Origin of the sequence: Spirillospora sp. NPDC052269 (assembly GCF_040679435.1) — a bacterium.
Lineage (GTDB): Bacteria > Actinomycetota > Actinomycetes > Streptosporangiales > Streptosporangiaceae > Spirillospora.
Genome location: NZ_JBFAUU010000001.1, coordinates 419,119 through 475,244, shown reverse-complemented (window position 1 = coordinate 475,244; position 56,126 = coordinate 419,119). Strand labels below are relative to the sequence as shown.

Genomic DNA, 56,126 nt, shown 5'->3' with positions numbered 1-56,126 from the left:
GGCCTCGACATCCGTCCTGGTCAGACCCGCCATCGCCGTGGCCGCGGGCATGACGAGCCCCGCCTCGCCGTCCTGGTACGCGACGGCCGGGCTGCGCGCGAACGGGTCGGACGGGTCGGACGGCGTGGGCGTCGGGCTCTGCAGCCGGAACGTCACCGAGGACGACCCGGACGAGTCGCCCTGCCCGAGCCACCACATCCCGGTCGCCGCCCCGCCGAGCAGCAGCACCACGCCGCCGACCAGCCCGGACGCCTTCAGGTAGCTCATCGCCTCCCCGCTCGAACGGCGGCGGGACGACCGGCGCGGCAGCCGCGCGCGCAGGCGCGGACGGCGGCGTCCCGCGCGCTGGCGGGCGCGGGCGGACGGTTCGGAGATGGACGCGCCCGCGATGAAGTCGTCGTCGAAGGGCGGCAGTTCGTCCGGCATGAGGCCGATCGTTCCCCACCGGTCCGAACCTCCGCAAGGAGCACCGACGCCACCCGTGGCCCTACCGGACAAAACTAGAACACGTTACAGTCAGAGTCCGAACGTCGTTCCAGTGAGGAGTCGCGGATGGGCACCCCGGTGATCGTGGAGGCGGTTCGGACGCCGCTCGGCAAGCGCAACGGGTGGTTGGCCGGTCTCAAGGCGCAGGCCGTTCTCGCGCACGCGGTCAACGCGCTGCTGACGCGATCCGGGTTGGACGGCGCGGAAGTGGAACAGGTTTTCGCCGGTTGCGTGACCCAGGCGGGCGAGCAGGGCGGGCATGTCGGACGGTACGCCTGGCTCTACGCCGGGCAGCCGTGGCAGGCGGGCGTGACCACGATCGACGCGCAGTGCGGATCGTCGCAGCAGGCCGTCCACCTGGCGGCGGCGCAGGTCGCGGCCGGTGTCGTGGACGTCGCGATCGGCTGCGGCGTGGAGGTCATGAGCCGCTCACCTCTCGGTAGCAACGTGCTGCCCGCCAACCCACGTCCGGACGATTGGTCCATCGACATGCCGCACCAGTTCGAGGCCGCCGAGCGCATCGCGAAGCGGCGCGGCCTCACCCGCGACGACGTGGACGCGTTCGGCGTCCGGTCGCAGCAGCTCGCCGCCAAGGCCTGGGCCGACGGACGGTTCGAACGCGAGATCGCGCCGATCGACGCGCCCGTCCTGGACGGGGAGGGAAACCCCACCGGCGAGACGCGCACCGTCACCCGCGACCAGGGCCTCCGCGAGACCACCCGCGAGGGGCTCGCCAGGCTCAAGCCGGTCATGGGCGAGGACGCGCTGCACACCGCCGGGTCGTCCTCCCAGATCTCCGACGGCGCCGCCGCCGTCCTGGTGATGGACGAGGCGAAGGCCCGCGCCCTCGGCCTGCGCCCCCGCGCGCGCGTCAAGGCGCAGGCCCTCGTCGGCTCCGAGCCGTACTACCACCTGGACGGCCCGGTCCAGTCGACCGAGCGCGTCCTGTCCAGGACCGGGATGTCGATCCGCGACATGGACATCACCGAGATCAACGAGGCGTTCGCGAGCGTCGTCCTCTCCTGGGCGTCCGTCCACGAGCCGGACATGGACACGGTCAACGTCAACGGCGGCGCGATCGCGCTCGGCCACCCTGTCGGCGCGACCGGCGCGCGGCTGATCACCACAGCCCTGCACGAACTCGAACGCCGCGACGCCGGGACCGCGCTCGTCACCATGTGCTGCGGTGGCGCGCTCTCCACGGCCACCGTCCTCGAACGCCTCTGACGTGCGTCCGGAAGGCGCGGGTCCGGAAGGCGCGGGTCCGAAAGCGGAGGACCTGGGCGGCGGCGTCTGGAGCGTCCCGGTCCCCATCCCGGGCAATCCGCTCGCGTACACGCTGGTCTACGCGCTGGAGAGCCCGCGCGGGCCCGTCCTGGTGGACGCGGGCTGGGAGCACGAGGACGCCTGGGACGCCCTGACGGCGGGCCTCGCCGCGTTCGGCATGGACGTCGCGGACGTCCACGGCGTGGTCGTCACGCACCACCACCCCGACCACGCGGGCCTCGCGGGCCGGGTGCGGGAGGCGTCCGGCGCGTGGATCGCGATGCACCGCGCGGACGCCGAGATCGTCCGCGCGTTCCGCGCGATGGTCGACCAGGACGCCGGGCGCACCTGGATCGCCGACTCCCTGCGCCGCGCGGGCGCGTCCGACGGCGACCTCGCGGACCATCCGCGCCGCCGCCACATCGACCCGCCCGCCCAGCCCGACCGCGAGCTGGAGGACCGCGACCTCGTCGACGTCCCCGCCCGCCGCCTCCGCGCGATCTGGACGCCCGGCCACTCCCCCGGCCACCTCTGCCTGCACCTGGAGGACGCCGGCCGCGTCTTCACCGGCGACCACGTCCTGCCCCGGATCACGCCGCACATCGGCCTCTACCCCTACGACCGCACCGACGCCGACCCGCTCGGCGACTTCCTCGCCTCCCTCGCCCGCGTCGGCGACCTCCCCGTGGACGAGGTGCTCCCCGCCCACCAGTTCCGCTTCCACGGCCTGGCCGCCCGGACCCGCGAGATCGCCGCCCATCACGAGTCCCGTCTCACCGAGCTCGCCGCGCTCCTCACCGACGAGCCGCGCACCCTCTGGCACCTCACGTCCGCGCTGTCCTGGCGCGAGCCGTGGCCCGCCATGTCCCTCCAGTCCCGCCAGATGGCCGCCGCCGAGGCCGCCGCGCACCTCCGCGTCCTGGAGCGGCGAGGCCAGGCCCGCCGCACCCCCGCCGAGACCCTCACCTACACCACCCCCTGACCTTCGAACCGGCCCCGGCGTTCCGGGCCGCCCGTTCAAACGTGGCGTAGGGCACATTTGGCCTGCGGGCTAGACCCTTGATGAGACTCCAGTCTCATGTGAGAATCACACTAGGCCCAGCATACCAAGCAAGAGCTTGGTTGAAGGCGTGTGCACGCGCGTTCTCGCAGGCCGGCAGGCAATCCAGAGGTCAACGACGACCGCCCGCAGCTCCGACATCCTCCCGACCGCGATGGCGCGACCGGTCGAACGCCCCTGCCCTCCACCCCGGCGAAGGATCTCTCCATGCCCTCTGAGATCGGCACGATCGACCCGCCCGTCATCGACGTCATCGACCCCGGCGTGTACGAGTCGGGCGGCATCCCGCACGAGTGGTTCCGGTGGCTGCGCGACCACGATCCGGTGCACTGGCACGCCGATCCGAACCCGGCGGTGCCCGGGTTCTGGGCGGTGACGCGGCACGAGGACGTGACGTGGGCGTCGCGGCACCCCGAGCTGTTCTCCTCGCACACGCGGACCGCGATGTTCGAGGAGTTCACCGACGACGAGATCTCCCTGTACGGGCAGATGATGCTGTTCCAGGACCCGCCCGACCACACCCGGCTGCGGTCCATGGTGAACAAGGGCTTCACGCCCCGGATGATCAAGAAGCTCGAGGGCCACATCCGGGACATCTGCAACGGCCTGATCGACGCGGCCGCGCCGCTCGGCGAGTGCGACTTCGTCGAGAACTTCGCCGCGCCGCTGCCGCTGGCCACGATCTGCGAGATCCTCGGCGCGCGGCCGGAGGACCGGGAGAAGGTCTTCCACTGGTCGAACACGCTGGTCGCGTTCAACGACCCGGAGTTCATCGGGGACAAGAGCGAGTCGATCGCGTGCGCGGCGGAGTTCATGACGTGGGCGACCGGGCTGCGGGAGCGGCGCATGCGCGAGCCCGGGGACGACATCGCGACCAAGCTCGTCCAGCCGGACGCCGATGGCAACACGCTGACGGTCGAGGAGTTCCAGCTGTTCGTCCTGATGCTGTCGATCGCGGGCAACGAGACCACGCGGACGGCCACGGCGGGCGGCATGCAGGCCCTGTTCGAGCACCCGGACCAGTGGGAGCTGCTGAAGGCGAAGCCGGCGCTGCTGCCCACGGCGGTCGAGGAGATCGTCCGCTGGGTGAGCCCGATCAACCAGTTCCGCCGGACGGCCACGCAGGACACCGAACTGGGCGGCAGGCACATCCGCGCCGGGGACAAGGTCGTGCTGTTCTACGGGTCGGCGAACATGGACGAGCGGGTCTTCGAGGACCCGTTCCGGTTCGACATCACCCGCGACCCGAACCCGCAGCTCGGGTTCGGCGGCGGCGGCCCGCACTTCTGCCTCGGGACGCACCTGGCCAGGATGAACCTGCGGATGGTCTTCGAGACGATCTCGTCCCGCATGCCGGACATCCGCCCGGCCGGGCCGGCGCGCCGGCTCCGCTCCAACTTCGTCAACGGCATCAAGGAGATGCCCGTCCGCTTCACCCCGTCCGGCGGGTGAATCGAGCGCGGTTTCGGGCGGGGACGGACGGACCGCCGGACCCGTCCCTGCCTGGCCGTTCATGTGCTTTTCGAAACACTTTTGGACGCGATGCCCAATATGGACTCTCCGGTAACATGCGGAGGCTAAGGTCTAGTTCCATACGACAGGCGATCGAGATGCCGGTGCGGCAGACGGCCCCGGCGTCCACTCGACGGACGGGAGTGACGCGTGGGCTGGGGCGGTCGTGACTGAGGCGGAGTCCGTGGCCGAGCGGCCGCTGCGCGTGGCGCTGCTGTCCTACCGGAGCAAACCGCACTGCGGCGGCCAGGGCGTCTACCTGCGGCACCTGAGCCGGGAGCTGGTCGACCTCGGGCACACGGTGGAGATCCTGTCGGGACAGCCGTACCCCGAGCTGGACCGCGACGAGATCACCCTCGCGAAGATCCCCAGCCTCGACCTGTACCGCGACGAGGACCCGTTCCGCACCCCGAAGCGCGAGGAGTTCCGCGACTGGGTGGACGTGCTGGAGTTCGCGCACATGCGCACCGGCGGGTTCCCCGAGCCGCTGACCTTCAGCATCCGCGTGCTGCGTGAGCTGAAGCGCCGCCGCCGCGAGTTCGACGTCGCGCACGACAACCAGGTGCTCGGCGTCGGCAACCTCGGCATCAGCAGGCTCGGCCTGCCCCTGGTCACCAGCATCCACCACCCGATCAGCGTGGACCGGCAGATCGAGCTGGACGCCGCCCAGGACTGGAAGTCCAAGCTCGGCAAGCGCCGCTGGTACGGCTTCGTGGCGATGCAGTCGCAGGTCGCGCGGCGCATCGGCACGGTGCTCACGGTGTCGGAGTCGTCCAAGATCGACATCGTCCGGGACTTCAAGGTCGACCCGCGCGACATCGAGATCCTGCCGCTCGGCGTGGACACCTCGGTCTTCCACCCGCGCGGCCCGCTGACTGAGCGCGTGCCCGGCCGGATCGTCGCGATGGCCAGCGCGGACGCCCCGATCAAGGGCGTGGACGTGCTGCTGCGCGCGGTCGCCAAGGTCGCCACCGAGCGCGACGTCCACGTCGTCATCGTGTCCAAGCCCAAGAAGGACGGCCCGACCGAGGCGCTCGTCAAGGAGCTCGCGCTCGGCGACCGGGTGCGGTTCGTGTCCGGCATCAGCGACGACGAGCTGGGCGACCTGCTGGCGTCCGCCGAGATCGCGGTCGTGCCGTCCCGCTACGAGGGCTTCTCGCTGCCCGCAGTCGAGCACATGGCGTCCGGCACCCCGCTGGTCGCCAGCCGCGCGGGCGCGCTGCCCGAGGTGGTGGGCGACGCCGGGATCCTGGTCGAGCCCGGTGACGTCGAGGAACTCGCGGCCGTCCTGCGCCGCCTGCACGACTCCCCCGAGGAGCGGGCGAGGTGGAGCGAGGCCGGACTCGCCCGGGTGCGCGAGCGGTTCGCGTGGCGGGCGGTGGCGCAGGCCACCGTCGGCCACTACCGCGAGGCGATCACCCAGCGCGAGTACCTGCGGAAGGCCGCGGGCAAGTAGCGGCGGCCCGCACGGCGGCGCACCAGGGGCGACTGCCCACGCCCGCCGCCATGCGGGCACGGATGCGGGACCGCTCCCCTCGGGAGGTCCCCAGTACGGAAGGAGCACGACCCTGCTGACCGTGGATTTCCAGCGGTTCCGCGTCACCCCCGGAGAGCGCGTCCTCGACATGGGGTGCGGCGCCGGACGGCATGCCTTCGAGCTGTACCGCAGGGGTGCGCACGTCGTGGCCTTCGACCTCGACGCCGACGAGCTGGCGGGCGTCGAGACGATGTTCGGCGCGATGCGGCTGGAAGGCGAGGTCGCCGAGGACGCGTCCGCCGAGACCGTCCAGGGCGACGCCCTGACCATGCCCTTCCCGGACGACCACTTCGACAAGATCGTGGCGTCCGAGGTGCTGGAGCACATCCCCGACGACATGCGGGCGATGCGCGAGCTGCTGCGCGTGCTCAAGCCGGGCGGGCAGCTCGCGGTGACCGTCCCGTCCTGGCTGCCCGAGCGGCTGTGCTGGGCGCTGTCGGAGGACTACCACACCGCCCCCGGCGGGCACGTGCGCATCTACACGCGCGCCGAGCTGGAGGCGAAGCTCAAGTCCACCGGCTTCCGGGTGGACGGCCACCACCACGCGCACGGCCTGCACGCGCCGTACTGGTGGATCAAGTGCGCGGTCGGCGTGAACAACGACGGCAACCCGCTCGCCAAGGCCTACCACCAGGTGCTGGTCTGGGACATCATGAAGCGCCCGCTCGCCACCCGGCTCGCCGAGAAGGCGCTGAACCCGGTCATCGGCAAGAGCGTGGTCGTGTACGTCACCAAGCCCGCGCAGCCGTCCAAGCCCACGGAGAAGCCCACATCGCGGGAGACCGCGGATGCGGTCTGAGGTCCCGGCGCCGTCCGTCGACGGCGTCGTGACCTCGGCCGACATCGTCGCGACCGCCCAGAGCATCGCCCGCCAGCAGGAGCCGTCCGGGGCGATCCCCTGGTTCTCCCCGGTGGAGGACGTGCCCGGCCATGTGGACGCCTGGAACCACGTCGAGGCAGCGATGGCGCTGACCGTCGCGGGCCTCGGCGACGAGGCGCGGCGCGCGTACGCGTGGCTGGCGTCCGTCCAGCGCCCGGACGGGTCGTGGCCCGCCAAGTGGGTGCTCGGCGAGGTCACCGAGCCGGGCGGCGAGTCCAACCACGCCGCCTACGTCGCGGTCGGCGTCTGGCACGAGCTGCTGGTCACCGGGGACGAGGCGTTCGCCCGCGCGATGTGGCCGACCGTGCGCCGCGCGATCGACTTCACGCTCGGCCTGCGCACCCGGCGCGGCGAGATCATGTGGATCCGGCACGAGGACGGCTCGGTCGCGGGCGAGGCGCTGCTGACCGGCTGCTCGTCGGTCTACCAGTCGCTGCGCTGCGCCGTCGCGCTCGCCGAGCGGCTCGGCGAGCCGCAGCCCGAGTGGGAGCTCGCCGCCGACCAGCTCGGGCACGTCGTCGCCGTCCACCCGGAGGCGTTCGCCGACAAGTCCCGCTGGTCGATGGACTGGTACTACCCCGTCCTGGCGGGCCCGGTCCGCGGCGACGCCGCGGCGGAGCGCCTCGCCGCCCAGTGGGACACCTTCGTCGTGGACGGCCTGGGCTGCCGCTGCGTGTCCGACCAGCCGTGGGTCACCGCGGCCGAGTCGTGCGAGCTGATCATGGCGCTGGACGCCGCGGGCGACCGCGACCGCGCCGTGGAGCTGTTCGCGACCATCCAGCACCTCCGGCACGAGGACGGCTCCTACTGGACGGGCTGGCAGTTCGAGAACCAGCGCCACTTCCCGGGGGACCGCTCGACCTACACGGCCGCCGCGGTCGTCCTGGCCGCCGACGTCCTGGCGGACGCGTCGCCCGGCGCGCGCGTGTTCAAGGAGATCGACGGGCGTCCGCTGGGGCCGTCCGCGCCGTCCGACCCGGCGGCGTGCGGCTGCGCGGCCAGCGTCCCGCGCCGGCTCGCCAACCCCGTCCGCACCCGCCGCTGACCGCGTCCGGACGGCGACTAGAACCCGTTACAGCGAAGGGCTCCCGTGCACGGCGCGCGGGAGCCCTTCGTCGTTCAGGCGATCAGGAGACGCGTTCCAGGACGCGCAGCGACCCGACGACGAGGCGCTCCTCGAAGTCGCCGGACGCAAGGGCCCGCAGGTACACGTGGTACGGGGCCTGGCCGCCGTCCGCGGGGTCGGGGAACACGTCGTGGATCACCAGCGCGCCGCCCGGCGCGACGTGGTGGGCCCAGCCGGTGTAGTCGGCCTGGGCGAGGTCCTCGGCGTGGCCGCCGTCGATGAACAGCAGGGCCAGCGGGGTGCGCCAGAACCGGGAGACGGTCGCGGACGTCCCGACGATCGCGACGACGACGTCCTCCAGCCCGGCGGCGGCGATCGTCTTCCGGAAGGACGGCATGGTGTCCATGCGCCCGGTGCACGGATCGACCAGGGACGGGTCGTGGTACTCCCAGCCCGACTGGTTCTCCTCCGAGCCGTGGTGGTGGTCCACGGTGACGACGGTCGAGCCGGTCTCCCGGGCCGCCGCGCCGAAGTAGACGGCCGACTTGCCGCAGTACGAGCCGATCTCCAGCAGCGGGACGTCCGCGCCGAACCTCGTCCCGTAGGCGAAGGCGGTCTCGTACAGGGCCCGGCCCTCGTCGTCCGGCATGAAGCCCCTGACCGCGCGGGCGATCCGCAGCAGGTCGGCGGGCATCTCCGGGGCGCCGGACGGCGCCTCTCCAGACGGGGCGGACAGGCCTCCGGGTACGTCCGGCACGTCGCCGGACGCCCCGTCCGGCGCGTCGGCGGACGGCACGGCCGGGGTGGCGGCCGGGATGGTGGTCGTCCCCGCGGGGGTGGACGCCGTTGAGTCGCTCATTGATCTCCTCCGCCGGGCACTTTATCCGGTCCGCCCGGGTCTTGTGACACCAGACTGTAACGTGTTCTACTTTCTGCGTGGGCGGCGCAATGGGGCCGTTCGGCCCATGGCCCTCGTAGAACAGCGTTCGGTATGTTGGGCCCTCCGCGCGCCCGCCGGCAAGGGAACGGAGATGGCGATGAGAGTGAAGGTCGACCCGCTGGTGTGCGAGGCGAACGCCGTCTGCGTCGGCGTCGCCGAGGAGGTCTTCGATCTCACCGACGACGACGAGCTGGTCATCCTGCGCGAGGAGGTCCCGGCCGAGCTGGCGGACAAGGTCCGGCACGCGGTGCGGTCCTGCCCGAAGGCCGCGCTGACCCTGGAGGAGTAGCGCCCCCGGTCGCCGCCCGCCCCGCCCCACCCGCCCCCGCCGCGCGTCGCGCGCATCCGGCCGGACGGTCCCGTCCCCCCGCCCCCGGTCGCCGACACCACATCCCACCCACCCCTCGGGACGCCCCGCCCACGCCGGGCCCGGCGTCCGCCCCTCACTGTGGAGGCGTCTCATGGCACGAGCCGCGGTACTGCACGCGGTCGGCGACAAGGAACTGGACCTGCGGGACGACGTGACGACCGTCGATCCCGGTCCCGACCAGGTGAAGGTGCGCGTCAAGGCCACCGGGGTCTGCCATTCGGACCTGTCCACGATGTCCGGCGTCCTGCCGTCCGTCCCGCCCGCGGTGCTCGGCCACGAGGGCGCGGGCGTCGTCGAGGAGGTCGGCGAGCACGTCACCAACGTCAAGCCCGGCGACCACGTCGTCGTCAACTGGACGCCCGACTGCGGCGTCTGCCCCGAGTGCATGCGCGGCGAGCCGTACCTGTGCATGGGCTTCATCGGGGCCGCGTTCTCCGAGCCGCGGTTCAAGCTCGGCGACGGCACCCCGGCGTTCGGGATGGCGGGCGTGGGCACCTGGGCCGAGGCGCTGGTGATCCCCTCACAGGGCGTCATCAAGATCGCCGAGGACGTCCCGTTCGAGTACGCGGCGCTGCTCGGCTGCGGCATCCCGACCGGCGTCGGCGCGGCGTTCCACACCGCGCAGGTGAAGCCGGGGTCGAAGGTCGCGGTCGTCGGCGCGGGCGGCGTCGGGCTGTCGGTGATCCAGGGCGCCCGGATCTGCGGCGCGTCCACGATCCTCGCGATCGACCCGAACGAGGCCAAGCACCCGGCCGCCAAGCAGTTCGGCGCGACCCACACCGCGACCCTGGAGAACCTCGAGGAGACCAAAGGCCTGCTCACCCTCGGCCAGGGCTTCGACCAGGTCTTCGAGGTGGTCGGCAAGTCGTCGGCGATCACCACGGCGTGGAACCTGACCCGGCGCGGCGGCGACGTGATCGTCGTCGGCGCGGGCGCGGCCGACGACACCTGGGAGATGTCGGCGTTCTCGCTGCTGTTCGAGGGCAAGAACGTCAAGTCGTCGCTGTACGGCGGCTGCGACCTCAAGCGCGACATCCCGCTGTTCGTCGATCTGTGGCGGGCCGGGAAGCTCGACCTGGACGGCCTGATCAGCCGCCGCATCCGGTTCGAGGACCTCAACGACGCCGTCCAGGCCCTGACCAGGGGCGACGTCATCCGCCAGGTCGTCCTGTTCGACTGATCCGCGCCCCTGCGCCCGCAACCGCCCCCGACCGCCCGGACACGCCCCGTCCGATCCGATCCGGATCGGACGGGGCGCGTTCCACGCGCGCCCCGGCACGTCCGAAGATGAGGGTGCGCTGAGAGTTCCGGGCGGTGGCTTCCGGGAAGATCGATCGACGTGTCATGCTGGCACGGTCGGTCGGACGGGAACTGAGTGGAGCGTGGTTGACCAGGTCAGCGGCGGGTGGACGGGTGGCGGCGATCGCCGCCGGGGCGGTTCTCGCCGTACCCCTCGGAACCGTCGTGCTCCCTTCCGTGGCGCAGGCCGACCCGGGTTCCCCGGTGAGCGCCGGCGTCCGTGACGTCCAGGGCCCGGGGCACGTCTCCCCGCTGAACGGACGGAACGTCACCGGCGTCGGCGGCGTCGTCACGGCCGTCACCGACTCCGGCTTCTGGATGCAGGACCCCGCGCCCGCCGGCAGGAAGGCCGCCGCGTCCTCGGGGATCTTCGTGTTCACCCGGACGCGGCAGCAGGTCAGGCCCGGTGACGCCGTCCGCGTGAGCGGCCGCGTCAGCGAGTTCCGGCCCGGCGGGCCCGGGTCGTCCAACCTGAGCCGCACCGAGATCGACGCGTCCGAGACCGTCGTGTCCTCGCACGACCAGCCGCTTCCGCCGCCCGTCATGCTCGGCGGCCCCAAGGGACGCAAGGCCCCGTCCACGTTCCCGGCCACGTCGCGCGACGCCGAGTCCGAGCCGACACTCGACCCGAAGTCCGACCCGCTCGCGTTCTACACCTCGCTCGAAGGCATGCGCGTCCGCGTCGAGAACGCCTATGTCGTCGGCCCGACACGGGACGGCGCGCTGCCCGTCCTACCCGCGGGCGGAGTGGGAGCGCACGACCGCACCCGGCGCGGCGGCTCGCTCGCGCGCGCGGGCGGGCTTCCCGACCCGGCGCGGATCGTGCTCGGCGACGCGCTCGCGCCGCTGCCGTCCGCCGACGTGGGCGACCGCCTGCCCGGCCCGGTGGACGGCGTCCTCGACTACACCGCGTCCGGGTTCGTGCTGCTCCCCACGTCCACCCCGGCGCGCACCGACGGCGGCACCCGGCCGCAGGCCGCGCCCCCGGCCGGACGGGACCAGCTGTCGGTCGGCACGCTGAACCTGGAGAACCTCAGCCCGGACACCCCGTCCGACCAGGTCGACGCCCTGGCCGGCGACCTGGTGGACGGCCTCGGCTCCCCCGACCTGGTCACGGTGACCGGCGTCGAGGACAACTCCGGCGCCTTCGACGACGGCACGGTCGCCGCCGACCAGACCGTGGCCGGACTGATCACCGCGATCAGCGCGGCGGGCGGCCCGGCCTACGAGTGGCGCTCGGTCGCCCCGCACAACAACGCCGACGGCGGCGAGCACGGCGGGAACGGCCGCCTCGGCTTCCTGTTCCGGACCGACCGCGGGCTGGCGTTCTCCGACCGTCCGTCCGGCTCGTCCGACCTCGGCGCGCCCGGCGTGCCGGACCTCGCGGTCGCCCCGACGCACGTTCAGGCGGACGGCAAGGGCGGCGCGCGCCTCACCCTCAGCCCCGGACGCGTCGCGCCCACCGACCCCGTGTGGGCCGACACGCGCAAGCCGCTCGCCGGCGAGCTGACCTGGCGCGGACGGCGCCTGATCGTGATCGCGAACCACTGGTACGCGCGGACGTCCTCCGATCCGATCGCCTACGGCCGCCGCCAGCCGTTCGGCCGTCCGAGCGAGGCCCGGCGCGTGGCGCAGGCGAAGAGCCTCGCCGCGTTCGTCCGGACGCTGCGCCGCACCGCGCCCGACGCGAACGTGATCGTCACCGGCAACCTCGGCGCCGGCGACGGCTCCGCCGCGCTGCGCGCCCTCACCGCCCCGGGCGTCGACCTGCGCGACCTCGCGTCGGACCTCGCCCCGCAGGACCGGTACACCGCCGACTCGGGCGGCGTCGCCGAGGACCTCGACCACATCCTGATCAGCCCCGCCCTGGCGAAGCGCCCGCACAGGTACCAGATCGTGCACCGCGCCTCGGAGTTCGCCGACCGCGCGGGCGCCCACGACCCGTCGGTCGTCCGCATCACGCTCGCGCCGTCGGCCGCCCCGGCGTCCCCCCACGTCTCGCGGCCCGGCGACCCCGCCGACCGGCCGGACGCCCCACTCCCCCTCCCCTGACGCCCGTTCCTCCCTCTGCGCCTTTTCCTCCGGTCCGAAACCCGCCTGCGGTCGCGCTCCTGGACGGGCCGCCGTTTCACCGGTGTCGGCCCCGGGCAGCCGTCGAGACGACGGCGTCCGCCGTCGGAACGGCGTCACCACGGAAAGGGAGGCCGCCGCGATGGCGTACCGAATCCGGCCCCACATCGGATTGCTGGGGACCCTCTATCTCGTGGCGGGCCTGTTCGTGGCCTGGAACCGCGGCTACCTGACCAGCGACCTGCTGCGCCGCATCGCGAGCGCGCTGCTGGCGATCCTGCTCTGGGTCCTGGTCCTGGCGGGCGCGGACCTGCACGTCCACGGCTGACCCGGCGCCCGCGCGGACGACCCGCACGTGCACGGCCGACCACGATCGGTGTGGCTCCGGAGGCAGCCTTCCCTTCCGGCTCCGGTCATATCCATGCCGGATTTGTGGGATTAGGTTCCGAATCATGACGAGTGGTGGATGCAGTTGCGGACACGGCGGCGGTTGCTCCTGCCCGAAGGGTTGCTCCTGCGGCTGCAACGGCTGACCGAAACCCGACCGACCGACCGGCCGATCTCCCGACCGACCAAAGCCCGCCGCCCCGATCACGGGCGGCGGGCTGACTCCTGCGGGCCAACTCAGCCGGCCGCGACCGGCCGCGTCGTCCCGGACCGGGCCGGGCCGGTCGGCTACGCTCGGCGAGATGATGATCACTCGTCTCGGGCCCGGGCGGTCATGACCGCGGCGGCCGGCCAGCCGCACGGGCCCTACACGCTCTACGACCTGGAGGAGCTGCCCGAGGAGGGTCGCCGCCACGAGCTCGCCGACGGCTGGCTGCACGAGCTGCCCGGCGACCTCTGGCACGACAACGCGGCCGAGCGGCTGCGCACGATCCTCAAGGAGGCGGCCCGGCAGGCGACCGCCGACGTGCACGTGGCGGGCACGCCGCAGGAGGTGGCGACCTCGGCGGGCATCCGCCGCCCGGACGCGTTCGTGGTCGAGCGCGACGTCGCCCGGCTCGCGCTGGAGCGCCGCGCCCGCACCTACTACGGCCCCGACCTGCTGCTCGTCGTCGAGGTCGTGACGCCCCGGACGGCCAGCGAGCGCACCGACCGGGTCCGCAAGGTCGCCGAGTACGCCGCGACCGGCATCCCGCACTACTGGATCGTGGACCTGGAGCCCCGGCCGTCCGTGACCGTCCTGCAGCTGGACGGCCCGTCGCACCGTCCCGCCTACCAGGCGGTGCGCCGCGCCCGCGCGGGCGAGGACGTCCGGCTGGAGTTCCCGTTCCCCATCGTGTTCGACCCCGCCCGCCTCTCCGAGATGGAGTGAGAACAGGCGGTCAGACCTCCCGCAGGTAGGCGTCGCGGTCGAGCGGATCCGGCCCCGTGCGCGGACGCGCCGGAGGACGCCCCGGAACCGGACGGTCCCCCGACGGACGCGGCCACCACACGCCTTCCCCGCCGGTCAGCCCCGGCAGCTCCCGCTCGAACGCGGCGACCCGGCGCGCGGGCAGCTCCCCCTCGATCCGCCAGCCCTCAGGGTCGGGCTTGGCGTCCCGCAGGTCCGCGCCGAGGGACGCGAGGCGTCCGGTGACCACGCTGAGCACGTCCTCCGGGATCTCCAGTTCGAACCGCAGGTACGGCTCGTACACGCGCGTCCCGGCCTGGGCGAGCGCGCGCATGAGGACCATCGGCGTGAGCCCCCGGAAGTCGGCGGCCGTGCTCACCGGCCCGCCGAACCCCGACGCCGTCAGCGTCACGACGCAGTCGGTGACCGGCCAGCCGTGCAGGCCTTGCTCCAGGGTCAGGTGGACGGTCTCGGCGATCGCGCGGTCGAACGCGGCAGGCAGCGCCCCGAGCTCGGTCTCGCGCCGGAACACCACGCCCGAACCGCGCGGCCCCGGCTCGACGCGCAACCCGATCGTCGCCCAGAAGTCCGGACGTCGCCGCCGCCAGTCCATGTCCTCCGCCGCCTCGCCCACCCCGACGGGACGCTCCAGGTGGACGATCCGGCTCTCCTCGAACTCGGCGTCCACACCGAACGTCTCGCGCAGCGTCGTCGCGATGACCTCCTTCTGGACCTCCCCGAACAGCCGCACGGACGTCGTCCCGCCGGGCAGCGGCGAAACGCCGATCAGCGGATCCTCCTCGGCCAGCCGCAGAAGCGCTGCGCGCAGGCGCGACGCGTCCGCGTCGTCCCGCGCGCGCACGACCGTTTCCAAGGTCGGCCGTCCGAACTCCGGCTCCGCGACGTCCGCTGTGGCCGCGCCACCGGACGTCGTGACGACGTCCCCGACACGAGCCTCGGCCAGCCCTCGCACGCGCACGATGTCGCCAGGCCCGGCGGTCCGTCCCGCGCCCGCGACCTGAAGCGAAGTGACCCGCGCTTGGCGATCCAGAACGCCGGGGCTGCGCAGGGTCACTTTCTCCCTGGGACGAAGCTCCCCGTCGAAGAGGCGCAGCAGAGCGGTCTTCTCACCGGACGCTCCGCGTTCCAGGGCGAAGACCGTCCCGCGCGGCGGAGCCGACGCGTCGCCCTGCGCGGACGGCAGATACGCGGCGATCGCGTCGAGAAGGTCCTGCGTGCCCTGCCCGTTCAGGGCCGAGCCGAACAACAGAGGTGTCGCCTGGGCCGAAGCGGTCTGCGCGCGCAACGCGGCGCGCACGCGCGACGGCTCGGGCACACGGCCGTCCACGAGGTCGGCGAGAAGAGCCTCGTCGTGCTCGGCGAGGATCTCGGAGACGGCCTCACGGAACACCGGATCGGCGAAGTCGTGGGGCGTCGTCCCGACGGCCCTGGTGCCGATGCCGTGGACGGCGTTCAGCGCGACCGTCCCCGGGAACAGGCGTCGGCGGACGGCCGCCAGCAGCTCCGCGTCGCGCGCGCCCGTCCGGTCGACCTTGTTGACGAACAGCAGGGTCGGGACGCTCCGGCGGCGCAGTGTGCGGGCCAGGACGCGCGTGCGCGCCTGCACGCCCTCCACGGCCGACAGCACCAGGACGGCGGCGTCCAGCACGCCGAGCGCGCGCTCCACCTCGGCGGTGAAGTCGGTGTGGCCGGGCGTGTCGACCAGGTTGACGGTCAGCCCGCCGAGCGCGAAGGACGCGACGGCCGAGCGGATCGTGATGCCGCGGCGGCGTTCCAGGTCACCGGTGTCGGTGTGGGTGTCGCCGCCGTCGACGCTGCCGAGGCGGCCGATCGCCCCGGCGTCGAAGAGGAGTCGTTCAGTGAGGCTGGTCTTCCCCGCGTCCACGTGCGCGAGCACGCCGAGGTTCAGGGTGGTCATGTGAGGTCAGGTCCTTGGGAACGCTCGTCCGGATACGGCTCTGAGTGATCACCTGGACCTGGCGCATTCCGGACCGTTCCCCCCGCTCGGATACCTGACCCGTCCCACGATGCCGAGACGGCGGAGGGCGAAGCAAGTCAATAAACAGGACCGGCCGGTGGATGACCGTGATTGTCCCCCAAAAGGTCACGGTCATCCATCCGGCGCTGGTCGGCACGGTCTTCTCGCGACCGGACGGCCCCCGTGCGGGTTCCCCTGACCCCGCAGTCGTCCCGGCGCGGCCCCCGACCGTGCACGGCATACTCTTCCGGAGCGCGATCAACATCCGATCAACGCACGTCGGATGGGGTGTTGATCGGTCCGGCGGGCCGCTCCCGGTTACAGTCGACACGTGCTGCTGCTGACGACGCTCGACGCGTGGAACGGACGTTCGGGGGCCCGGTTCGTCCTTGCGGACCACGGCGCGGTGTGGGGGCCGGACGTCCCCGACGGCGCCGACCCCACCGACCTGCTCGCGGTCGCCGACACCGCGTTCGCCCCCGCGGACGGCCAGGTGGTGGCGGTCGAACTCGACCCCGTCCCGGCCTCCGGCCCGCCGCGCGGCGTGGTGGACGCGTCGTCCGCACGCCAGATCCGCTACCTGCGGCGCGGCCCGGACGGACGGCACACCGCGCTCCTCGTCCGGCCCTCCACAGCCGCGGCCCTCGACCTGCTGCCGCATCCCGAGGGCGGCTGGTACCGGCAGACCTGGCGGACGGCACCCGAGTTCGTCCCGGACGGCTACACCGGCCCGCGCGCGAGCGCGACCGGCATCTACTTCCTGCTGCCGCCCGGCGAGGAGTCGATGTGGCACGCCGTCCGCTCGGACGAGGTGTGGCTGTGGCACTCCGGCGGGCCGCTCCACCTGATCCTCGGCGGGGACGGCGCCCGGCCGTCCGTCCAGACCGAGACGACCGTGCTCGGCCCGGACATCACCGGCGGCCAGGTGCCGCAGGCGATCGTCCCGGCGGGGCACTGGCAGGCGGCCCGTCCGTCCGGGGACACCGAGGTGCTGGTCAGCTGCGTCGTCTCCCCCGGCTTCGACTTCGCCGACTTCAGCACCTGAACCGGCGCCCGAAGGGGCTGCAGGGCACGGCCGTCAGGGCAGGGGCCCGCCGCCCCGCGCGCGAGGAGCGCGCGGGGCGGGAACGAGCGGGGTCAGCGGGTGAGGGCGCCCGGGTCGCGGCGGACCATCGACCGCATGATGTGCTCGACCAGCGTGATGAGCACCTGCTTGGCCGACTCGCGGTCGCGCACGTCGCAGCTGATCACGGGGATGTCGGGCGACAGGTCCAGGGCGTCCCGGACCTGGTCGGCGGTGTGCAGGCCGGAGCCGTCGAACTGGTTCACGCCGATGATGAACGGCAGCCCGCGCCGCTCGAAGTAGTCGACCGACGGGAAGCAGTCGGCGAGCCGGCGGGTGTCCACCAGCACGACCGCGCCGAGCGCGCCCTTGGCGAGCTCGTCCCACATGAACCAGAACCGGTCCTGGCCGGGCGTGCCGAACACGAACAGGACCAGGCCGTTCGGCAGCGTGATGCGGCCGAAGTCCATCGCCACCGTCGTGGTCGTCTTGCCCGCCACGGCCGAGGTGTCGTCGATCCCGATGCTGCGTTCGGTCAGCGCCTCCTCGGTGCGCAGCGGCCGGATCTCGCTGACCGCGCTCACCAGGGTGGTCTTGCCGACGCCGAAGCCCCCGGCGACCAGGATCTTGACGGTCAGCGCCGAATCGCCCTGCGGGGAAGGATCAGAGCGCACGGATTCCATCAATCACTTCCTTGAGTACGCGCTCGCCGGGGAACTGGGCCACCGGTGCGGGCCGGCGGACCCGGACCAGCGAGCGGTCGAGCAGGTCGCCGAGGAGGACCCGGACGACCCCGAGGGGGAGTTCAAGGTCCGACGCTATCTCGACGACCGACAACGGAGTGCGGCAAAGAGACAAGATCATCTCATGTTCCGGGTCGAGGGCGGCCTCGCGCCCGCCCCGGTGCAGGCCGTGGACATGACCGGGATCCTCCGGTTCGTCCGCGGTCTCGATGAGCGCGACCATGTCCAGGTCGTGGCCGTCGTACTGGGTGCGGCCACCGGTCAGCGCGTACGGCCGGACGACCGGTCCGGCCGCCTCGTCGTACCAGCCCTCGCCGCCCTGCGACGGCGCGGGCGGAGGGCCGGGCGGGCCGGACGTCCCGCCGGGCTCGGCGGCCGCGCCGGACGCGGCCGCCTCATCGGCGTCGAGGGCGGCGGCGGACCGCTCCCCCTCGTCCGCGAACGCGTCGTCCACGGGCCCGTCCGCACCGGGCCCGGGCGGCTGCTCGGGGACTGCCATGGCTAGGCGCCGCCCTGCTGACCGGCCGGGACGGCCGAGCGCGGGTCGGCCGACAGGTGCTGGCCCACCCGGGTCACCAGCATCGCCATCTCGTAGGCGATGACGCCGAGGTCGGCCCCGGCGTCCGCCAGGACGGCCAGGCACGCGCCGTGCCCGGCCGCCGAGATGATGAGGAACGAGTTCTCCATCTCCACGATGGTCTGCCGGACGGCCCCGCCGCCGAAGGTCTCCCCCGCGCCGCGGGCGAGGCTCTGGAAGCTCGCCGCGACCGCCGACATGTGCTCGGAGTCCTCCCGCGCGAGCCCGCTGGACGCCGCCATGCGCAGCCCGTCGCTGGACAGCACCACCGCGTTCTGGACCTGCGGAACGCGCTGCACCAGGTTGTCGAGCAGCCAGTTCAGCTCGCCTGCCGCCGCTCCACCGGCCTTGTGGGCTTGTGTCATCGGGTTTCGTCCTCCTGGTCGGGTGGAGTGGTGGTCGGGTCCGGGGAGCCTGTGGGAGCGGCGGGTGAGTTCGCGTCCTCACGTCCTGCGGCGGGTGGGTGCGCCGCGTCGGGGGGCTGCGCCGCGCGGGACGCGGCGGGGTCGGTCCGCGGCGGGCCGGCCGCGGGCCCGGCGTCGCCGCCGGACGCGCCGTCCCGCGGCCTGCCGGCGGACGGAGCGGTGCCGAACGGAGGCGTGTCGGTGCCCTCCGCGCGGCCGCGCTGCCAGCCCGCCTGCATCGCCGAGAACATCGAGCGCAGCGACTCGGGCGAGCGGTCGCCGTCGCCCGCGCCGGGCGGCACGGGGGCGGCGAACGGGCCGGACGCCCCCGGTTCCGGGACGTCGGCCTGAATCGGCAGCGGACCGGTCGTCGCCGCGTCCAGGTCGCCGGGCGCGACATGCGGCTCGGCGGGATAGCCGCCGTCCGGCGCATCCGGGCGCGGACGCGCGGACCGGCTCTGCGAGGAGAGACGCGAGTCCACGCGGTCGCGCAGCTGCGGGGCCAGGTGCGTCTGCCGCCTGCGCCGGGGCAGTCCGTTCGGGCCGGTCTCCGTGGGGTCTCCCGAGCCGTCCGCGTCACCGGACGAGCCGGTCACGGCCATGTCCTTCACCGTGCGCGCCGGGTCGCCGACCTTCCTCGACAGGCCGTTCGCACCGTTCGAACCGTTCGCGCTGTCCGGACGGACCGACGCGGTCGGGTCGAGGCTCTTGCGGCGGCGGCGCGGCAGGCCGTCCGGCCCGATCTCCGGCTCCGGGCGCGCCTCGGGCGCTCGGGACGGCCCTGGACCGTCGCCGTCCGCCGCGGGCTCGGCGACCAGCCGGACCGCCGGGGCGACCGCGACGCGCGTGCCCGCCGCGACGGTTCCGTCCGAGAGCGGGGCCGCGGTCATCGAGCCCGTCGGACGGCGCAGGACCGAGACCGGCTCGGGGTTCTCGACGAGCAGCGCGTCCGGCAGCAGCGCGATCGCGGTCGTGCCGCCGTACGGGGACGGCCGCAGCGTGACCTTGATGTCGTGCCGCACGGCGAGCCGTCCGACGATCGCCAGGCCGAGCCGGGCGCTGTCGGCGGGGTCGAAGTCCGGCGGGTCGGTCAGCCGGGAGTTGGCGTCGGCGAGCGCCGCCTCGTCCATGCCGAGACCGCGGTCCTCCACCTCGACGGCCAGGCCGTGCCCGACCCGGTGGCCGGTGACCAGCACGGGCGCGCCGGGCGGGGAGAACGCGGTGGCGTTCTCGACGATCTCGGCGAGCAGGTGCACCACGTCGGTGACGGCGGAGCCGACCACCGACAGCCGAGGCAGCGGCTGCACGCGGACCCGCGGGTAGTCCTCCACCTCGGCGACGGCGCCGCGCACCACGTCCACGAGCGGGACGGGGTTGCGCCAGCCGCGTCCGGCGTGCTTGCCCGCGAGGATGACCAGGCCCTCGGCGTGCCGCCGCATGCGGGTGGCGAGGTGGTCGAGCTTGAACAGGTCGGCGAGCTCGGCCGGGTCCTCGGTGCGCCGCTCGAGCGTGTCGAGCAGGCCGAGCTGCCGGTGCAGCAGCGCCTGGTTGCGGCGGGCGAGGTTGACGAACACCTCGTTGACGCCGCGCCGCGCGGCCAGCTCGCCCGCCGCGGCCGTGAGGACGGCGTCGCGGGTGCGGACGAACGCGCGCGAGATGCGCCGGATCTCCAGGATCCGGTAGTCCCGATTCTCCTCGCCGCCGAGCGCGTCGGCGAGGTCGAACGGCTTGCCGTGGCGGGCGGCGTCGGCGAGCACCGGCAGCCGGTTGCGCGCGAAGTCGCCCACCTGGGACGCCAGCCGCCGGCACTCCTCGACCAGCCGCCGGGCGACCCGCCAGGCGATCAGCGACGACGTCACGATCGCGACGAGGCCGAGCCCGCCGGCGACGCCGAGCTGGAGGAACACCTTCATCCCGATGCCGCGCGCACTCTGGATGATGTGGTCGAGCACCTGGTTCTCGAACTTGTACAACCGGTCCCGCATGATCTCGGACGCGGACCGCCAGGAGTCCTCGTCCACCGGCGGGACACCGCGGCGAAGCCGGTTCCCGGACGGCGAGAGGTTCTGGACGACCTGGTCCTCCATCGCGCGGAGCTGGACCATCGTCGGCGTCTGCTCGATCTGGGCCCACTCGGCGCGGTCCACGCGGGTCAGCATCGGCGCGGTGTCGGCGTACAGGGTGCGCTGGGCGCCGCTCAGCCGCGCGAACTCGGCGCGCTCGGCGACGGTGACCCGGCCCGCGGCCAGGGCCCCGGCGAGCAGGGCGTCCTCGCGGGACAGGTACTCATGGGCGCGGGCCAGGGCGGTGAGCGTGCGGGCGTCCACGGCGAGCGTGCCGTCGCCGCTCGGGGTCCCGTTGTTGTAGACGGAGAAGCCCGAGTCGACGATCGCGGCGAACTGGGTGAGGATGCCCGGGCGCTGCAGGCCGCCGGTGTCGATCGCGCGGCGGATGTTCGGGAGGTCGCGCGTCTTGGCGGCGAGCGCGTCCATCGCCTTCAGCTCGTCGGCGCCGACCGTGCCGCGCAGGTCCTTGTCGCGCGCGCCGTCCCGGACGATCGCCGCGGCGGCGTCGGTGTGGTCCCGCTGCGCCGCCAGGTCGACCTTGTACCGCGTCCCGTGCGAACCGACGTAGACCTCGGTGAGACGGCGCTCCTTCTGCAGTTCCACGATGAGCCGCTGCGTGGGCAGCAGCCACTTGTTCTGGAAGTCGCCTCCTTGCAGGAGGCTGTTGGCACTGCCGAAGAGAACCGTCGTGACGAACGCCCAGAGGGCGACCAGGGACACGAGCGGCACCAGGGCCAGCACGGCGATCCTCGTCCGAATCGAGGAGAACCGCCGTCGTTTAGACGACATCTGCGGGATTACCTCCCGATGCGTATTGTGCGGGGGTCTGCGGAGCCTACTATGCGCTGGATCACGGCGCGCCGCCCCGTCCGCGATCTGTTCGTGACCGGCCTGTTGTCCACCCCACCGGACCGCCGTTGTCGAGGGGGTTGTCCAGGTAACGACGGAGGCCCGCGACCCCCGCCGAACCGGGGCCACTCCGACACCGTGAGTTCCGGAGCGCAACCGACGGCGTTACGATTCCCGCCGTGACTCCCGAAAGCCAGGCATCCGAGGCACTTCCGTCGCGCCGATCCCGAGCCCTGCGCGGCGGACGGCACCGCGGAGACGAATCCTTCCTTCTCCCCCCGGGCTCGCCCGCGCTCATCCTGGCCGTACCGGGACCGGCGAGCGGCCAGGCCGGAGCGGTCGCGGCCGAGCTCGCGCGGGCCGTCGAGCTGGAGAACACCGGCCAGCCGGCCGTGGTCGCGAGCCTCGGCGGCGGCCCGGACGGGCTCGGCGCGGTGCTGTCCCGGCTCGCCCCGAGCCGTCCGGACGAGCCCGCCGCGGTGGTGGTCCCGCTGGTCACCGGCCCGGATCCGGCCATCATGAGCGTGGTGGCCGCCGCCGTCGCCACCGCGCCGGTCCCGGTGGTGGCCGCCGACCCGCTCGGCCCGCACCCGCTGATCGCCGAGGGGCTGCACGACCGGCTCGCCGAGTCGGGCCTCGCCCGCGCCGACCGGATCCGGATGATGACCATGGTCACCGAGGCCGGCGGCGTCGTGGTCGCGCCGCCCGGCGACGAGTCCGCGGTGCGCCAGGCCGAGATCACCAGCGTGCTGCTCGCGTCGCGGCTCGCCTGCCCGGTCTTCACCGCGTCCCTGGACGACGAGGTCTCGCTGCGCGCCGCCGCCGAGCGGCTCCGCGCGTCCGGCGTCCGCAACGTGGCGCTCGCGCCGCACCTGATCGGCCCCGAGGTCTCCGCCGACCGCATCACCCGCGCGGCCGCGGCCGTCGGCGGCACCGCCGCCGCCCCGCTCGGCGCGCACCCCGCCCTCGCCCGCCTCGCCGCGCTGCGTTACGCGGAAGCCCTGGCAGCCGCCCTTGCGGGCTAACGGAGCACTCAACGACGATGCCGGTGTCCATGGACACCGGCATCGTCGTTTCGCTCACTGGTCCCTGAAGTCGGGCGGACGCCTCTCCAGCGCGGCCGTCATGCCCTCCACCAGGTCCCTGGTGAAGAACGCGAGGGTCTGGACGCTGGTCTCGGCCTGAAGATGCCGCCGCAGGCCGGGGGCGTCCAGGGACGCGTTCAGGAGTTCCTTCGTCCGGCGCAGGCCGTACGGGGACTTGGCCAGCAGCCGGTCGGCCAGGGCGTGCGCCTCGGCCAGGTCGCCGCCCTCGGCGGCGCGCCGGGTGACCAGGCCCAGCGCGTCCGCGGCGTCCACGTCGAGGCGTTCGGCCAGGTAGGCGAGCTCGGCCGCCTTCGCCGGGCCGACCAGGCGCGGCAGCAGCCAGGACAAGCCGCAGTCGCCCGCGGACAGGCCGAGATCGGTGAACGGGACGACGAACCGCGTCGTCGGGTCGGCGACGCGCAGATCGCACGCGAGCGCCCAGGACACGCCCATGCCCGCGACCGGGCCGTGCAGGGCCGCGATCACGGGCTGCGGGATCTCGCGCAGCCGCGCGGTGACCTCGCCGCCGCGCGCGATGGCGCCGTAGAGCCGCTGGACGCGTCCCTGCCCGGACGCGTCGCCAGGGTCGCCGCCCTGCAGGTCCATGCCGGAGCAGAACCCGCGGCCGTCGCCGGTGAGGACGACGACCCGGGTGTCCGCGTCGGCCATGAGCCCGTTGAGGACGTCCAGCATCTCCTCGGTCAGCTCGGCGGTGACCGCGTTCAGCCGCTCGGGACGGGACAGGGCCACGGTGAGCACCCCGTCCCGCCGGTCGAGCCTCAGCGAGCCCATCGGGTCAGGAGGAGAGTTGCTGGATCAGCGGCCCCATCTGCTCGCCCACGTTGCGCGGGACGGTGAACGGCTCGGCCGCGTTGATCGCCGCCCAGTTGTCCCGGACGGACTCGACGGTCATGGCGTCCGAGGTGCCCCAGCCCGCGCCCTCGGCGACCAGGATCTTGGCGATCCGGCCGCCGCCGACCGTGTAGACCTCGCCCGAGTCCGGGTTGGACTCGTGCGCCAGGTACGCCACGAGCGGGGTGACCTTGTCGACGCCGAGGCGGTCCGCGAAGTCGGCGGGCAGCAGGTCCTCGGTCATCCGGGTCCACGCGACCGGGGCGATCGCGTTGGCCTTGATGTCGTACTTGGCGCCCTCGTGCGCGAGCGTCTTGGTGAAGCCGACCAGGCCCATCTTGGCGGTGGAGTAGTTCGCCTGGCCGAAGTTGCCGAACAGGCCCGCCGGGGACGAGGTGTTGACGATCCGGCCGTGGCCGTTCTCGCGCAGGTGCGGCCACGCGGCCTTGGTGACCAGGAACGAGCCGCGCAGGTGGACGGCGATGACCGCGTCCCACTCCTCGACGCTCATGTTCTTGAACGACTTGTCGCGCAGGATGCCCGCGTTGTTGACGACGATGTCGAGCTTGCCGAACGTGTCGAGGGCCGTCCGGACGATGGCCTCCGCGCCCTCGGGCGTCGCGACGTTGTCGGGGCTGGCGACGGCCTCGCCGCCGTTCTTGGTGATCTCGTCCACGACCTCCTGCGCCGGGCCGGCCGAGGCGCCCACGCCGGAGCGGTCCCCGCCCAGGTCGTTGACGACGACCTTCGCGCCGCGCGCGGCCAGCTCCAGCGCGTGCTGGCGGCCCAGTCCGTGCCCGGCGCCCGTCACGATCGCGACGCGCCCGTCATAGCGCAGTTCCGTCATCCGGTTCTCCTCACCTCGCTGCGGCTGCTACTCCCAGGTAATCACCCTGGGCGGTTACTGGATACCATCCGACCGAATCCCGCTCGGCTTCGGGGTGGCCTCCCCCGCGCCCCGCCCGCGGCCCTTTTGTGACCCGCCCGCGGCATGCCCGCGGCCCTTCTGCGGGTCCGCCTGCGGCCCGTCTGTGACTCCGCTGGGAAATCCGCCCAACCAGCCCACGTCACGGGGTATCCCGCGTAGTCTCCTCTGCTTCGGATCTCCGGCGTACCACCCCGAAGCACCCCTACCCGGCGAGTACGGAGGACAGGCATGACCGACCTTCCCGGCGACCGTCCGCTCCGCGTCATCCAGTGGGCGACCGGCGCGCTCGGACGCAGCGCCATCCGGGCCGTGCTGGAGCGCCCGGACCTGGAGCTCGCCGGGGTGCGGGTGTTCGACCCCGCCAAGGACGGCATCGACGCGGGCACGCTCGCCGGACGGGGCCCGACCGGGGTGGCCGCCACCCTGTCCACCGAGGCGCTCCTCGACCTGGAAGCCGACTGCGTCGTCTACGCGCCGGCCCCCGGCGGCGAGCCGTTCGCCGACCTGGACACCGTGCACGCGCTGCTGGCGTCCGGGAAGAACGTCATCGCGACCACCGGCTACGTCTACCCGCGGGCGCACGGGCAGGGCCTGGTGGACGCGCTGGAGGACTCGTGCGCGCGCGGCGGGTCGTCCCTGCACGGCTGCGGCGTCAATCCCGGCTTCATGTCGGACGTGATGCCGCTGCTGCTGTCCCGGCTGTCGCGGCAGGTCACGCACGTGTTCGTCCGCGAGTGCTCGGACTTCACCGGGCACCCGTCCCCGCGGATGCTGCGCGACCTGGTCGGCCTCGGCCGGACCGAGGACGAGTTCGGCGCGTTCCTGCGGCGGGCCCGCCCGGCCATGCGGACCACCTTCGGCGAGAGCCTGCACCTGGTCGCCGCCGGGCTCGGCCTCGCCCCGCCCGAGGTCGACACCGACGTCGCCTACCGGGTCGCCGCCGAGGACGTCGAGGCCGCCGCCGGGACCGTCCGCGCGGGCACGGTCGCGGCCGTCCGCTGGACGTTCAGCGCGATGGTCGGCGGACGCCCCGTCATCGGCCTGGAGACCGTCTACAAGGTCGGCCCGGACGTCGCGCCCGAGTGGGGACGTCCCGGCTACTCGGTGCGGGTCGAGGGCCGCCCGTCGATCACCCTCACCACCGGCGAGGACTGGGTCACCAACGGCATCGCCGCCGCGGCCGCCCATGCCGTGAACGCCGTCCCGGTCGTCTGCGCCGCGCCGACCGGCGTCCGCACCTTCCTGGACCTGCCGCCGATCTTCGGCCGCGCCTCCGTCCACCACATGGCCGACGTCCACCCGTAGAGCGCGAAGCCCGCCCGCGGGCCGCATGGCGGCCGCCGGGCGGGCTCAGGTCGCGGGCCGGGGCGCGATCAGCCCTGGACGGCCTCCTAGCCCTGGACGGCCTCCTGCTCCGCCTGCTCGTGCTCGAGGCGGGCGGCGGCCTCCTCGGTCTCCTCACGCTTCTTCTTGCGGAAGTGCCAGACCACCAGGGCGACGACCGCGACCACCGCGACGCCGATCGCCAGGCCCTGCCCCGCGAGCTTGGCGACGTGCTCGAACGCGGTCCCGGCGAAGTAGCCGCCGAGCGTGAACGTGCTCACCCAGACGACGCCGCCGATGAAGTTGAACAGCAGGAACTTCGGGTACGGCATCTTCGAGAGGCCTACCAGCGCGGGCATCAGCGCGCGCAGCAGCGCGGTGAAGCGGCCGATGATCACGGCCAGCCCGCCGCGCCTGCGGATCATCTCCTGGGTCTTGGACACCTTGCCCTCGTGCCGGACCATGACCCTGGTCGTGAGCAGCCGCGGGCCGAGTTTCCGCCCGATCTCGTACCCGACCGAGTCGCCGGTCACCGCCGCGACGATCGCGATCACCAGGAGCAGCGGCAGCGACAGCTTGTGCTGGCTGGCCAGGATGCCGCCGACCACGATCGCGGTCTCACCCGGCAGGACGAAGCCGAAGAACAGCGCGGCCTCGGCGAACACCAACGCCGCGATCATCAGATAGATGAGCGCGGGCGGCAGGCCGTCCGTCAAGGCGTTGAAGTTCTCGAGCATCCCGTCCCCCGCGGCAGGAGCCCCGCGCGATTCGCGGGGCGGTACGTCGTCATCGTAGTCAGCGGCCCGGTACCACCGGATCCCTCTGAAGTCGCAGGAGAAAGCCCTACTTTGGATGGGTCCGGGAAAGAATTCCGTCCACGGGAAGGACCACGGACATGAGCGCGCACGAGAAGACTCAGGGCGAGGCGCCGGAGAAGGCCCGGGAGAAGGCGCGGGGAACGGCGTCCGGGGGCGCCGTCCAGATGACCTCGGACGTCCCGAAGGAGATGAAGGCCGGACGGTTCGTCCGGCAGGCCAACCGGTTCACCGGAAGGATCACCGCGGACGGCTCGAGCCCCTATCCCGCCGAGGCCGGGCGCTACCGGCTGCTGGTGTCCCACGCCTGCCCGTGGGCGCACCGGAGCATGATCGTCCGCCGCCTGCTGGGCCTGGAGGACGTGATCACGCTCGGCGTGGTGGACCCGATCCGGGACGAGCGCGGCTGGCGCTTCCCCGAGCCCGACCCGGTGACCGGGGCGACCTTCCTGTCCGAGCTGTACCTGGCCACCGACCCCGAGTTCACCGGCGACCGGTACACCGTGCCCTGTGTCTGGGACACCACGACCGGACGCCTGGTGACCAACGACTTCCCGGACATCACGACCATGTTCGAGACCGAGTTCGGCGCCTACCAGCGGCCGGACGCCCCGGACCTCTACCCCGAGAGGCTGCGCCCGGAGATCGACGAGCTGAACGAGCTCGTCTACACGACCGTCAACAACGGCGTCTACAAGGCCGGGATCGCCACCCAGCAGGAGGCCTACGAGGAGGCCGTGGACGCCCTGTTCACCACGCTCGACGGCCTGGAGGAGCGCCTGGCCGACCGGCGCTACCTGGTCGGGGACCGGCTGACCGAGGCCGACGTCCGGCTCTATCCGACCCTCGCCCGCTTCGACGCCGTCTACCACGGCCACTTCAAGTGCAACCTGCGGCGGCTGGTCAACTACCCCAACCTCTGGGGATACGCCCGAGACCTGTACTCCAGGCCTGAGTTCTCCGAAACGACGGACTTCGACCAGATCAAACGGCACTATTACATGACGCACAAGTTCATCAATCCGTCCGGGGTCGTCCCGAAAGGTCCGATCGTCGACTGGACGGCGCCGCACGACCGCGCCCGGCTCGGTCCCGCGTGAGCGATTCACCCGATTCCATTTAAACACCTGCTTAAACGTTGATATGAAACGTTCAGGGAGTGTTCAGGTTGGATCGGTAGGGTGGCTGGCTTTCAGGGACGCACCCCGCGCGTCGGCCACCCGAACAGGCCCGATCCGGGCCCGAAAGGTCTCCCACAGAAAATGCGCAGCCCCTTCTTCAACAACATGGACCAGGGCGAGCCCGTTCCCGGTCACTTCGCGCTCCAGAACTCCAAGATGCTCCGCGTCCACCTCAACGGCGACGTCATCGCCCGCCAGGGCGCGATGGTGGCGTTCCAGGGCCAGATGGACTTCGAGTACCAGGGCGCGGGCGGGGTCGGCAAGTTCCTCAAGAAGGCGCTCACCGGCGAGGGTGCGCCGCTGATGCGCGCGAAGGGGCAGGGCCTGCTCTTCCTGGCGCACAACGCCGAGGACGTCCACCTGTTCTACCTGGAGAACGAGCAGCTCACCGTGAACGGGGCCAACATCCTGGCCTACGACGCGCACATGCAGACCGACATCAAGAAGGTCCAGGGCGCGGGCGTCATGTCCGGCGGCCTGTTCAACACCACGATCGGCGGCACCGGCTGGGTCGCGGTCCACACCCACGGCGCCCCGGTCATGCTGGACGCCGGGCGGGCCCCGACGTTCGCCGACGGCGACGCGGCCGTGGCCTGGAGCACCAGCCTCCAAGTCGGCATCAACCGCACCATGAAGGCCGGCGCCCTGATCGGCCGGGGCAGCGGCGAGGCCATGCAGATGGCCTTCCAGGGCCAGGGCTTCGTGCTCGTCCAGTCGAGCGAGGGCCCGACCATCCCCGAGCACAGCCACTGATCCACCCGGACACGGTCCGTCAAGGCGCCGATCCACCCGAACGACCGGCCCGTCCGGACGCCGATCCCGCCCGCGAGGGCCCGGAGAGGCGCCGGACGGGCCATTTCCATGAGACGGTCGCCACATCCGCGCCCCGTCCGTTCGCCGGATGTGGCGTACGTCGCCGATTCAACCCCCGAGATTTGGGCAAAATCTACGGTTTTGGCCCTTGAGCGTTCGGGGTAGCCGGGCGCTGGCATGGTGGGGGCCCAAGTGCGAGTAGCCTTGACTCGTCTCAGAACTCACGAGCTGCGGAAGAGGGCGATCTCCGCCGTGTCGACAGAGTCAGCGCAATCCAGTGCCGACCCCAAGACCACAGACTTCGGTGCCAACGAATGGCTGGTCGACGAGCTGTACCAGAAGTACCTCGAAGACCCCAACTCCGTTGACGAGGCGTGGTGGAACTTCTTCGCGGATTACCAGCCGGGTTCCCGGCCGGCCGCGACTCCCCCGATGACCACGGCCCCGGCCGCCGGCGTGCCCGCGGCACCGCCGACGACGGCCCCGGCGCCGAAGCCCCCGGCCAGCGCTGACGCCAAGAAGGCGGCCAAGCCCGCCGGCCCGCCCGTCCCCGCGGGCGAGCAGGAGAAGCTGCGCGGAGTGGCGGCGCGCACGGCGCAGAACATGGACCTGAGCCTGTCGGTTCCGACGGCCACGTCCGTGCGCGCGGTGCCCGCCAAGCTGTTGATCGACAACCGCATCGTCATCAACAACCACCTGAAGCGCGGGCGCGGCGGCAAGGTCTCGTTCACCCACCTCATCGGGTTCGCCATTGTCAGGGCGATGGCCGCGATGCCGGAGATGAACCACGCCTACGCCGAGGTCGACGGCAAGCCGACCCTGGTCAAGCCGGAGCACGTGAACTTCGGCCTGGCGATCGACCTGCGGAAGCCGGACGGCTCCCGCCAGCTGGTCGTCCCGTCCGTCAAGGCGGCCGAGACCCTCGACTTCCGCCAGTTCTGGGCGGCCTACGAGGAGATCGTCCGCAAGGCGCGCGGCAACAAGCTGACGCTGGAGGACTTCCAGGGCACCACGATCTCCCTGACCAACCCGGGCACCATCGGCACGGTCCACTCCGTGCCGCGGCTGATGCCCGGCCAGGGCACGATCATCGGCGTCGGGGCCATGGAGTACCCGGCCGAGTTCTCCGGCGCGTCCGAGGAGACCCTCGCGCGCATGGGGATCAGCAAGGTCATGACGCTGACCTCGACGTACGACCACCGGATCATCCAGGGCGCGCAGTCCGGCGACTTCCTCCGCCGGATCAACCAGCTGCTCCTGGGCGAGGACGGCTTCTACGACGAGATCTTCGCCGCGCTGCGCATCCCGTACGAGCCGGTGCGCTGGGTCAAGGACATCTCGGCCACGCACGAGGAGGACGTCGCCAAGGTCGCGCGCGTCCACGAGCTGATCCACGCCTACCGGGTCCGCGGCCACCTCATGGCCGACACCGACCCGCTGGAGTACACGCAGCGCCGCCACCCCGACCTCGACATCCTCCAGCACGGCCTCACCCTGTGGGACCTGGAGCGCGAGTTCGCGACCGGCGGGTTCGGCGGCAAGCCGACCATGAAGCTGCGCGACATCCTCGGCGTGCTGCGCATGGCCTACTGCCGGACGATCGGCATCGAGTACATGCACATCCAGGACCCCGAGGAGCGCGCCTGGATCCAGGCCCGCGTCGAGGTCCCGCACGACAAGCCGAACCGCGAAGAGCAGCTGCACATCCTGCGGCGGCTGAACAGCGCCGAGGCCTTCGAGACGTTCCTGCAGACCAAGTACGTTGGGCAGAAGCGGTTCTCGCTCGAGGGCGGCGAGTCGCTGATCCCGCTGCTCGACTCGGTGATCTCCGCCGCGGCGACCGACTCGCTGGACGAGGTCGTCGTCGGCATGGCGCACCGCGGCCGGCTGAACGTGCTCGCCAACATCATCGGCAAGTCCTACGGGCAGATCTTCGGCGAGTTCGAGGGCAACCTCGACCCGCGGTCGGCCCAGGGCTCCGGCGACGTCAAGTACCACCTGGGCGCGCAGGGCGACTTCACCGGCGCCGACGGCTCCACCATCCACACCGAGCTGGTCGCCAACCCGTCCCACCTGGAGACGGTCGACCCGGTGCTGGAGGGCGTCGTCCGCGCCAAGCAGGACCTGCTGGACGTCGGCGAGGCCGGCTTCACGATCCTGCCGGTCCTCATCCACGGCGACGCCGCGTTCGCCGGCCAGGGCGTGGTCGCCGAGACCCTGAACCTGTCCCAGCTGCGCGGCTACCGCACCGGCGGCACCGTGCACGTGGTGGTCAACAACCAGGTCGGCTTCACCACCGCGCCGGAGTACTCGCGGTCCAGCGTGTACGCCACCGACGTGGCCCGGATGATCCAGGCGCCGATCTTCCACGTGAACGGCGACGACCCCGAGGCGTGCGCCCGGGTGGCGAGGCTCGCGTTCGAGTACCGCCAGACGTTCAAGAAGGACGTCGTCATCGACATGATCTGCTACCGGCGCCGGGGCCACAACGAGTCGGACAACCCCTCGTTCACCCAGCCGCTGATGTACGACCTGATCGACGCCAAGCGCTCGGTGCGCAAGCTCTACACCGAGGCCCTGATCGGCCGCGGCGACATCACGGTCGAGGAGGCCGAGGCGGCGCTGCGCGACTACCAGGAGCAGCTGGAGCGCGCGTTCACCGAGACCCGCGAGGCGGCCAAGAAGCCGCTCGAGCCGGGTGCGGTCGTCAAGCCGGACGTCGAGGAGATCATCCCGATCGACCACGCCGCCGCCGGCTCGGCGATCAGCGCCGAGACGGTCAAGCGGCTGATCACCTCCCAGGTGAGCCTGCCGGAGGGCTTCTCGGTGCACCCGCGCCTGCAGCCGATCCTGCAGCGCCGCGTGCAGTCGGTCGACGACAACGCGATCGACTGGGCGACCGGCGAGCTGATGGCCTTCGGCTCCCTGCTCATCGACGGCCACCCGGTCCGCCTCGTCGGCCAGGACTCCCGCCGCGGCACCTTCGGCCAGCGGCACGCGGTGCTGGTGGACCGCAAGACCGGCGACGAGTACACGCCGCTCAAGCAGTTCGGCCAGGGCACCTCGAAGTTCTACGCGCACGACTCGCTGCTCAGCGAGTACGCGGCCATGGGCTTCGAGTACGGCTACTCCATGACCCGCCCGAACGCGCTGGTCGCGTGGGAGGCCCAGTTCGGCGACTTCGCCAACGGCGCCCAGTCGATCGTGGACGAGTACATCTCGTCCGGCGAGCAGAAGTGGGGGCAGCGCTCCAGCGTCGTCCTGCTGCTGCCGCACGGCTACGAGGGCCAGGGGCCGGACCACTCGTCCGCGCGCATCGAGCGCTACCTGCAGATGTGCGCGCAGGACAACATGACGGTGGTCTACCCGACCACCCCGGCGAACTACTTCCACCTGCTGCGCTGGCAGGTGCTGTCCGGCCGGGGCAAGCCGCTCATCGTGTTCACGCCGAAGTCGCTGCTGCGGCTGAAGGCCGCCACGTCCCCGGTGACCGACCTCACCGAGGGCGCGTTCCAGCCGGTCATCCCGGAGGTCAACACCGGGATCGACCCGAAGGGCGTCAAGCGGGTCCTGCTCACCACGGGCAAGATCTACTACGACGTGGTGGCGCAGCGCGACAAGCTGGGCCGCACCGACACGGCGGTCGTCCGGGTCGAGCGGCTGTACCCGGCGCCGGCCGAGGAGATCAAGGCCGAGCTCGCCAAGTACCCGGCGGGCGTCGAGGTGGTCTTCGTGCAGGACGAGGCGGCGAACATGGGCGCCTGGCCGTTCATGGCGCTGAAGCTGCCGCACCTGATCGACGGGCTGAAGATGAAGCGGGTCTCGCGCCCGGCGTCGTCCTCCCCGGCGGTCGGCTCGGCCAAGCTGCACCAGGCCGAGCAGGAGGCGCTGCTCGGCCGGCTGTTCGGCGACAAGTAGCGAGAAGACGGCACGAAGGAGGGGGTCCCGGCGCGGTGCGCCGGGACCCCCTCCCGTGTCGGGACGGAGGATCATGTACTTCACCGATCGGGGCATCGAGGAACTGGCGGAGCGGCGCGGCGAGGAGTCGGTGAGCTTCCACTGGCTGGCCGAGCGGCTGCGCGAGTTCGTGGACCTGAACCCCGAGTTCGAGACGCCGGTCGAGCGCCTGGCCACCTGGATGGCCCGGCTGGACGATGACGACGACCTCGACGACGAGTGACCCGGGAGCGCCGCCCCGCGGCCCGTTCCCGGGTGCGCTCCCGGCCCGGCGGAAAACGCGATACATCTTGACTTTCCGCTGACGCGACATATCGTGTTGTGCCGTAGGGTGGTCACTCGGACGGAGGGTTGAGACGCGATGTCGCGGTGGACGATCGACGAACCGGCCACGATGGAGTTCGACGGGGTGGTGGCGCTGCGCGTCACGCTGATCGCGGGCAGCGTCTCGGTGGTCGCCGGAGGTGGCCGCCCGTCGGTGCACGTGTCCGGCGTCGAGGGGCCGCCGCTGCAGATCGCGCACGACGCCGGGATGCTGGCGATCACGCACGAGAAGCTGATCGAGGGCGTGCTGAGCTGGCTGCGGACGCAGAAGGCGAGCGCGGTCGTCACCGTGACCGTCCCGCCGGACTGCCCGGTCAGCCTCACCCTGGTCTCGGCCGAGGCCGTGGTCACCGGCGTCACGGCCAAGACCACCGTCCGCACGGCCACCGGCGGCGTGACGCTGCACGACGTGATCGGCGACATCGAGGTGAACACGGTCGGCGGGAACGTCGAGGCGCAGGGCCTGGACGGCCGGGTCACGTTCGTCTCGGCGTCCGGCGAGCTGGCCCTCGCGGGCGGCTCGGTCGACCGCCTGTCCGCCCGCTCGATCAGCGGCCGGATCTCCGCCGACGTCGACCTGCCCGGCGACGGCCGGGCCGAGATCCAGACCGTGTCGGCCGACGTGGCCGTCCGGCTGCCCGAGCACGCCTCGACCCGGGTCCAGCTCAACTCCGGAACCGGACGCGTCGAGGCGTCCTTCCCGGACCTCGCCCGCAAGGACCGCGCCATCGTGCGCACGCTCTCGGGGAAGCTGGGCGACGGCTCGGCGAACCTCACCGTGAACACCATCTCCGGCACCGTGACGCTGCTGTCCAGGCCCGCCCACGACGCCCTGGAAGACTGAAGGAGTCGACTTGAGCCCCGTCTTCGGCCATGGCCGCCTTCGGCTGTACCTGCTCAAGCTGCTGGAGGAGTCCCCGCGGCACGGCTACGAGGTGATCCGGCTGCTCCAGGACCGGTTCCTCGGGGTGTACTCGCCGTCCCCCGGCACGATCTACCCGCGCCTGGCCCGCCTGGAGTCCGAGGGCCTGGTCAGCCACGAGGTCGTCAAGGGCAAGAAGGTCTACTCGCTCACCGACAAGGGCCGCGACGAGCTGGAGCGGCGGATGGACGAGCTGGCCGAGCTCGAGGAGGAGATCACCGCCTCCGCGCAGGAGTTCGCCCGCGAGGTGCAGCAGGACGTCCGGCAGACCGTCCGGTCGCTGCGCGAGGAGCTGACCGCCGCCGCCAAGACCATGCGCGACTCGGCGGGCACCACGTCCAAGGAGGCGTGGAAGGAGAACACCAAGCAGCAGAAAGAGGAGTGGAAGCGCCAGAAGGAGCACTGGAAGGAGGCCACCGGCCGGCAGAAGGACGAGTGGAAGCGGCAGAAGGAGTACTGGCGCGAGCAGAAGGAGGCCTGGAAGGAGGAGTGGCGTCTCAACTGGGAGGACGCGTGGCGCAACGTCACCGGCTCCCGTGACGACGTCGCCCGCCTCAAGCTGGAGCGCCTGATGCGCCGCTTCGTCGAGGACGTCCGCCGCGACGCCCAGGAGTCCTCCCTGGCCGACACCGACCTCGACGCCGCCGAAGCCCTCCTCGCCGAGACCCGCGACCGCCTCCGCGCCGACCTCTTCAAGCGCGCCCCCTCCCCCTCCCCCTCCGACGACTGACGCCCCTCCCACCGAGCCTCGGAATCCCACGATTCCGAGGCTCTCGCGCTCCCTCAGCCCCGAACAGCGCAAGCAGGCGCTCCATGAGCCCCCAAACTTCGACCATCACTCAGCGCAGTGAAACCATCACCCAGTATGGCGAAGCGCCTGCGCCCAAAGTAGAGTGTTTCCTAAACTCCGGCGCATGGAGGAGTGGGAGATCAGGGTCACGACAGAGTGGCGCCAGTGGTTCAACGACCAGGACGTACCGACCCGACAGCAGATCATTTGGTCCCTTGACCGGCTCGCCGAGGACGGGCCCGGCCTGGGCCGTCCCCTGGTGGATAGGATCACAGGCTCCCGGATCCACAACCTGAAGGAGTTGCGGCCGGGGTCGGCCGGGGACTCCGCGGTCAGGATCCTCTTCGTCTTCGACCCGTGGAGGTCGGCGATCCTGCTGGCCGGTGGGGACAAGTCGGGCGACTGGAACGCGTGGTACCGGCGGACGATCCCTCAGGCCGAGGATCTGTTCGAGCAGTACCTCACCGAGCGCCGAGCCGAGAAGGAGGGACGGGAGTGAGCGGGTTCGAGAGGTGGAGCGACCTTCGCGACGAGGCCGTGGCCGCCGCCGGGGGCGAGGAGGCGGTCGCCGAGGCGGGTAAGCGGGTCCAGGCGTACATCGACGGCCACCGGCTGGCCGAGCGCCGGAAGGCGCTCGAACTGACCCAGACCGACGTCGCCGAGCGCATGGGAGTGACCAAGGGACGCGTCTCGCAGATCGAGCGGGGCGAGGTCGCGACCGTGGAGGCCATCGCCCGCTACGTCCGGGCTCTCGGCGGCGAGTTGCAGGTCAACGCGGTCTTCGGCGATGACGTGTACATCCTGCGTGGCGCCGACCCGAGCGCAGCCTGACACCAACGCGCAGCGCACTCGGCACCTCGATCGTTCCGCTCCGCATCATGCTCCTTTTCCTAGAGTTCCTAGTTTTGAACCTAGGATACCTAGGAAAGCTGTGCGTGCAAGGATGATTGACGTGCAGTGGGCTGAGCAGGGACAAGAGCGGACGGCGCGGTGGCTTTGCGAGGGGGGCTGGCCGCCGCCCGTGGACATGGTCGTGGCCGATGACGAGTTGACCGCGGACGCGGCGCACCGGCTGGTCCGGCAGGGGACGTCGTTGCTGTGGCGCGGGGACTACCAGAACGCGCGGCAGTTGCTCAGCGCGCTCGGACGGCGGGTCAGGCGGGACGGCAAGACGCCGAAGGGCGACGCCCGGACGGTCTTCTACACCTACCGGGAGGCCAAGTCCCGGGAGGCGAGCCTGCTCGGACGGCTCCTCATCCCGCTGGACGCCGACAACGCGGTGCCGCTGCGGCGGGCGCCGGACGTCCGGCAGGCGGTCGGACGGGTGTACGAGCCGGGCGAGGAGTCCGTGATCCCGCTGCGGGAGCTGCTGGGGATCCTCGGCGCGGAGCAGTGGCGCGAACAGGGCGTCGAGGTGCCCGCGCTGGGCGGACGCATCCATCCGCACTACGGCGTGTTCGCGCCCACACGGCAGGAGTACGTCGACCTCGTCGCGCAGGCCCCGCTGCCGTCCAAGGACGTGGCGTTCGACATCGGCACCGGGACGGGCGTGCTCGCGGCCGTCCTCGCCCGCCGGGGCGTCCAGCGGGTCGTCGCGACCGACGCCGACCCGAGGGCGCTGGCGTGCGCGCGGGAGAACGTCGAGCGGCTCGGCGTCTCCGTCGAGGTCGTGGAGGCCGACCTGTTCCCGCGCGGACGCGCCGACGTCGTGGTGTGCAACCCGCCGTGGCTTCCGGGCAAGGCGGCGTCCGGGCTCGACCACGCGGTCTACGACCCGGGCAGCCGCATGCTGCACGGCTACCTGGACCGGCTCCGCGCGCACCTGCGGCCCGGCGGCGAGGGCTGGCTCGTCCTGTCCGACCTGGCCGAACACCTCGGCCTGCGGACGCGCGAGGAGCTGCTCGCCCGGTTCGACCGCGCGGGCCTGCGGGTGGCGGACCGGCTGGACGCACGGCCCGTCCACCCGCGCGCCGCCGATCCGGACGACCCGCTGCACGCCGCGCGGGCGGCCGAGGTCACCTCGCTCTGGCGGCTGGTCGGCGCGTAGAGCGCCTCAGACGGTGAAGACGATCTTGCCGAAGAGGTCGCCCTCGGCCATCGCCGCGAACCCGTCGCGCGCCTCGCGCAGCGGCAGGACGCGGTCGATCTGAGGCCGCAGCCCGGTCTTCACCAGGAACCGCGCGAGGCGTTCGAGCTGGTCGCGCCGGCCCATCGTGGACCCGACGACCGACAGCTGCAGGAAGAACACCCGGTTCAGCTCGGCCGGCGGCACCTGGCCGCTGGTCGCGCCGGACACCACGATCCGGCCGCCCGGACGCAGCGACTTCAGCGAGTGCGACCAGGTGGCCTGGCCGACGGTCTCCATCACCGCGTCCACCCGCTCGGGCAGCCGCGCGCCGGACTCGAACGCCTCGTCCGCGCCGATCTCGACCGCGCGCTTGCGCTTGGCCTCGCTGCGGCTCGTCGCGTACACCCGGTAGCCCGCCGCCGAGGCGAGCGAGATCAGCGCGGTCGCGACGCCGCCGCCCGCGCCCTGCACCAGCACGGACGCGCCGGGCTCCAGCTCGGCCTTCTCGAACAGCATCCGGTACGCGGTCAGCCACGAGGTCGGCAGGCAGGCGGCCTCCTCGAAGGACAGCCCCGCGGGCTTCGGCACCAGGTTGCGGCGCGGCACCGCGACGCGCTCGGCGAACGTCCCCGGGTAGGACTCCGAGAGCAGCGTGCGCTTCGGGTCCAGGGTCTCGTCGCCGCCGCCGCGCGCCGGGTCGCCGATCACCGAGTGGACGATGACCTCGTTGCCGTCCTCGTCCACCCCGGACGCGTCGCAGCCGAGGATCATCGGGAGCCGGTCGGCGGCGAGGCCGACGCCGCGCAGCGACCACAGGTCGTGGTGGTTGAGCGCGGTGGCCTTGACCGCGACCGTCGTCCAGCCGTCCGGGGCGTACGGTTCGGGCCGCTCGCCGAGCGTGAGGCCGTCCAGGGGATTGTCTGCATCGAGGCGCGTGGCCGTGACAGCGAACATGCCGCCACCCTAAAGGGAGCGCTTACCGGGTCGACTGGGCGGATATGTCGTTGACCGTCTTGCGGGCCAGATCCGCGCGCGTGCCGGACGTCGCGACCCGCACGTCCAGGGCCTTCCCCGCCCGGACGGCGTGCATGTCGAGCGTGTACGCCTGCCCGTCCCAGCGTTCGGCGTACCACGTGGACGCGTCGCTCCGCCGCCACGCGGCCCCCGCTGGCGGCGGGCACGAACCGGAGCACGGCCGCTGCCCGATCTCCAGCTGGAACGGCCCGGTCTTCTCCCCGCTCGGCGTGTCGCCCGGCTGCACGCAGTACCAGCGCCCGCCGTCCCGGACGCACTGCCCGAACACCGGACCGCGGAACGCGAACCCGAGGTCCTGCAACGCCCACAGCCGCGACCAGTCCCCCGTCGCCCACGTGGGCCCGGTGACGACCCGGGCCGGACGCTTCGCGTCGTACAGCCGGAACCGCTCCTCCGATGACGCGGGCAGCGGACCGGGCTGCGCGTAGCGCTTCCCCGGCTTGTAGTCGTCGGGATAGGTGGCCCGGAGCACCTGGTCGAGGACGTACATCGCCCGGTCACCCACCCGGGGATCGGGGACTTCGTTCCTGATCTCCAGGGTGTAGTCCTTCGACGTGAGGGTCGCGGCGGCCGACGCGCCCCGGGCCGTCGAGAAGGGCGTGACGCTCGGCGGGGTGTCCGGGGCCGCGTCGTTCTGGCCCTGCTGGTTGACGTCGGGCGAGCCCGGATCGGAGGTGATCGTCAAGGTGACGGTCACCTCGGGACGGAGCGGGTCGCCCTCCACGAACCTGCACTCCCCCCGTCCGCGGTCCACCTTCAACGGGGTCGCGACCAGCCCGGCGAGATGCGGCTGGAGCATGGCGCAGGCGGCGTGGTCGACATGCTCCGGCGCGTGCCGCTCGACCCAGCGCAGGGCCCCGAGGAGGTATCCGCCGTCCAGGCCCGGAAGCGCGCACAGGTACAGCATCGCCAGGCACAGCACCTGCATCGCGGCCATCGCCCGCCAGTCGGACAGCAGCCGCGGCTCGGTCAGCGGACGCGGCGGACGCCTCGCCTCCGCCACGTACCGCTCGGCGAGACGATCGCGCAGCGCGCCGTGCCGGAACCGGTACCCGCCGCCCGACTGCCGCAGCACCCCCCGCTCCCGCGCGTCCTCCAGGAACGCCATGAGGTCGTGCGGGGTCCGGCCCCGCAGCGTCAGCCACGCGTGCGCCACCCGGAACCGTCCCCAGGAGGACAGCGTGATCCCGCCCCACCAGAGGACGGCCAGGGTCAGCGCGAACGCCGCCCCGAGCGCGGCCGGGTCCAGGCCGTCCTGCCAGCGCAGCGCGAGCAGGAAGGGCGTGCCCAGCAGCAGCGGCAGCGGCCAGACCTGCTCCAGCGCGTGCTCCCAGCCGAGGGCGAGCGCGGCGCGCCGGTCCGCGCGCAGCATCCCGGGCGGCCCCGACTCCTCGGCCGGATCGGACGCGACGCTGAACCACCACGCGAACCGCCACAGCACGATCACGGCCACCAGCAGCAGCGCCGCCGCGGTGAAGCGGCCGAGCGGGCCGTCCAGCCACAAGCCGAGGCCCGCGAGCACCACCGCGACCACCGGCAGTGCGAACAGCCCGCCCGCGCCGCCGCCCGTCTCACGCCGGTTCAGCTCGTGCCGCACCTCGCGCGGCGCACGCAGCCGCATCGGCGCCATCAGCCACCGGTCGCGCGCGAGCTGCGACCAGGTCACGATGCCCAGGTAGGCGAGGATCGGGAACAGCGCCCACGCCGCCACCGACGCCGCGTGCGGGGCGAGGTCCCGGGCGATCCAGTACCGATGTGGGATCCGGTAGCCGAGCGCGCCGACGGCGAGACCCGCCGCCACCAGCGCGGACGCCGGCCCTGCCGCACGGACGACGGCCGGGACCGCCTCGTCCAGCCGCCACCACTCCAGGTCGCTCTCGTCGTTCTCGCGCAGATGCCAGGCCAGGAACCCCAGCCAGCGGCGCGCGTCCTCGACGTGCGTCTCGTCCACGTCCGCGTACGCCGCCGGGACGAACCGCTCCAGCAGCCGGTTCTCGACGCTCTCGGTGTCGGGGAGGTCGAGCAGCTCGGCGGGGTCGTCCGACGCGCGTGCGTACGCGGCGCGCGCGAGGCCGACCATCAGCGGCGACGCGAGCGCGTCCTTCACCGGCCCGCCCGCGTCCGACTCCAGCGCCGCGAGCACCGGACGCCAGCGGTCGTCGGCGTCCGGGCTGTGGTCGGCGAGCGGCAGCGACGCCGCGATCTGGCCCGCGACCAGCGGACGCAGCTCCACGACCGCCGCGCCCGCGAGCAGCATCCCGGCGTCCTCGACCGCGCCCCCGTACTCGTCCGGACGGCTCGTCAGTACCAGCGGCATCCGCGCCGAACCCTGCCGGTTCAGCTCCGCCAGCGCGGCGGCGCGCGCCTCGGCGGGGATCTCGTCCAGGCCGTCCAGGACGAGCAGGACGCGGCGGCTCTCCAGCAGCCCGGACGCCACCAGCCTGGCGTCCGCCACGGACCGTCCGATCTCCGGATGGGCGGCGACGATCCGGCGCGCCGCCCAGTGCAGCAGCGGCCGCCGGGTCGGAACCCAGCCCGCCAGCGACACCACGACCGGAACCGGACCGGCTGATCCGCCGCCCGCCAGAAGCTGCGAGGCCAGAGCGGTCGCGAACACCGACTTGCCCGCCCCGGCCGTGCCGAGGACGACCAGCCGCTCCGACGGGACGCTCCGGAACAGCCCCGCAGCCTCACCGAACTCACCGTCCCGCCGGAAGTCCCCGGCGCCCTCCGCCTGCCGGACTCCGTCCGGGACGCCCCACCGGACGGCGATCGCGCTCCGCCCGTCCGCGCCCGCCTGCTCCAGATCGCGCAGGTACCGGGTGCGAACGGCCCCGGCGAGGACCCTGGCCTGCACGGCGAGCCGGTCGTCGCTCGTCGCGTGCCGCTGCCAGCGCGCCAGCCAGAACCACCACGCGGCGATCCCGGTGACCGCCATCCCGGCCGCGACCAGGAGCACCCCGACCAGGCCGGCCCTGCCGTGCATCGTGAGCAGCCACGCCCCGAACCCCCACAGCGGCACGCCCGCCAGGAGCACCGGCACCACGGGCCGGGGCCCGGGAAGCCCGGCGTCGGGCGGCGCGATCACGTTGATCGCGCCCTCGTTCTTCCCCACCTGAACGGAGACGTTGGACGACCCGTAGTCGTTGTTGGTGTAGTGCTCCCCCACCGACCGCGGCCTCCCGTCCCTATCGGCCGTACCGGCCGTATCGGCCGCACGCGTCCCCGATCACCCGAGGGGACACTCTTCACCAGACGCCGCAGAACGGCCACCGGTTCATCGGAAACCGAGAACGGCCCGCCCCGGGTGCCGGGGCGGGCCGTTCTCGGTTCGACCGGTCAGGACGCGCTAGCTGTACTTGGTCATGGTCTTGGTGTCAGTCGGGTGATGGGTGGTTGGCCGCCGAGGGCTGTGTGTGGGCGTTTGGTGTTGTAGTGCTCGAGCCAGGTGGTGAGGGCTTGGGTGCGTTGGGTGTTGCTGGTGTAGGGCTGTCGGTAGGCCCATTCGGTGGCCAGGGTGCGGTTGAGGCGTTCGGCTTTGCCGTTGGTCCATGGGTGGCGGGGCCGGGTGAACTTCTGGCGGGCGCCCAGGTCGGTGCAGGCCTTTTGGAAGGCGTGGCTGGTGCGGTAGTTCTTGGCGTTGTCGGTCAGGATCCTGTGGATGCGGGTGATGCCGTGGGCGGCGAAGTAGGCGGCGGCGCGGGTCAGGAACGCGGCGCAGGTGGGGCCTTTCTCGTCGGGTAGGACCTCGGCGTAGGCCAGGCGGGTGTGGTCGTCGATGGCGGTGTGGACGTGGTCGTAGCCGATGCCGCGGCCTCGCACGTTCTCGCTGCGGCCGTGGACGCGCCAGCCGCCGCCGTCGGGGATGCGGCCGAGTTTCTTGACGTCCAGGTGGATCATGTCGCCCGGCGCCGGATGCTCATACCGGCGGGCGCTCTGGCGAGAGGCTCGGATCTGCTGGCCGGTGAGCGGGTCGCAGACCGCCAGCACGGGCACGTTGTGGCGGCGCAGGATCCGGGTGACCGTGCGGGCCGGGACCCCGGTCGCCGCCGTGATGTGGTCGGGACCGGCCCGCAACCGCTGCCGGGCGGCGACCACGCGCTGCTCGACCTCGGCCGGGGTCCGTGACGGGCAGGAGCGGGGTCCGCTGCGCCGGTCGGCCAGCCCGTCCCAGCCCTCGGCCCGGTAACGGCCCACCCACCGGTGCGCGCACTGGCGCGACACCCCCAGCTCCGCGGCCACGTGCGCGACCGGACGACCATCCTCCACGACACGACGAACCAGCAGGCATCTGCCATGAAACGTCAGCCGGGCATTAGCGTGACCCATCAAGACCTCCGGGTGTGGGTGAAGCGTGCAAACTCCACTACGCCCGGAGGTCTTCTTCCTGATCAAACACCCACCGGTCAGGTGTCACCAAGATCATGACCAAGTACAGCTAGAGGACCTTGGAGAGGAAGTCCTGGGTGCGCGGATGCTGCGGGTTCTCGATGACATCGCGCGGACGGCCATGCTCGACCACCACGCCGCCGTCCATGAAGACCAGCGAATCGCCGACCTCGCGGGCGAAGCCGATCTCGTGGGTCACCACGATCATCGTCATGCCGTCCACCGCGAGCTGCTTCATGACCTCCAGCACCTCGCCGACCAGCTCGGGGTCGAGCGCGGACGTCGGCTCGTCGAACAGCATCAGCGCGGGCTCCATGGCCAGGGCGCGCGCGATCGCGACCCGCTGCTGCTGCCCGCCGGACAGCTGTGCCGGGTAGGCGTCCATCTTGTCGCCGAGGCCCACCCGCTCCAGCAGCGCGATCGCCCGCTCCCGGACCTGCGCCTTGGGCAGGCCCTTCACCTGGACGGGCGCCTCCATGACGTTGCCGAGCGCGGTCATGTGCGGGAAGAGGTTGAACCGCTGGAACACCATCCCGATGTCCCGGCGCTGCTCGGCGACCTCCCGCTCGCGCATCTCGTACAGCCGGTCGCCCCGCTCACCCAAGCTCGCCCAAACGCTGCGCAAGACCACCCGTGACGAGGTGCTCTACCTGGTGCTGGACGGCACCCTCGTCCCGATCGACCGGGTCGCCGCCGACCGCCCGTTCCACTCCGGAAAACACCGCCGACACGGCATGAACCTCCAGGTCATCGCCGCACCCAACGGAACCATCGTATGGGTCTCGGGCGCGCTACCCGGCTCAGTCCACGACATGACCGCCGCCAGAATCTGGGGCATCCCACGCACGCTGGCGACCGTCGGGTTCCTGGTCCTGGCCGACAAGGTCTACCAAGGCGCGAAACGAACCGCTACTCATCCCTTACCGCGGCACCGGCAAACCCGAGTCACAGAAGGACGCCAACCGAGCCCACGCCCGACTTCGCGCACCCGGCGAACGCGTCAACGCCCAGCTCAAGCACTGAACCATCCTCCACAAGCTCCGCTGCTGCCCACACCGCGCCGGCCACCTCGCCAAAGCCACCCACGTCCTACAAACCCGCGAAGCCCAAACTCAGTGAAAAAGGCTCACTGGTCCTCACCCATGACCAAACCATCACCGCCTCCAGCAAGAACTACCGGTTCTCGGTAAGCAATGCAGGTCGCGATGGACGCCAAACACCAGCCTGGTGACCGGGATCGACCGCCCGGTGCCGGGCAACCACAACGACTGCACCGCCTACCGCGGTTCGGTAGCCGAGAAGGCCGCGCTGGCGTCCTACCATGCCACCCGCCGCATCGCCTTCACGCATAACTCGGCCTTGGCCGGCCGAACCAGCAATCGACCGCAACTCCCACTGCAGCATGCCCGACCAGCAGACCTTCCGATCATTACGGTACAGCCCTTAGAGGACTTCGAGGGAAAGGCCTCCGCGCACCGACTCCGGACCCTGATGACGTCGAGCGGGCGACCTGCTCGACCAGCACCGAATCATTAGTAGCGCTTCAGTAGCGCATCTTACTGCAAACACTACCCAACGCAACTAGGTACTCACATTTTGTATATTGACCACCAAAATCTTGCAAGCTAAGGTTCCAGTCAATTCAGGGGGCGTGCATTTTCGGCAAACAGGGAGCCGAAGTTGCGCCGTGACGGGAGGATAATGAAGCGCATCGCGAGTATCGCCTTGGCGAGCGTAGCGGCCACTGCTGGCCTAGCAATGGTGGGCGAAGGCTCCGCCAACGCAGACCCTGGCTTCTGTGGGGTAAAGGTGCAGGGCCCTACCCGCGCCCAAGGCAGTCCACTCTGGTCCTACACAATCCGAAACAAGTGCGGGACCAACCAGCGTTTTAAGATCAACTTCCCGGCCGTGGGTCGTTCCTCTTCCTGCAAGACGGTCTACGCGGGCGGGTACACGTCCTACAGCTCCATCGTCATCGACGACGCCTGGTACATCGCGAACTGCTAGTTGACCGGAGAGTCGCATGAGGAATCTTCATCGCTGGGCCAAGGGCGCCCTCGCTGTCACGATCAGCGCCACGGCCATTAGCGGCACAGCAGTCCTGTCCGAAACCACCGCAAACGCAGACTCCGGCTTCTGCGGCGTTCGCAGCGATTCGTACACCGACAGCGGATACTACATCTACGTGGTCCGCAACAAGTGCGCCACTACCCAGCGATTCCGCGTGTACATGCCCACTTTCGGCAGGTACTCCAAGTGCGCGACCATCGCCGGTGGACAACGCGCCTACTACGCCGAGCGAGCCGCCGATCAGGCTTGGCAGATTCAGAACTGCTGATCCCTCGCAAAATCAGGGTGGGGTCAACAAGTGAACTTGTTGACCCCACCCTGATTTACATCCATCTGCGATTCACCCTCTATTTAGAGAAATAGGAAGGGTGACCTGCCAAGGCAGGGAGCGATGGACAGCGGCAGTATTCAGCTACCGTCTACAGCACCTTGGAGAGGAAGTCCTGGGTGCGCGGATGCTGCGGGTTCTCGATGACATCGCGCGGACGGCCATGCTCGACCACCACGCCGCCGTCCATGAAGACCAGCGAATCGCCGACCTCGCGGGCGAAGCCGATCTCGTGGGTCACCACGATCATCGTCATGCCGTCCACCGCGAGCTGCTTCATGACCTCCAGCACCTCGCCGACCAGCTCGGGGTCGAGCGCGGACGTCGGCTCGTCGAACAGCATCAGCGCGGGCTCCATGGCCAGGGCGCGCGCGATCGCGACCCGCTGCTGCTGCCCGCCGGACAGCTGTGCCGGGTAGGCGTCCATCTTGTCGCCGAGGCCCACCCGCTCCAGCAGCGCGATCGCCCGCTCCCGGACCTGCGCCTTGGGCAGGCCCTTCACCTGGACGGGCGCCTCCATGACGTTGCCGAGCGCGGTCATGTGCGGGAAGAGGTTGAACCGCTGGAACACCATCCCGATGTCCCGGCGCTGCTCGGCGACCTCCCGCTCGCGCATCTCGTACAGCCGGTCGCCCCGCTGCCGATAGCCGACCAGGCTGCCGTTCACCCAGAGCCGACCGCCGTTGATCTTCTCCAGGTGGTTGATGCAGCGCAGGAAGGTGGACTTCCCCGAGCCGGACGGCCCGATCACGCACATCACCTCGCCCGGACGCACCTCCAGGTCGATGCCCTTCAGCACCTCCAGGCGGCCGAAGCTCTTGTGCACGCCCTCGGCGCGCACCATGAACTCGGGGCCTCCGGTCTCCGGAGCGTTCCCGGAAACCGTGTCCTCCTCGTCCGCCTTCAGCAGGGGCGGCCTGTCGTCGCTCGCCATCAGGCGCTCCTCCCGCCGCGAATCCGCAGGTTCGCCACGAACCGTTCGAGCATCGTCTGTCGTTGAGCGGTCCCCCGGCCGAAGTAGCGTTCCAAGTAAAACTGCCCGACAGTGAGGACGGACGTCATCACCAGGTACCAGATCGACGCCAACAGCAACATCGGGATGGTCTGATACGTCCTGTTATAGATAATTTGGACGGAGTACAACAGGTCAGGCACCGCGATCACCGACACGAGCGAGGACGTCTTCAGCATGGAGATCGTCTCGTTGCCGGTCGGCGGGATGATCACCCGCATCGCCTGCGGCAGCACCACGCGCCGCATGATCTTCGCCCGGCTCATGCCGAGCGCGGTCGCCGCCTCGCCCTGCCCCGGGTCCACCGACAGGATGCCAGCCCGGACGATCTCCGACATGTACGCCGCCTCGTTCAGCCCGAGCCCGAGGCAGCCCGCGACGAAAGCGGTGATCAGGTCGTTGGCGTTGAAATGTACGAACGTCGGACCGAACGGGATCCCGAGCGAGAACGTCGGGATCAGCGCCTTCACGTAGAACCACAGGATGATCTGCACCAGCACCGGAGTGCCGCGGAACACCCAGACGTACAGCCACGCAACGCCCGAGATCAGCGGGTTCGGGGAGAGCCGCATCACCGCGAGCAGGATGCCGCCGAACACGCCCATCAGCATGGCGATGACCGTCAGCTCCAGGGTCATCACGATCCCGTCGAGGATCGATCCGTCCCAGAACCACGCGTTGATCGTGTCCCAGCCGAACCGCTCGTTGTTGGCGACGCTGTAGGCCGCCCACACCGCGACGTACAGGATCAGCGCCGCGGCCACCCACCGGCCGTAGTGCCGGACGGGAACGGCCTTGATCTCTGTCGGCCGTTCCCGTGGCACCGTCTCGTCAGTCAGAGTCATTCGATCAGCTCTGCGCGCCGTTGATCGTGGGGTTGTCGAGAGCGCCCTTCTCGATGGCCCACTTCTCCAAGATCTTCTTGTACGTGCCATCGGCCTGGAGCGCCTTCAGCGCCCCGAGCACGGCGTCCTTGGTGGTGCCGAGCTGCTTGCTGAGGGCGATGCCATACGGCGCGGTGTCGTAGGTCGCGCCCGCGGTCTCGAACTGCCCGTTGGACTGCTTCACCGCGTAGTCGATGACTGGGGAGTCGGCAAGCACAGCGTCCGCACGGCCGGACGAAAGCGCCAGGTTCGCGCCGTTCTGGTCTGGGAACGCCTGGCCGACCGGACCGGGCTTGCCGCCGTCCTTGCACTTCTTGGTGCGAGTCCCCTTGCCCGCCTTGAGATCGATGGTCGCTGAGACCTCGTCCAACTGGACGGTGCCCTTCTCGACCGCGACCTTCTTGCCGCACAGCGACAAGTCGTCCGGCTTGAAGCCCCCAGGGTTCCCCTTCTTCACCAGAAGCTCGGTGCCTGCAGTGAAGTAGGTCACGAAGTCGAGGACCTTCTCCCGCTCCTTGTTGTCGGTGATCGACGACATCGCGGCCTGGTACTGGCCGCTCTGCAGGCCAGGGACGATCCCCTCGAAGCTGGCCTTCTGGAACGAGAAGTCGACGCCGAGCTTCTTGCCGAGGGCCTTGCCGAGGTCGAGGTCCATCCCGACCAGGGTCTTGTTGTCAGTGCCGTAGAACTCGTTCGGAGCGTACGAAGGATCCGTCGCGACGATGATCTTGCCGGACGACTTGACCGCCTCGCCGAGCTGGTCGTGCAGCTGCGGGTCCTGCTTGATCGCCGAGAAGATATCGCCGACGTCCTTGCCCTGGCCGCCGGCATCCTTCTTGCTGCCGCCACAGGCCGAAAGGGCGAGCGCCGCCGAGAGCACGAGCGCGCCCGCCGTAGCGGTGCGGCGCCCCAGAGAACCGGTGTTCACTGGTCCCCCTCCAAGTCGATTCGTCGGACCGCGTCCCGGCCCGGGTTGTAGGCACATTTTGGTGCATAGTGCCTGCGCCCTTGATTAAGGCTCCGAAACAATCGGACAACAAGGCAGCGCCAGAAATCCAGATGAACCCGCGTAAATTCACCCTACGTGATCGCCGTCACACGGCATGTCGTCGGGTGACCGAGGCCATCCCGGGTCTTCCCTGGAGGTCCGCGGCCGGTATGGCACAATCGGACAACGGGTGACCCCCGTACGTCGCGAGACGCCCCCGACCGGCCCTGGCCACCAGACCAGCGCCCACCGTGGTGGCAATGTCCGTATCGCCGAATCTCTGACAGGGGTCGCTGTGGCCGCCGAGCCCATCACTCATGCCTACCCATCCACCGCGTCACTCAACGACGACCCGGCGTTCGCCCTGCACGTGGGCGGCAAGCTGGAGGTCCGCTCCTCGGTCCCGGTGCGCGACGCCGACGACCTCTCCCTGGCCTACACCCCCGGCGTGGCCCGGGTCTGCAGCGCCATCGCCGACAACCCCGAGCTCGCCCGCGAGTACACCTGGACGTCCCGGGTGGTCGCCGTGGTCACCGACGGGACCGCCGTGCTCGGCCTGGGCGACATCGGCCCCGCCGCGTCCATGCCCGTCATGGAGGGCAAGTCCCTGCTGTTCAAGGAGTTCGCCGGGGTCGACTCCGTCCCGATCGCGCTGAACTGCACCGACGTGGACGAGATCGTCGAGACCGTCATCCGGATGGCGCCGAGCTTCGGCGGCATCAACCTCGAGGACATCAGCGCCCCGCGCTGCTTCGAGATCGAGGACCGGCTGCGCGCCGCCCTCGACATCCCCGTCTTCCACGACGACCAGCACGGCACCGCCGTGGTCGCGCTCGCCGCCCTGAAGAACGCCGCCCGGTTCGTCGGACGCCCCCTGTCCGACCTGCGCGCGGTCGTCGCGGGCGCCGGCGCGTCCGGCATCGCGGTGTCGAAGATCCTGCTCGAGGCGGGCATCGGCGACATCGCCCTGTCCGACAGCAAGGGCCTCATCCACCAGGGCCGGGACGGCCTGAACCCGGTGAAGCAGCGGATGGCCGAGGTGACCAACAGGGCCGGGCTGACCGGCTCCACCGAGGACGCCCTGCGCGGCGCGGACGTGTTCATCGGCCTGTCCGGCAGCACCGTCCAGGAGTCCTGCGTGGCCGGGATGAGCGAGGACGCGATCGTGTTCGCGCTGTCCAACCCGACGCCCGAGGTGCACCCGGAGGTGGCCCGGCGGCACGCCCGCGTGGTCGCCACCGGCCGCAGCGACTTCCCCAACCAGATCAACAACGTGCTGGCCTTCCCGGGGATCTTCCGGGGCGCGTTCGACGTCCACGCGCACACGATCACCGAGGGCATGAAGCTCGCCGCCGCCGACGCGCTCGCCGCGATCGTCGGGGACGACCTGACCGCCGACTACGTGATCCCCGGCCCGTTCGACCCGCGCGTCGCCCCGGCCGTCACCTCGGCCGTGGCCGCCGCGGCCCGCGCCGACGGGGTCGCCCGCGCCTGACCTCGCCTTTCCCACAACGGCCCGCTCTCCCACCGGAGAGCGGGCCGTCCGCATTCCGAGATCCGGTCGCGGCCATAACTCCAAAATATCTTGTGGTCCCCGGGCCGGACGGCCAACAAATCACCGGCTCGAGGCGCGGAACGCCGAATGATTTCCCTTTTCCAGCGCCCCCGGCCGCCGGATGAAGTGCCATACTCGGCAAAGGGGAAAAACGCATCATCGGGTCAACTCCGGCAGGAGTGCACGTGGACCTCGCTTCCTACGCCGACCTGGCGATCGTGCTCGTGAACAGCGGGCGCCGACCGGACGGGGACGCCCTGCGCGACCTCGACGGACTCCGCGACCTGCTCGCCGGGCGCCCGCACCTGGGCGGCACACCGCGCCAGCGCGACCTGGACGCCATGCGCGAGCTGCGCGACCAGCTGCGCGCCGTCTTCACCGCGTCCGCGGACGGCGAGCACGAGCTTGCCGCCGAACGGCTGAACGAGCTGCTCATCCAGCATCCCGTCCACCCGCAGCTGTCCGCGCACGACGGCCTGGGCTGGCACCTGCACGTCAACGAGGGCGGCGCCCTCGCCGACGTCTACGCGGCGCGCGCCGCGATGGGCCTGGCCGTCCGCGTCGCCGAGCAAGGCATCGACCGCCTCCGCGTCTGCCCCGCCGACGGCTGCGGCCGCGCCTTCCTCGACACCACCAAGGACCACTCCCGCCACCACTGCTCCGACGAGTGCGCGGACGCGGGCGCGGGCGTGGCGCGTCGTCAGGGGGTCGCGGCGGCCGAGGACGTGTCCGGGCGGGCGCGGGTCACGGCTGACGTGCCGAACGGGCGAGCAGGCCCGCGCGCTTGAACGGCCAGTAGCGCGCGACGACCGGGCCGAGCACCAGCCCGTGCGGGACGGTGTCGAAGTCCCAGCTGTCCTGGCGTCCGTGCGCGCGCTGGTTGTCGCTCTCCAGCCACCAGCCGCCGGGCTCCTCCCGGACGGCGCGCTTCACGATGAGCTGGTCCTCGTTCCACGGGTGCTGCGCGACGACCGCGTCGCCGTCCCGCACGCGCGCGCCCGCGCGGACGAGCAGCCAGTCCCCCGCGCGCAGCGTGGGCAGCATGGACTCGCCGGTCACCGCGACCGCGCGCAGCCCGCTGCGCCGCCACGCCAGCGCCGCGAGTCCCGCGCCGGCGGCGCACATCCCGGCCTTCGCCGCCGTGCGTCCGGCCCGCTTCCGCATCGCCACTCCTCGCCTCACCGCCCGCCGGCCCGTCCGCCCGCGGCGGCGCCGGGACGGGACCGGCCGGGACCTACGTCCAAAGACCGAGCGCCCTGGCCGAACGCGCCGCCTCGCACAAGGGTAATGTCGGTGTCCTGAGCATGATCCGATATCGAGGGAAGGGAACGCAGGTGCTGGTCAACCTTCTGCGCCCGAAGACCACGGTCTCCGCCCACTGCGACCTGCCGTGCGGCGTCTACGACCCGGCGCAGGCCCGGATCGAGGCCGAGTCCGTCAAGGCGATCATCGAGAAGTACAACGCCAACGAGGACCCGGCGTTCCGGACGCGTGCCATCGGCATCAAGGAGCAGCGGTCCCAGCTGGTCAAGGAGCACCTGTGGGTGCTCTGGACCGACTACTTCAAGCCGCCGCACTTCGAGAAGTACCCGCAGCTTCACACGCTGTTCAACGAGGCGACCAAGCTCGCGGGCGCCGGCGGCACCAAGGGCGGCATGGACGTCGCGGTCGCCGACAAGCTCCTCGAGAAAATCGCCGAGATCGACAAGATCTTCTGGGAGACGAAGCAGGGCTGAGCCCCGCTGACGACCTGACCGAGGCCCGTTCCCTCCTGCGGCTGGAGGGAACGGGCCTCGGCGCGTCTCGTCCCGGACGGTTCGGAGCGGCCGCCCCGGACGGTTCGGAGCGGTGTCCTCGTTTTGGTTAGCCTGGGGAACATGATTCGCCCCGCCCGTCCCGAGGACGTTCCGTCGATCCTGCGCCTGGTGCGCGACCTGGCCGAATACGAGCGCGCCGTGCACGAGGCGAAGGCGACCGAGGAGGACCTGAGCCGCGACCTGTTCGGCCCGGAGCCGAAGGTCTTCGCGCACGTCGCCGAGCACGAGGGCGAGGTCGTCGGGTTCGCGTTGTGGTTCCTCAGCTACTCCACGTGGCTGGGGCGGCACGGCATCTACCTGGAGGATCTCTACGTCTCGCCGATGACGCGCGGCCAGGGGCACGGCAAGGCCCTGCTCTCCGAGCTGGCGCGGATCGCGGACGAGCGCGGCTACGGCCGCGTCGAGTGGTCCGTCCTCGACTGGAACACCCCCGCGATCGGCTTCTACGAGTCGATCGGCGCCCGCCCGCAGGACGAGTGGACGGTCTACCGCGTCACCGGCGACACCCTCCCGCGGCTCGCGCAGGGCTGACCGGTGTGTGCTTTACCGCCTCTTGACCGGGTTTGCGGGGTGAACGCCCACCTCGCCCCCTACTTCGGCGGGCGACCCGCGCGCCGGACGCTCCGGAGGGGCTCCGCAAGCGGTAGTTTCGAATCAGCGGGACCACCCCAAGAGGGAGAGACGTGACCGAGGAAACCGCTGCCATGGCGGCCAGTACCAAGTTGTCCGTGCGTGACGTGGTGACCGTCCGGCTGCCGGCCGCCAGCGCCTACCTTTCGGTGCTGCGGACCGCGACGGCGGGGCTCGCCGCGCGTCTGGACTTCACCCTGGACGAGATCGAGGACCTGCGCATCGCGGTCGACGAGGCGTGCGCGATGCTGCTCGCCCAGGCCGTGCCGGGCACCGACCTGACCTGCGAGTTCGAGCTCACCGGAGACGCGATGCGGATCTCGGTGTCGGTGCTCACGGTGGACGGCCAGGAGCCCAGCCGGGACACCTTCGCCTGGACGGTCCTGTCGTCCCTGGCGGGCGAGGTGGACGCGCGGGTCGGCGCCGACGACCGGGTCACCGTGACGTTGCAGAAGCGCCGCGGTGCTGCGGGGGCCCCGTGACGGAGAACAGGACCACGCTCGCGGGCGACAGCCCCGGCGACTCCGGCACGGAACGCGAGGGAGGCGCCGTGCCCGACCGCGCACGTGCCCGCCGCCTGTTCGAGCGGCTCGCCGAGCTGCCCGAGGGCGACCCCGAGCGCCAGCGCATCCGGGACCAGCTGGTCGAGCTGCACCTGCCGCTGGTGGAGTACCTCGCGCGCCGGTTCCGCAACCGCGGCGAGTGGCTGGACGACCTGATCCAGGTCGCCACCATCGGCCTGATCAAGTCGATCGACCGGTTCGACCTGGGCCGGGGCGTGGAGTTCTCCACCTACGCGACCCCGACGATCGTCGGCGAGATCAAGCGGCACTTCCGCGACAAGGGCTGGGCGGTGCGGGTTCCGCGCCGCCTGCAGGAGCTGAAGCTGTCGCTGACCAAGGCGATCAGCGACCTCGCCCAGCGCGAGGGCCGCGCCCCCACGGTCAGCGAGCTCGCCGCGCACCTGCAGATGTCGGAGGAGGAGGTGCTGGAGGGCCTGGAGTCCGCCAACGCCTACTCCACGGTGTCCCTGGACGCGCCCGACTCCGGTGACGAGGACGCCCCGGCGGTCGCCGACTCGCTCGGCATGATCGACGAGTCGCTGGAGGGCGTGGAGTACCGCGAGTCGCTGAAGCCGCTGCTGGAGAAGCTCCCTGCCCGGGAGAAGAAGATCCTGCTGCTGCGCTTCTTCGGCAACATGACCCAGTCCCAGATCGCCGCCGAGCTGGGCATCTCGCAGATGCACGTGTCCCGCCTGCTGGCGCGGACGCTGGCCCAGCTGCGGGAGGGCCTGACGGCGGACGAGTGATCCGCACGCCCCTCGAGGCCCGGCCGACCCCATGTCGTCCGGGCCTCGCCTTTTGACGGGCCCAGAAGGTCAAGCCTGGAGGGTCAGGGCCCGGAGGCGCGGGGCCCGGAGGCGGTCTTGCGGACTTTGGGGGCTCGGAGGGTCAGGAGCCGGAGCCGGCCTTGCGGTCGGCGTCGTCGGTGGCGTCGGCGTCGCCGCCGCCGTCCTCGTCGTCGTCCCGATCGTCCTGGAAGTTGATCCAGGCGGTGACGGGGGGGCTGAGGACGAGCAGGAGCGTGAGGATCGCGACGGAGCCGAGCGGGATCGCGTAGGCGGGCTGCTCGCTCTGCCAGAGGGACCAGGCGACCGGCAGCGCGAACAGCTGGGTCAGCACGATCGGGGCGCGGCCGCGGCTGTCGCCGCGCAGCAGGAGCCGGGCGCAGCCGAGCATGGCGAGGCCGCCTCCGAGCGCCAGGACGGTCACGGCGACCGCGCTGGTCGGGTCCACGGCGGAGCCGGTGGCCGTCTTGATGCCGGAGAACAGGCCGAAGCCCACGGCGGCGAGGCCCTCGGCCCCCTCCAGCGCGGCGGCGGCGGTCACGATGCTGGGACGCTTCGACACAACCCGCCACCCTACCGGCCGTCCCTGGAAACCCCCGTCCGGGGAGGCCGCGAGCCGTCCGGGCGGGAGGGTGCGTGAGCCTCGCGGGACCCCGGGCGCGGGGCCTGTGGGGGCCGTGGGGCCACCGCGGCGGAACGTCCCGGACGGGAGATCGGTACTCTTGCGCCGTGCGCGCCATGCTGATCGCCAACCCCAAGGCGACCTCCACCAGCCGACGCGCCCGTGACCTGCTCGTCCGGGCGTTCGCCGGGGACCTCGACCTGGAGACCGCCGAGACCGGGCACCGGGGCCACGCCACAGAGCTGGCCGCCCGGGCGGTCGCCGAGCAATTCGACCTGGTGATCGCCATCGGCGGTGACGGCACGGTGAACGAGGTCGTCAACGGCCTGCTGCGGGACGGCCCGTCCGACGACCTCCCGTCCCTGGCGGTGCTGCCGTTCGGCAGCGCGAACGTGTTCGCCCGCGCGCTGGGCCTGCCGAACGACATGGTGGCGGCGACGCGGCAGGTGCTGACGGCCCTGCGGGCGGGCCGGTACCGGACGGTCGGGCTCGGCGCGGCCGTCCTCCCGGACGGTTCGGAGCGGTACTTCACCTTCTGCGCGGGCGTGGGCCTGGACGCGGAGGTGATCCGGGAGGTCGAGCGGGCGCGGCTCGCGGGCGCGAAGGCCGATCCGCTGCTGTACTTCCGGTCCGCGATGCGCCGCTTCTTCGGGGGCACCGACCGGCGGCGTCCCGCGCTGACGATGGAGCTGCCGGGGCGCGATCCGGTGGGCGCGAAGGGGAAGCTGTTCCTGGCGTTCGTGTCGAACACGTCGCCGTGGACCTATGCGGGCCCGTTCCCGGTGAACCCGAGCCCGAAGGCGCATTTCGCGCGGGGGCTGGACGTGTTCGGGATGCGTTCCCTGGCCGTCCTTCCGACGCTGGGCGCGCTGGCGGGGATGTTCGTCGCGCGGGCCCGTCCGGTGCGCGGCCGGCAGGTGCTGAACGTGCACGACGCGGGGCAGGTCACGCTGACGGCGGACCATCCGACGGCCTACCAGCTGGACGGCGATTATCTCGGCGAGGTGGAACGGATCACGTTCCGTTCGGTGCCGAAGGCGATACGCATCGTCATTTGATGCCGATCCGGTGATCCGTTAACAACAAAGTCACACGAACGACCCACCCGTGTGACACATGCGACACCCATACTTTGAGAAACCTTTCTCGAGGGTCTTGCGTCTGTCCGCGCCCCCCTGACACGCTCAAAGTGCGCCGGTAGTCAGGAGCCCAATGAGGCAGCCTCCTGATCGCAGCGCCGCCGAACTGTCACCCCTGACGAAACCTTGACCGTTCCGGGGTGTTCGCGACATGTGAAACCGTTCACAAGTGGAGTGACTTCCGCCACCGCTGACGAAGGAGTGGACGCATGGACTGGCGCCACGAGGCAGCCTGCCGTGACGTGGACCCCGAGTTGTTCTTCCCCATCGGCAACACCGGGCCCGCGATTCTGCAGATCGAAGAGGCCAAGCAGGTGTGCCGCCGCTGCGAGGTGACCGAATCCTGCCTGCGCTGGGCGATCGCGTCCGGCCAGGACTCGGGCGTCTGGGGCGGCATGGGCGAGGACGAGCGCCGAGCGCTGCGCCGCCGCAACGCCCGTGCGCGCGCCCGCGCCACGGCCTGAACTTCCCCGCGCTTCGGCATCGGGCCGCCGAACCCCTCCCGGTCGGAACGGCCCCCGCCGCACAAACGAATCACGCCGGTCTCGTGGAGGCCGTCCGCATCTCTCAGAGAAGCGGCCGACCCCCATAAGATCGGCGTTTTTTCTTTTCTCCGCGCGGGCGCTTCGTCTTTCTCGAAGGAAAGGCGCCGCGGCACTTAGGCCGCCTTCTTAGGCGGGGGTCAGGGAATCGTCCCGGGTTACCAGGGCCGCGTAGGGGCCTTCGGCGGCCATCAGGGATTCGTGGGTGCCGCGTTCGGCGATTCGGCCGTGCGACAGGACGACGATCTGGTCGGCGTCGCGGACGGTCGAGAGGCGGTGCGCGATGGTGATCGTGGTGCGTCCGCGCGAGAGCGTGTCGATGGCCCGCTGGACGGCCCGCTCGGTCTGGGTGTCCAGGGCGCTGGTCGCCTCGTCCAGGACGAGGACGGGCGGGTCGCGCAGGATCGTCCGGGCGATGGCGAGGCGCTGCTTCTCGCCGCCGGAGAAGCGGTAGCCGCGTTCGCCGACGAGGGTGTCGTAGCCGTCCGGGAGGGCGGCGATGTGGTCGTGGATCTGGGCGGCGCGGGCGGCGGCCTCCAGCTCCTCGTCGGTGGCGTCCGGCTTGGCGAAGCGGAGGTTGTCGGCGACGGACGCGTGGAACAGGTAGGTCTCCTGGGAGACGACGCCGACGGCGTCCGAGAGGTCGGCGAAGGACAGGTCGCGGACGTCCACGCCGTCGATGGCGACGCGGCCCTCGGTGACGTCGTAGAGGCGCGGGACGAGGTAGCTGAGCGTGGTCTTGCCCGATCCGGTCTCGCCGACGACCGCGAGGCTCGTCCCGGCGGGGACGGTCACGTCGACGTCGCGCAGGGCGGGCGCCGCGTCCGGGTCGTAGGAGAAGCCGACGCCCTCGAACCGGACCTCGCCGCGGGGGCGGGCGGGCAGGCGCGCCGGGGTCTCGGGCTCCTGGATGTCCGGGACCATGTCGAGGTACTCGAAGACGCGGTCGAAGAGCGAGAGGGAGCTCTGCACCTCGACGCCGGTCTGGAGCAGGATCATCAGCGGCCGGAACATGCCGGTCAGCAGGGTCGTGAACGCGACCAGGGTGCCGATGGTGACCAGCGGGTGGCCCTGGGAGACGGTCGTCCCGGCGGCCCAGTAGACGATCGCGGGCATGGCGGCCATGACGATCCCGTTCGTCGACTGCCGCCAGCGTCCGGCCATGTTGGAGCGGATCTCCAGGTCG

Annotated in this window: 52 protein-coding genes and 1 pseudogene (2 of these 53 only partly in view); 33 read left to right on the top strand and 20 right to left on the bottom strand. The window is 71.6% G+C overall.

Going from position 1 to position 56,126, the window contains the following annotated elements:
* Positions 1-426, bottom strand: partial view of a hypothetical protein gene (locus AB0L06_RS02285; protein WP_500229069.1) — the start only. Its footprint begins 537 nt before the window's first position; the window shows 426 of its 963 coding nt (coding positions 1-426); it begins with the start codon at positions 424-426; the stop codon falls past the left edge of the window.
* 126 nt (positions 427-552) lie between these two features.
* Between AB0L06_RS02285 and AB0L06_RS02280 the strand changes: the two genes are divergently transcribed.
* The 6 genes from AB0L06_RS02280 (at position 553) to AB0L06_RS02255 (ending at position 7,786) form a co-directional block, all read left to right on the top strand.
* Positions 553-1,713, top strand: coding sequence for a steroid 3-ketoacyl-CoA thiolase (locus AB0L06_RS02280; protein WP_500229068.1), 1,161 nt, complete (start codon positions 553-555; stop codon positions 1,711-1,713).
* A gap of 1 nt (position 1,714) precedes the next feature.
* On the top strand, positions 1,715-2,734 hold the full coding sequence (locus tag AB0L06_RS02275) for an MBL fold metallo-hydrolase (protein WP_500229067.1): 1,020 nt from the start codon (positions 1,715-1,717) through the stop codon (positions 2,732-2,734).
* 285 nt (positions 2,735-3,019) lie between these two features.
* The gene (locus tag AB0L06_RS02270; protein ID WP_500229066.1) at positions 3,020-4,264 is read left to right on the top strand and encodes a cytochrome P450; all 1,245 of its coding nucleotides are present in this window, start codon (positions 3,020-3,022) and stop codon (positions 4,262-4,264) included.
* 226 nt (positions 4,265-4,490) lie between these two features.
* A complete protein-coding gene (locus AB0L06_RS02265; RefSeq protein ID WP_500229065.1) occupies positions 4,491-5,780 on the top strand; it encodes a glycosyltransferase family 4 protein in 1,290 nt (429 codons plus the stop codon).
* A 112-nt stretch (positions 5,781-5,892) separates the two neighbouring features.
* A complete protein-coding gene (locus tag AB0L06_RS02260; protein WP_500229303.1) occupies positions 5,893-6,660 on the top strand; it encodes a class I SAM-dependent methyltransferase in 768 nt (255 codons plus the stop codon).
* Positions 6,650-7,786 carry a glucosidase family protein gene (locus AB0L06_RS02255; protein WP_500229064.1) on the top strand — a complete coding sequence of 379 codons (1,137 nt, stop codon included), beginning with the start codon at positions 6,650-6,652 and terminating at the stop codon, positions 7,784-7,786. The genes AB0L06_RS02260 and AB0L06_RS02255 overlap by 11 nt, the downstream gene beginning before the upstream one ends.
* A gap of 82 nt (positions 7,787-7,868) precedes the next feature.
* Here AB0L06_RS02255 and AB0L06_RS02250 read toward each other — a convergent pair whose 3' ends face one another.
* Positions 7,869-8,501 (bottom strand): class I SAM-dependent methyltransferase, encoded by a 633-nt coding sequence (locus tag AB0L06_RS02250; RefSeq protein WP_500229302.1) that lies wholly within the window; start codon positions 8,499-8,501, stop codon positions 7,869-7,871.
* A gap of 337 nt (positions 8,502-8,838) precedes the next feature.
* Between AB0L06_RS02250 and AB0L06_RS02245 the strand changes: the two genes are divergently transcribed.
* The 5 genes from AB0L06_RS02245 to AB0L06_RS02225 all read left to right on the top strand — a co-directional run bounded on the left by AB0L06_RS02245 (position 8,839) and on the right by AB0L06_RS02225 (position 13,804).
* Positions 8,839-9,036 carry a ferredoxin gene (locus AB0L06_RS02245; RefSeq protein ID WP_500229063.1) on the top strand — a complete coding sequence of 66 codons (198 nt, stop codon included), beginning with the start codon at positions 8,839-8,841 and terminating at the stop codon, positions 9,034-9,036.
* A gap of 172 nt (positions 9,037-9,208) precedes the next feature.
* On the top strand, positions 9,209-10,297 hold the full coding sequence (locus AB0L06_RS02240) for a Zn-dependent alcohol dehydrogenase (protein ID WP_500229062.1): 1,089 nt from the start codon (positions 9,209-9,211) through the stop codon (positions 10,295-10,297).
* A 206-nt stretch (positions 10,298-10,503) separates the two neighbouring features.
* On the top strand, positions 10,504-12,468 hold the full coding sequence (locus AB0L06_RS02235) for a DUF8508 domain-containing protein (RefSeq protein WP_500229061.1): 1,965 nt from the start codon (positions 10,504-10,506) through the stop codon (positions 12,466-12,468).
* Positions 12,469-12,628: 160 nt separating this feature from the next.
* Complete coding sequence (locus AB0L06_RS02230) at positions 12,629-12,814, top strand: hypothetical protein (RefSeq protein WP_500229060.1); 186 nt, start codon at positions 12,629-12,631, stop codon at positions 12,812-12,814.
* Positions 12,815-13,207: 393 nt separating this feature from the next.
* Positions 13,208-13,804, top strand: coding sequence for a Uma2 family endonuclease (locus tag AB0L06_RS02225; RefSeq protein ID WP_500229059.1), 597 nt, complete (start codon positions 13,208-13,210; stop codon positions 13,802-13,804).
* Positions 13,805-13,814: 10 nt separating this feature from the next.
* Here AB0L06_RS02225 and AB0L06_RS02220 read toward each other — a convergent pair whose 3' ends face one another.
* Positions 13,815-15,761, bottom strand: a complete 1,947-nt coding sequence (locus AB0L06_RS02220) for a GTP-binding protein (RefSeq protein ID WP_500229058.1) — start codon at positions 15,759-15,761, stop codon at positions 13,815-13,817.
* A gap of 391 nt (positions 15,762-16,152) precedes the next feature.
* Between AB0L06_RS02220 and AB0L06_RS02215 the strand changes: the two genes are divergently transcribed.
* Positions 16,153-16,866, top strand: coding sequence for a cupin domain-containing protein (locus AB0L06_RS02215; protein ID WP_500229057.1), 714 nt, complete (start codon positions 16,153-16,155; stop codon positions 16,864-16,866).
* 92 nt (positions 16,867-16,958) lie between these two features.
* Here the strand turns inward: AB0L06_RS02215 and AB0L06_RS02210 are convergent, their stop codons facing one another.
* From AB0L06_RS02210 to AB0L06_RS02195, 4 genes are read right to left on the bottom strand one after another with little or no spacing between them, the layout of a single operon-like run.
* The gene (locus AB0L06_RS02210) at positions 16,959-17,567 is read right to left on the bottom strand and encodes a GTP-binding protein (RefSeq protein WP_026413760.1); all 609 of its coding nucleotides are present in this window, start codon (positions 17,565-17,567) and stop codon (positions 16,959-16,961) included.
* Positions 17,548-18,126 (bottom strand): DUF742 domain-containing protein, encoded by a 579-nt coding sequence (locus AB0L06_RS02205; RefSeq protein ID WP_500229056.1) that lies wholly within the window; start codon positions 18,124-18,126, stop codon positions 17,548-17,550. Before AB0L06_RS02205 ends, AB0L06_RS02210 begins: the two co-directional genes overlap by 20 nt.
* A gap of 2 nt (positions 18,127-18,128) precedes the next feature.
* Entirely contained in the window at positions 18,129-18,569 is a 441-nt protein-coding gene (locus AB0L06_RS02200; RefSeq protein ID WP_500229055.1) for a roadblock/LC7 domain-containing protein, read from the bottom strand.
* Positions 18,566-21,463, bottom strand: a complete 2,898-nt coding sequence (locus AB0L06_RS02195; protein WP_500229054.1) for a sensor histidine kinase — start codon at positions 21,461-21,463, stop codon at positions 18,566-18,568. The genes AB0L06_RS02200 and AB0L06_RS02195 overlap by 4 nt, the downstream gene beginning before the upstream one ends.
* 239 nt (positions 21,464-21,702) lie before the next feature.
* Here AB0L06_RS02195 and AB0L06_RS02190 point away from each other — a divergent pair, with 239 nt between their 5' ends.
* Positions 21,703-22,548 carry a sirohydrochlorin chelatase gene (locus tag AB0L06_RS02190; RefSeq protein ID WP_500229053.1) on the top strand — a complete coding sequence of 282 codons (846 nt, stop codon included), beginning with the start codon at positions 21,703-21,705 and terminating at the stop codon, positions 22,546-22,548.
* A 54-nt stretch (positions 22,549-22,602) separates the two neighbouring features.
* Here AB0L06_RS02190 and AB0L06_RS02185 read toward each other — a convergent pair whose 3' ends face one another.
* Positions 22,603-23,400 carry an enoyl-CoA hydratase/isomerase family protein gene (locus tag AB0L06_RS02185; RefSeq protein ID WP_500229052.1) on the bottom strand — a complete coding sequence of 266 codons (798 nt, stop codon included), beginning with the start codon at positions 23,398-23,400 and terminating at the stop codon, positions 22,603-22,605.
* A gap of 4 nt (positions 23,401-23,404) precedes the next feature.
* Positions 23,405-24,307: an SDR family oxidoreductase gene (locus AB0L06_RS02180; RefSeq protein WP_500229051.1), complete on the bottom strand. Its 903-nt coding sequence runs from the start codon at positions 24,305-24,307 to the stop codon at positions 23,405-23,407.
* A 309-nt stretch (positions 24,308-24,616) separates the two neighbouring features.
* On the opposite strand from AB0L06_RS02180, the gene AB0L06_RS02175 reads away from it, so the two are divergent.
* A complete protein-coding gene (locus AB0L06_RS02175; protein ID WP_500229050.1) occupies positions 24,617-25,693 on the top strand; it encodes an NAD(P)H-dependent amine dehydrogenase family protein in 1,077 nt (358 codons plus the stop codon).
* A gap of 86 nt (positions 25,694-25,779) precedes the next feature.
* Here the strand turns inward: AB0L06_RS02175 and AB0L06_RS02170 are convergent, their stop codons facing one another.
* Entirely contained in the window at positions 25,780-26,448 is a 669-nt protein-coding gene (locus AB0L06_RS02170) for a DedA family protein (RefSeq protein WP_500229049.1), read from the bottom strand.
* Between the two features lie 158 nt (positions 26,449-26,606).
* On the opposite strand from AB0L06_RS02170, the gene AB0L06_RS02165 reads away from it, so the two are divergent.
* From AB0L06_RS02165 to AB0L06_RS02125, 9 genes are all read left to right on the top strand, one after another.
* Positions 26,607-27,626 (top strand): glutathione S-transferase family protein, encoded by a 1,020-nt coding sequence (locus AB0L06_RS02165; RefSeq protein WP_500229048.1) that lies wholly within the window; start codon positions 26,607-26,609, stop codon positions 27,624-27,626.
* 162 nt (positions 27,627-27,788) lie between these two features.
* Positions 27,789-28,460 carry an AIM24 family protein gene (locus tag AB0L06_RS02160; RefSeq protein WP_500229047.1) on the top strand — a complete coding sequence of 224 codons (672 nt, stop codon included), beginning with the start codon at positions 27,789-27,791 and terminating at the stop codon, positions 28,458-28,460.
* 312 nt (positions 28,461-28,772) lie between these two features.
* A complete protein-coding gene (locus AB0L06_RS02155) occupies positions 28,773-32,438 on the top strand; it encodes a multifunctional oxoglutarate decarboxylase/oxoglutarate dehydrogenase thiamine pyrophosphate-binding subunit/dihydrolipoyllysine-residue succinyltransferase subunit (RefSeq protein WP_500229046.1) in 3,666 nt (1,221 codons plus the stop codon).
* Positions 32,439-32,511: 73 nt separating this feature from the next.
* Positions 32,512-32,700 carry a DUF6104 family protein gene (locus AB0L06_RS02150; RefSeq protein WP_026413770.1) on the top strand — a complete coding sequence of 63 codons (189 nt, stop codon included), beginning with the start codon at positions 32,512-32,514 and terminating at the stop codon, positions 32,698-32,700.
* Positions 32,701-32,838: 138 nt separating this feature from the next.
* Positions 32,839-33,645: a DUF4097 family beta strand repeat-containing protein gene (locus AB0L06_RS02145; protein WP_500229045.1), complete on the top strand. Its 807-nt coding sequence runs from the start codon at positions 32,839-32,841 to the stop codon at positions 33,643-33,645.
* 10 nt (positions 33,646-33,655) lie between these two features.
* Positions 33,656-34,453 (top strand): PadR family transcriptional regulator, encoded by a 798-nt coding sequence (locus AB0L06_RS02140; RefSeq protein ID WP_500229044.1) that lies wholly within the window; start codon positions 33,656-33,658, stop codon positions 34,451-34,453.
* 184 nt (positions 34,454-34,637) lie between these two features.
* A complete protein-coding gene (locus AB0L06_RS02135) occupies positions 34,638-35,012 on the top strand; it encodes a type II toxin-antitoxin system RelE/ParE family toxin (RefSeq protein ID WP_500229043.1) in 375 nt (124 codons plus the stop codon).
* Entirely contained in the window at positions 35,009-35,344 is a 336-nt protein-coding gene (locus AB0L06_RS02130; RefSeq protein WP_500229042.1) for a helix-turn-helix domain-containing protein, read from the top strand. The genes AB0L06_RS02135 and AB0L06_RS02130 overlap by 4 nt, the downstream gene beginning before the upstream one ends.
* A gap of 112 nt (positions 35,345-35,456) precedes the next feature.
* Entirely contained in the window at positions 35,457-36,560 is a 1,104-nt protein-coding gene (locus AB0L06_RS02125) for a methyltransferase (protein WP_500229041.1), read from the top strand.
* 6 nt (positions 36,561-36,566) lie between these two features.
* Here the strand turns inward: AB0L06_RS02125 and AB0L06_RS02120 are convergent, their stop codons facing one another.
* From AB0L06_RS02120 to AB0L06_RS02105, 4 genes and pseudogenes are all read right to left on the bottom strand, one after another.
* A complete protein-coding gene (locus tag AB0L06_RS02120) occupies positions 36,567-37,535 on the bottom strand; it encodes a zinc-binding dehydrogenase (RefSeq protein ID WP_500229040.1) in 969 nt (322 codons plus the stop codon).
* 22 nt (positions 37,536-37,557) lie between these two features.
* Entirely contained in the window at positions 37,558-40,785 is a 3,228-nt protein-coding gene (locus tag AB0L06_RS02115) for an NACHT domain-containing protein (protein ID WP_500229039.1), read from the bottom strand.
* A gap of 194 nt (positions 40,786-40,979) precedes the next feature.
* Positions 40,980-41,945 carry an IS481 family transposase gene (locus AB0L06_RS02110; RefSeq protein WP_500229038.1) on the bottom strand — a complete coding sequence of 322 codons (966 nt, stop codon included), beginning with the start codon at positions 41,943-41,945 and terminating at the stop codon, positions 40,980-40,982.
* Between the two features lie 109 nt (positions 41,946-42,054).
* A pseudogene (locus AB0L06_RS02105) lies at positions 42,055-42,603 on the bottom strand (amino acid ABC transporter ATP-binding protein); the annotation flags it as partial.
* Here AB0L06_RS02105 and AB0L06_RS02100 point away from each other — a divergent pair.
* Positions 42,503-43,195 carry a transposase family protein gene (locus tag AB0L06_RS02100; protein WP_500229037.1) on the top strand — a complete coding sequence of 231 codons (693 nt, stop codon included), beginning with the start codon at positions 42,503-42,505 and terminating at the stop codon, positions 43,193-43,195. The pseudogene AB0L06_RS02105 and the gene AB0L06_RS02100 sit on opposite strands and share 101 nt — an antisense overlap.
* A gap of 833 nt (positions 43,196-44,028) precedes the next feature.
* Complete coding sequence (locus AB0L06_RS02095) at positions 44,029-44,343, top strand: hypothetical protein (protein ID WP_500229036.1); 315 nt, start codon at positions 44,029-44,031, stop codon at positions 44,341-44,343.
* A 151-nt stretch (positions 44,344-44,494) separates the two neighbouring features.
* On the opposite strand, the gene AB0L06_RS02090 is transcribed toward AB0L06_RS02095, so the two are convergent.
* From AB0L06_RS02090 to AB0L06_RS02080, 3 genes are all read right to left on the bottom strand, one after another.
* Complete coding sequence (locus AB0L06_RS02090) at positions 44,495-45,247, bottom strand: amino acid ABC transporter ATP-binding protein (RefSeq protein ID WP_500229301.1); 753 nt, start codon at positions 45,245-45,247, stop codon at positions 44,495-44,497.
* 89 nt (positions 45,248-45,336) lie between these two features.
* Positions 45,337-46,260, bottom strand: coding sequence for an amino acid ABC transporter permease (locus tag AB0L06_RS02085; protein ID WP_500229035.1), 924 nt, complete (start codon positions 46,258-46,260; stop codon positions 45,337-45,339).
* A gap of 4 nt (positions 46,261-46,264) precedes the next feature.
* Positions 46,265-47,227 (bottom strand): ABC transporter substrate-binding protein, encoded by a 963-nt coding sequence (locus AB0L06_RS02080; protein WP_500229034.1) that lies wholly within the window; start codon positions 47,225-47,227, stop codon positions 46,265-46,267.
* Positions 47,228-47,582: 355 nt separating this feature from the next.
* Between AB0L06_RS02080 and AB0L06_RS02075 the strand changes: the two genes are divergently transcribed.
* Both AB0L06_RS02075 and AB0L06_RS02070 read left to right on the top strand, forming a co-directional pair.
* Positions 47,583-48,782 (top strand): NAD(P)-dependent malic enzyme, encoded by a 1,200-nt coding sequence (locus AB0L06_RS02075; RefSeq protein WP_500229033.1) that lies wholly within the window; start codon positions 47,583-47,585, stop codon positions 48,780-48,782.
* 245 nt (positions 48,783-49,027) lie between these two features.
* Positions 49,028-49,630: a CGNR zinc finger domain-containing protein gene (locus tag AB0L06_RS02070; RefSeq protein ID WP_500229032.1), complete on the top strand. Its 603-nt coding sequence runs from the start codon at positions 49,028-49,030 to the stop codon at positions 49,628-49,630.
* Here the strand turns inward: AB0L06_RS02070 and AB0L06_RS02065 are convergent.
* Complete coding sequence (locus AB0L06_RS02065; RefSeq protein WP_500229031.1) at positions 49,587-50,006, bottom strand: S24 family peptidase; 420 nt, start codon at positions 50,004-50,006, stop codon at positions 49,587-49,589. The two genes, AB0L06_RS02070 and AB0L06_RS02065, sit on opposite strands and share 44 nt — an antisense overlap.
* 170 nt (positions 50,007-50,176) lie before the next feature.
* On the opposite strand from AB0L06_RS02065, the gene sodN reads away from it, so the two are divergent.
* From sodN to AB0L06_RS02045, 4 genes are all read left to right on the top strand, one after another.
* Complete coding sequence (gene sodN / locus AB0L06_RS02060) at positions 50,177-50,578, top strand: superoxide dismutase, Ni (RefSeq protein ID WP_500229030.1); 402 nt, start codon at positions 50,177-50,179, stop codon at positions 50,576-50,578.
* 141 nt (positions 50,579-50,719) lie between these two features.
* A complete protein-coding gene (locus AB0L06_RS02055; RefSeq protein ID WP_500229029.1) occupies positions 50,720-51,190 on the top strand; it encodes a GNAT family N-acetyltransferase in 471 nt (156 codons plus the stop codon).
* A gap of 152 nt (positions 51,191-51,342) precedes the next feature.
* A complete protein-coding gene (locus tag AB0L06_RS02050; RefSeq protein WP_500229028.1) occupies positions 51,343-51,771 on the top strand; it encodes an ATP-binding protein in 429 nt (142 codons plus the stop codon).
* A 68-nt stretch (positions 51,772-51,839) separates the two neighbouring features.
* Complete coding sequence (locus AB0L06_RS02045) at positions 51,840-52,598, top strand: RNA polymerase sigma factor SigF (RefSeq protein WP_500229300.1); 759 nt, start codon at positions 51,840-51,842, stop codon at positions 52,596-52,598.
* Between the two features lie 142 nt (positions 52,599-52,740).
* On the opposite strand, the gene AB0L06_RS02040 is transcribed toward AB0L06_RS02045, so the two are convergent.
* Complete coding sequence (locus AB0L06_RS02040) at positions 52,741-53,199, bottom strand: hypothetical protein (protein ID WP_500229027.1); 459 nt, start codon at positions 53,197-53,199, stop codon at positions 52,741-52,743.
* A gap of 167 nt (positions 53,200-53,366) precedes the next feature.
* On the opposite strand from AB0L06_RS02040, the gene AB0L06_RS02035 reads away from it, so the two are divergent.
* Together AB0L06_RS02035 and AB0L06_RS02030 are read left to right on the top strand one after the other, a co-directional pair.
* Complete coding sequence (locus AB0L06_RS02035) at positions 53,367-54,317, top strand: diacylglycerol/lipid kinase family protein (protein ID WP_500229026.1); 951 nt, start codon at positions 53,367-53,369, stop codon at positions 54,315-54,317.
* Between the two features lie 290 nt (positions 54,318-54,607).
* A complete protein-coding gene (locus AB0L06_RS02030; protein ID WP_500229025.1) occupies positions 54,608-54,862 on the top strand; it encodes a WhiB family transcriptional regulator in 255 nt (84 codons plus the stop codon).
* A gap of 207 nt (positions 54,863-55,069) precedes the next feature.
* On the opposite strand, the gene AB0L06_RS02025 is transcribed toward AB0L06_RS02030, so the two are convergent.
* A protein-coding gene (locus AB0L06_RS02025; protein WP_500229024.1) for an ABC transporter ATP-binding protein crosses the window boundary here: on the bottom strand, positions 55,070-56,126 show its 3' portion. Its footprint extends 761 nt past the window's final position; only the last 1,057 of its 1,818 coding nucleotides appear in the window; the start codon falls outside the window, past its right edge; the stop codon is at positions 55,070-55,072.

Bases quoted from the DNA above. Each gene is read 5' to 3' on its own strand.
- AB0L06_RS02145 (WP_500229045.1), top strand. From the start codon at position 32,839: ATGTCGCGGTGGACGATCGACGAACCGGCCACGATGGAGTTCGACGGG.
- AB0L06_RS02085 (WP_500229035.1), bottom strand. From the start codon at position 46,260: ATGACTCTGACTGACGAGACGGTGCCACGGGAACGGCCGACAGAGATC.
- AB0L06_RS02065 (WP_500229031.1), bottom strand. From the start codon at position 50,006: ATGCGGAAGCGGGCCGGACGCACGGCGGCGAAGGCCGGGATGTGCGCC.
- AB0L06_RS02150 (WP_026413770.1), top strand. From the start codon at position 32,512: ATGTACTTCACCGATCGGGGCATCGAGGAACTGGCGGAGCGGCGCGGC.
- AB0L06_RS02120 (WP_500229040.1), bottom strand. From the start codon at position 37,535: ATGTTCGCTGTCACGGCCACGCGCCTCGATGCAGACAATCCCCTGGAC.
- AB0L06_RS02240 (WP_500229062.1), top strand. From the start codon at position 9,209: ATGGCACGAGCCGCGGTACTGCACGCGGTCGGCGACAAGGAACTGGAC.
- AB0L06_RS02195 (WP_500229054.1), bottom strand. From the start codon at position 21,463: ATGTCGTCTAAACGACGGCGGTTCTCCTCGATTCGGACGAGGATCGCC.
- AB0L06_RS02180 (WP_500229051.1), bottom strand. From the start codon at position 24,307: ATGACGGAACTGCGCTATGACGGGCGCGTCGCGATCGTGACGGGCGCC.
- AB0L06_RS02205 (WP_500229056.1), bottom strand. From the start codon at position 18,126: ATGGCAGTCCCCGAGCAGCCGCCCGGGCCCGGTGCGGACGGGCCCGTG.
- AB0L06_RS02270 (WP_500229066.1), top strand. From the start codon at position 3,020: ATGCCCTCTGAGATCGGCACGATCGACCCGCCCGTCATCGACGTCATC.
- AB0L06_RS02185 (WP_500229052.1), bottom strand. From the start codon at position 23,400: ATGGGCTCGCTGAGGCTCGACCGGCGGGACGGGGTGCTCACCGTGGCC.
- AB0L06_RS02230 (WP_500229060.1), top strand. From the start codon at position 12,629: ATGGCGTACCGAATCCGGCCCCACATCGGATTGCTGGGGACCCTCTAT.
- AB0L06_RS02055 (WP_500229029.1), top strand. From the start codon at position 50,720: ATGATTCGCCCCGCCCGTCCCGAGGACGTTCCGTCGATCCTGCGCCTG.
- AB0L06_RS02160 (WP_500229047.1), top strand. From the start codon at position 27,789: ATGCGCAGCCCCTTCTTCAACAACATGGACCAGGGCGAGCCCGTTCCC.
- AB0L06_RS02200 (WP_500229055.1), bottom strand. From the start codon at position 18,569: ATGACACAAGCCCACAAGGCCGGTGGAGCGGCGGCAGGCGAGCTGAAC.
- AB0L06_RS02210 (WP_026413760.1), bottom strand. From the start codon at position 17,567: ATGGAATCCGTGCGCTCTGATCCTTCCCCGCAGGGCGATTCGGCGCTG.
- AB0L06_RS02100 (WP_500229037.1), top strand. From the start codon at position 42,503: ATGTGCGGGAAGAGGTTGAACCGCTGGAACACCATCCCGATGTCCCGG.
- AB0L06_RS02135 (WP_500229043.1), top strand. From the start codon at position 34,638: ATGGAGGAGTGGGAGATCAGGGTCACGACAGAGTGGCGCCAGTGGTTC.
- AB0L06_RS02255 (WP_500229064.1), top strand. From the start codon at position 6,650: ATGCGGTCTGAGGTCCCGGCGCCGTCCGTCGACGGCGTCGTGACCTCG.
- AB0L06_RS02090 (WP_500229301.1), bottom strand. From the start codon at position 45,247: ATGGTGCGCGCCGAGGGCGTGCACAAGAGCTTCGGCCGCCTGGAGGTG.
- AB0L06_RS02245 (WP_500229063.1), top strand. From the start codon at position 8,839: ATGGCGATGAGAGTGAAGGTCGACCCGCTGGTGTGCGAGGCGAACGCC.
- AB0L06_RS02170 (WP_500229049.1), bottom strand. From the start codon at position 26,448: ATGCTCGAGAACTTCAACGCCTTGACGGACGGCCTGCCGCCCGCGCTC.
- AB0L06_RS02225 (WP_500229059.1), top strand. From the start codon at position 13,208: ATGACCGCGGCGGCCGGCCAGCCGCACGGGCCCTACACGCTCTACGAC.
- AB0L06_RS02095 (WP_500229036.1), top strand. From the start codon at position 44,029: ATGAGGAATCTTCATCGCTGGGCCAAGGGCGCCCTCGCTGTCACGATC.
- AB0L06_RS02250 (WP_500229302.1), bottom strand. From the start codon at position 8,501: ATGCCCGCCGACCTGCTGCGGATCGCCCGCGCGGTCAGGGGCTTCATG.
- AB0L06_RS02125 (WP_500229041.1), top strand. From the start codon at position 35,457: ATGATTGACGTGCAGTGGGCTGAGCAGGGACAAGAGCGGACGGCGCGG.
- AB0L06_RS02165 (WP_500229048.1), top strand. From the start codon at position 26,607: ATGAGCGCGCACGAGAAGACTCAGGGCGAGGCGCCGGAGAAGGCCCGG.
- AB0L06_RS02220 (WP_500229058.1), bottom strand. From the start codon at position 15,761: ATGACCACCCTGAACCTCGGCGTGCTCGCGCACGTGGACGCGGGGAAG.
- AB0L06_RS02110 (WP_500229038.1), bottom strand. From the start codon at position 41,945: ATGGGTCACGCTAATGCCCGGCTGACGTTTCATGGCAGATGCCTGCTG.
- AB0L06_RS02280 (WP_500229068.1), top strand. From the start codon at position 553: ATGGGCACCCCGGTGATCGTGGAGGCGGTTCGGACGCCGCTCGGCAAG.
- AB0L06_RS02030 (WP_500229025.1), top strand. From the start codon at position 54,608: ATGGACTGGCGCCACGAGGCAGCCTGCCGTGACGTGGACCCCGAGTTG.
- AB0L06_RS02175 (WP_500229050.1), top strand. From the start codon at position 24,617: ATGACCGACCTTCCCGGCGACCGTCCGCTCCGCGTCATCCAGTGGGCG.